54 protein-coding genes, 1 CRISPR repeat array and 1 other annotated feature are annotated in these 55004 nt (G+C 28.1%); of the genes, 17 read left to right on the top strand and 37 right to left on the bottom strand.

Features of this window, described 5'->3' with window-relative positions; all coding sequences use genetic code 11:
* Positions 1-52 precede the first annotated feature (52 nt).
* Positions 53-1156 carry a methionine synthase gene (locus ACLR9T_RS05530; RefSeq protein ID WP_413108537.1) on the top strand — a complete coding sequence of 368 codons (1104 nt, stop codon included), beginning with the start codon at positions 53-55 and terminating at the stop codon, positions 1154-1156.
* A gap of 106 nt (positions 1157-1262) precedes the next feature.
* On the opposite strand, the gene ACLR9T_RS05525 is transcribed toward ACLR9T_RS05530, so the two are convergent.
* From ACLR9T_RS05525 to ACLR9T_RS05510, 4 genes are all read right to left on the bottom strand, one after another.
* A complete protein-coding gene (locus tag ACLR9T_RS05525) occupies positions 1263-7019 on the bottom strand; it encodes a discoidin domain-containing protein (RefSeq protein ID WP_413108536.1) in 5757 nt (1918 codons plus the stop codon).
* Between the two features lie 545 nt (positions 7020-7564).
* Positions 7565-7921, bottom strand: a complete 357-nt coding sequence (locus ACLR9T_RS05520) for a hypothetical protein (RefSeq protein WP_413108535.1) — start codon at positions 7919-7921, stop codon at positions 7565-7567.
* A gap of 118 nt (positions 7922-8039) precedes the next feature.
* Positions 8040-11111 carry an ATP-binding cassette domain-containing protein gene (locus ACLR9T_RS05515; protein WP_413108534.1) on the bottom strand — a complete coding sequence of 1024 codons (3072 nt, stop codon included), beginning with the start codon at positions 11109-11111 and terminating at the stop codon, positions 8040-8042.
* 149 nt (positions 11112-11260) lie between these two features.
* On the bottom strand, positions 11261-11935 hold the full coding sequence (locus tag ACLR9T_RS05510) for a glycosyltransferase (RefSeq protein ID WP_413108533.1): 675 nt from the start codon (positions 11933-11935) through the stop codon (positions 11261-11263).
* Positions 11936-12334: 399 nt separating this feature from the next.
* On the opposite strand from ACLR9T_RS05510, the gene ACLR9T_RS05505 reads away from it, so the two are divergent.
* The 4 genes from ACLR9T_RS05505 to ACLR9T_RS05490 all read left to right on the top strand — a co-directional run bounded on the left by ACLR9T_RS05505 (position 12335) and on the right by ACLR9T_RS05490 (position 15597).
* Positions 12335-12769, top strand: a complete 435-nt coding sequence (locus ACLR9T_RS05505) for a MarR family winged helix-turn-helix transcriptional regulator (protein ID WP_413108532.1) — start codon at positions 12335-12337, stop codon at positions 12767-12769.
* Positions 12762-14099: an MATE family efflux transporter gene (locus ACLR9T_RS05500; RefSeq protein ID WP_413108531.1), complete on the top strand. Its 1338-nt coding sequence runs from the start codon at positions 12762-12764 to the stop codon at positions 14097-14099. The genes ACLR9T_RS05505 and ACLR9T_RS05500 overlap by 8 nt, the downstream gene beginning before the upstream one ends.
* Positions 14100-14444: 345 nt before the next feature.
* The gene (locus tag ACLR9T_RS05495) at positions 14445-14723 is read left to right on the top strand and encodes a PadR family transcriptional regulator (RefSeq protein WP_413108530.1); all 279 of its coding nucleotides are present in this window, start codon (positions 14445-14447) and stop codon (positions 14721-14723) included.
* A gap of 13 nt (positions 14724-14736) precedes the next feature.
* A complete protein-coding gene (locus ACLR9T_RS05490; RefSeq protein WP_413108529.1) occupies positions 14737-15597 on the top strand; it encodes a pentapeptide repeat-containing protein in 861 nt (286 codons plus the stop codon).
* 58 nt (positions 15598-15655) lie between these two features.
* On the opposite strand, the gene ACLR9T_RS05485 is transcribed toward ACLR9T_RS05490, so the two are convergent.
* Positions 15656-16132 carry an SAM-dependent methyltransferase gene (locus ACLR9T_RS05485; protein WP_413108528.1) on the bottom strand — a complete coding sequence of 159 codons (477 nt, stop codon included), beginning with the start codon at positions 16130-16132 and terminating at the stop codon, positions 15656-15658.
* Between the two features lie 82 nt (positions 16133-16214).
* Positions 16215-17036: a MerR family transcriptional regulator gene (locus ACLR9T_RS05480; protein ID WP_413108527.1), complete on the bottom strand. Its 822-nt coding sequence runs from the start codon at positions 17034-17036 to the stop codon at positions 16215-16217.
* A 674-nt stretch (positions 17037-17710) separates the two neighbouring features.
* Between ACLR9T_RS05480 and ACLR9T_RS05475 the strand changes: the two genes are divergently transcribed.
* Positions 17711-19504, top strand: coding sequence for a flavin reductase (locus ACLR9T_RS05475; protein WP_413108526.1), 1794 nt, complete (start codon positions 17711-17713; stop codon positions 19502-19504).
* 195 nt (positions 19505-19699) lie between these two features.
* A CRISPR array of direct repeats spans positions 19700-20850; the repeat unit is 30 nt; unit sequence ATTTCAATACATCTTATGTTGTTATTAAAC.
* 193 nt (positions 20851-21043) lie between these two features.
* Here the strand turns inward: ACLR9T_RS05475 and ACLR9T_RS05470 are convergent.
* The 4 genes from ACLR9T_RS05470 to ACLR9T_RS05455 all read right to left on the bottom strand — a co-directional run bounded on the left by ACLR9T_RS05470 (position 21044) and on the right by ACLR9T_RS05455 (position 25540).
* Positions 21044-21457 (bottom strand): hypothetical protein, encoded by a 414-nt coding sequence (locus ACLR9T_RS05470; RefSeq protein WP_413108525.1) that lies wholly within the window; start codon positions 21455-21457, stop codon positions 21044-21046.
* Complete coding sequence (locus tag ACLR9T_RS05465; protein ID WP_413108524.1) at positions 21457-22776, bottom strand: M18 family aminopeptidase; 1320 nt, start codon at positions 22774-22776, stop codon at positions 21457-21459. Before ACLR9T_RS05465 ends, ACLR9T_RS05470 begins: the two co-directional genes overlap by 1 nt.
* Before the next feature lie 72 nt (positions 22777-22848).
* The gene (locus tag ACLR9T_RS05460) at positions 22849-24270 is read right to left on the bottom strand and encodes an amino acid permease (RefSeq protein ID WP_413108523.1); all 1422 of its coding nucleotides are present in this window, start codon (positions 24268-24270) and stop codon (positions 22849-22851) included.
* A 151-nt stretch (positions 24271-24421) separates the two neighbouring features.
* Positions 24422-25540: a metallophosphoesterase gene (locus ACLR9T_RS05455; RefSeq protein WP_413108522.1), complete on the bottom strand. Its 1119-nt coding sequence runs from the start codon at positions 25538-25540 to the stop codon at positions 24422-24424.
* A 111-nt stretch (positions 25541-25651) separates the two neighbouring features.
* Between ACLR9T_RS05455 and ACLR9T_RS05450 the strand changes: the two genes are divergently transcribed.
* Entirely contained in the window at positions 25652-26152 is a 501-nt protein-coding gene (locus ACLR9T_RS05450) for a nitroreductase family protein (RefSeq protein WP_413108521.1), read from the top strand.
* A gap of 22 nt (positions 26153-26174) precedes the next feature.
* On the opposite strand, the gene hydF is transcribed toward ACLR9T_RS05450, so the two are convergent.
* From hydF to ACLR9T_RS05400, 10 genes are all read right to left on the bottom strand, one after another.
* Entirely contained in the window at positions 26175-27362 is a 1188-nt protein-coding gene (gene hydF / locus ACLR9T_RS05445; RefSeq protein ID WP_413108520.1) for a [FeFe] hydrogenase H-cluster maturation GTPase HydF, read from the bottom strand.
* A gap of 2 nt (positions 27363-27364) precedes the next feature.
* Complete coding sequence (gene hydG, locus ACLR9T_RS05440) at positions 27365-28786, bottom strand: [FeFe] hydrogenase H-cluster radical SAM maturase HydG (protein WP_413108519.1); 1422 nt, start codon at positions 28784-28786, stop codon at positions 27365-27367.
* A gap of 27 nt (positions 28787-28813) precedes the next feature.
* A complete protein-coding gene (gene hydE / locus ACLR9T_RS05435) occupies positions 28814-29872 on the bottom strand; it encodes a [FeFe] hydrogenase H-cluster radical SAM maturase HydE (protein WP_413108518.1) in 1059 nt (352 codons plus the stop codon).
* 1 nt (position 29873) lies between these two features.
* On the bottom strand, positions 29874-30119 hold the full coding sequence (locus ACLR9T_RS05430) for a TM1266 family iron-only hydrogenase system putative regulator (protein WP_413108517.1): 246 nt from the start codon (positions 30117-30119) through the stop codon (positions 29874-29876).
* A gap of 610 nt (positions 30120-30729) precedes the next feature.
* On the bottom strand, positions 30730-30864 hold the full coding sequence (locus ACLR9T_RS05425; RefSeq protein ID WP_257606870.1) for a hypothetical protein: 135 nt from the start codon (positions 30862-30864) through the stop codon (positions 30730-30732).
* Between the two features lie 60 nt (positions 30865-30924).
* Positions 30925-31908: a D-isomer specific 2-hydroxyacid dehydrogenase family protein gene (locus tag ACLR9T_RS05420; protein ID WP_413108516.1), complete on the bottom strand. Its 984-nt coding sequence runs from the start codon at positions 31906-31908 to the stop codon at positions 30925-30927.
* 303 nt (positions 31909-32211) lie between these two features.
* Positions 32212-33081 (bottom strand): cation diffusion facilitator family transporter, encoded by an 870-nt coding sequence (locus tag ACLR9T_RS05415; protein WP_413108515.1) that lies wholly within the window; start codon positions 33079-33081, stop codon positions 32212-32214.
* A gap of 43 nt (positions 33082-33124) precedes the next feature.
* A complete protein-coding gene (locus ACLR9T_RS05410) occupies positions 33125-33757 on the bottom strand; it encodes a GyrI-like domain-containing protein (RefSeq protein ID WP_413108514.1) in 633 nt (210 codons plus the stop codon).
* Positions 33754-34500, bottom strand: coding sequence for a YoaP domain-containing protein (locus tag ACLR9T_RS05405; RefSeq protein WP_413108513.1), 747 nt, complete (start codon positions 34498-34500; stop codon positions 33754-33756). The genes ACLR9T_RS05410 and ACLR9T_RS05405 overlap by 4 nt, the downstream gene beginning before the upstream one ends.
* Positions 34501-34589: 89 nt before the next feature.
* Positions 34590-35339: a hypothetical protein gene (locus tag ACLR9T_RS05400; RefSeq protein WP_413108512.1), complete on the bottom strand. Its 750-nt coding sequence runs from the start codon at positions 35337-35339 to the stop codon at positions 34590-34592.
* A gap of 116 nt (positions 35340-35455) precedes the next feature.
* On the opposite strand from ACLR9T_RS05400, the gene ACLR9T_RS05395 reads away from it, so the two are divergent.
* On the top strand, positions 35456-35659 hold the full coding sequence (locus tag ACLR9T_RS05395; RefSeq protein WP_413108511.1) for a helix-turn-helix domain-containing protein: 204 nt from the start codon (positions 35456-35458) through the stop codon (positions 35657-35659).
* Between the two features lie 338 nt (positions 35660-35997).
* Entirely contained in the window at positions 35998-36858 is an 861-nt protein-coding gene (locus tag ACLR9T_RS05390) for a hypothetical protein (protein WP_413108510.1), read from the top strand.
* Positions 36859-37813: 955 nt separating this feature from the next.
* Here the strand turns inward: ACLR9T_RS05390 and ACLR9T_RS05385 are convergent.
* The 5 genes from ACLR9T_RS05385 to ACLR9T_RS05365 form a co-directional block, all read right to left on the bottom strand.
* Entirely contained in the window at positions 37814-38716 is a 903-nt protein-coding gene (locus tag ACLR9T_RS05385) for a helix-turn-helix transcriptional regulator (RefSeq protein WP_413108509.1), read from the bottom strand.
* Positions 38716-39492, bottom strand: coding sequence for an HAD-IIB family hydrolase (locus tag ACLR9T_RS05380; protein WP_413108508.1), 777 nt, complete (start codon positions 39490-39492; stop codon positions 38716-38718). Before ACLR9T_RS05380 ends, ACLR9T_RS05385 begins: the two co-directional genes overlap by 1 nt.
* 114 nt (positions 39493-39606) lie before the next feature.
* Positions 39607-40248, bottom strand: a complete 642-nt coding sequence (locus ACLR9T_RS05375; RefSeq protein ID WP_413108507.1) for a DUF998 domain-containing protein — start codon at positions 40246-40248, stop codon at positions 39607-39609.
* Positions 40229-40393: a hypothetical protein gene (locus ACLR9T_RS05370; protein WP_413108506.1), complete on the bottom strand. Its 165-nt coding sequence runs from the start codon at positions 40391-40393 to the stop codon at positions 40229-40231. The genes ACLR9T_RS05375 and ACLR9T_RS05370 overlap by 20 nt, the downstream gene beginning before the upstream one ends.
* 151 nt (positions 40394-40544) lie before the next feature.
* Positions 40545-40685: a hypothetical protein gene (locus ACLR9T_RS05365; RefSeq protein ID WP_413108505.1), complete on the bottom strand. Its 141-nt coding sequence runs from the start codon at positions 40683-40685 to the stop codon at positions 40545-40547.
* 350 nt (positions 40686-41035) lie between these two features.
* Here ACLR9T_RS05365 and ACLR9T_RS05360 point away from each other — a divergent pair, with 350 nt between their 5' ends.
* Positions 41036-41290 (top strand): TfoX/Sxy family DNA transformation protein, encoded by a 255-nt coding sequence (locus tag ACLR9T_RS05360; RefSeq protein ID WP_413108504.1) that lies wholly within the window; start codon positions 41036-41038, stop codon positions 41288-41290.
* 503 nt (positions 41291-41793) lie between these two features.
* On the opposite strand, the gene ACLR9T_RS05355 is transcribed toward ACLR9T_RS05360, so the two are convergent.
* From ACLR9T_RS05355 to ACLR9T_RS05315, 9 genes are all read right to left on the bottom strand, one after another.
* Positions 41794-42021 carry a hypothetical protein gene (locus ACLR9T_RS05355; RefSeq protein ID WP_413108503.1) on the bottom strand — a complete coding sequence of 76 codons (228 nt, stop codon included), beginning with the start codon at positions 42019-42021 and terminating at the stop codon, positions 41794-41796.
* Positions 42022-42323: 302 nt separating this feature from the next.
* Positions 42324-42746: a VOC family protein gene (locus ACLR9T_RS05350; RefSeq protein ID WP_413108502.1), complete on the bottom strand. Its 423-nt coding sequence runs from the start codon at positions 42744-42746 to the stop codon at positions 42324-42326.
* 60 nt (positions 42747-42806) lie between these two features.
* Positions 42807-43349: a DUF3795 domain-containing protein gene (locus ACLR9T_RS05345; RefSeq protein WP_413108501.1), complete on the bottom strand. Its 543-nt coding sequence runs from the start codon at positions 43347-43349 to the stop codon at positions 42807-42809.
* Positions 43336-43767 (bottom strand): GNAT family N-acetyltransferase, encoded by a 432-nt coding sequence (locus ACLR9T_RS05340; RefSeq protein WP_413108500.1) that lies wholly within the window; start codon positions 43765-43767, stop codon positions 43336-43338. The genes ACLR9T_RS05345 and ACLR9T_RS05340 overlap by 14 nt, the downstream gene beginning before the upstream one ends.
* Entirely contained in the window at positions 43760-44107 is a 348-nt protein-coding gene (locus ACLR9T_RS05335) for an iron chaperone (protein WP_413108499.1), read from the bottom strand. Before ACLR9T_RS05335 ends, ACLR9T_RS05340 begins: the two co-directional genes overlap by 8 nt.
* Before the next feature lie 2 nt (positions 44108-44109).
* Positions 44110-44460, bottom strand: coding sequence for an inorganic diphosphatase (locus tag ACLR9T_RS05330; protein WP_413108498.1), 351 nt, complete (start codon positions 44458-44460; stop codon positions 44110-44112).
* 81 nt (positions 44461-44541) lie between these two features.
* Positions 44542-45363: a MetQ/NlpA family ABC transporter substrate-binding protein gene (locus tag ACLR9T_RS05325; protein WP_413108497.1), complete on the bottom strand. Its 822-nt coding sequence runs from the start codon at positions 45361-45363 to the stop codon at positions 44542-44544.
* Positions 45364-45371: 8 nt separating this feature from the next.
* Positions 45372-46037, bottom strand: coding sequence for a methionine ABC transporter permease (locus ACLR9T_RS05320; protein ID WP_413108496.1), 666 nt, complete (start codon positions 46035-46037; stop codon positions 45372-45374).
* Positions 46038-47042, bottom strand: coding sequence for a methionine ABC transporter ATP-binding protein (locus tag ACLR9T_RS05315; protein WP_413108495.1), 1005 nt, complete (start codon positions 47040-47042; stop codon positions 46038-46040). It lies immediately after the preceding gene.
* A 34-nt stretch (positions 47043-47076) separates the two neighbouring features.
* Positions 47077-47307: a binding site (T-box leader), on the bottom strand.
* Between the two features lie 169 nt (positions 47308-47476).
* Here ACLR9T_RS05315 and ACLR9T_RS05310 point away from each other — a divergent pair.
* The 7 genes from ACLR9T_RS05310 to ACLR9T_RS05280 all read left to right on the top strand — a co-directional run bounded on the left by ACLR9T_RS05310 (position 47477) and on the right by ACLR9T_RS05280 (position 51174).
* Complete coding sequence (locus tag ACLR9T_RS05310) at positions 47477-47758, top strand: nucleotide pyrophosphohydrolase (protein ID WP_413108494.1); 282 nt, start codon at positions 47477-47479, stop codon at positions 47756-47758.
* A 105-nt stretch (positions 47759-47863) separates the two neighbouring features.
* A complete protein-coding gene (locus tag ACLR9T_RS05305; protein WP_413108493.1) occupies positions 47864-48073 on the top strand; it encodes a helix-turn-helix transcriptional regulator in 210 nt (69 codons plus the stop codon).
* Positions 48066-48533 carry a hypothetical protein gene (locus ACLR9T_RS05300; protein WP_413108492.1) on the top strand — a complete coding sequence of 156 codons (468 nt, stop codon included), beginning with the start codon at positions 48066-48068 and terminating at the stop codon, positions 48531-48533. The genes ACLR9T_RS05305 and ACLR9T_RS05300 overlap by 8 nt, the downstream gene beginning before the upstream one ends.
* 67 nt (positions 48534-48600) lie before the next feature.
* Positions 48601-48816: a helix-turn-helix transcriptional regulator gene (locus tag ACLR9T_RS05295; RefSeq protein ID WP_413108491.1), complete on the top strand. Its 216-nt coding sequence runs from the start codon at positions 48601-48603 to the stop codon at positions 48814-48816.
* The gene (locus ACLR9T_RS05290) at positions 48803-49264 is read left to right on the top strand and encodes a hypothetical protein (RefSeq protein ID WP_413108490.1); all 462 of its coding nucleotides are present in this window, start codon (positions 48803-48805) and stop codon (positions 49262-49264) included. Before ACLR9T_RS05295 ends, ACLR9T_RS05290 begins: the two co-directional genes overlap by 14 nt.
* 13 nt (positions 49265-49277) lie before the next feature.
* Positions 49278-50009 (top strand): ATP-binding cassette domain-containing protein, encoded by a 732-nt coding sequence (locus tag ACLR9T_RS05285; RefSeq protein WP_413108489.1) that lies wholly within the window; start codon positions 49278-49280, stop codon positions 50007-50009.
* On the top strand, positions 50002-51174 hold the full coding sequence (locus ACLR9T_RS05280) for an ABC transporter permease (RefSeq protein ID WP_413108488.1): 1173 nt from the start codon (positions 50002-50004) through the stop codon (positions 51172-51174). Before ACLR9T_RS05285 ends, ACLR9T_RS05280 begins: the two co-directional genes overlap by 8 nt.
* 1186 nt (positions 51175-52360) lie before the next feature.
* Here ACLR9T_RS05280 and ACLR9T_RS05275 read toward each other — a convergent pair.
* From ACLR9T_RS05275 to ACLR9T_RS05265, 3 genes are all read right to left on the bottom strand, one after another.
* Positions 52361-53527: a cation diffusion facilitator family transporter gene (locus tag ACLR9T_RS05275; RefSeq protein ID WP_413108487.1), complete on the bottom strand. Its 1167-nt coding sequence runs from the start codon at positions 53525-53527 to the stop codon at positions 52361-52363.
* A 1-nt stretch (position 53528) separates the two neighbouring features.
* Positions 53529-53876, bottom strand: coding sequence for a hypothetical protein (locus tag ACLR9T_RS05270; protein ID WP_413108486.1), 348 nt, complete (start codon positions 53874-53876; stop codon positions 53529-53531).
* A gap of 116 nt (positions 53877-53992) precedes the next feature.
* Positions 53993-55004, bottom strand: a 1012-nt coding sequence (locus tag ACLR9T_RS05265) for a YdcF family protein (protein ID WP_413108485.1), incomplete at its 5' end; no start/stop codon positions are given.

Raw genomic sequence — 55004 nt, 5'->3', positions numbered from 1 at the left:
TATATGTGCTCTACCTATAATATTTTTATATTCTAAGTTAAAGGAGAAAATTATGTTAAATATAAACTATGATATTGTTGGTTCATTTTTAAGACCACAGGAAATTAAAGAAGCACGATTAAAGTACTTTAATCATGAAATTGATTTAGACACATTAAGAAAAATCGAAGATAAAGAAATTGATAAACTTGTTGAAAAACAAGTAAAACATGGTCTTAAATTTGTTACTGATGGCGAATTTAGACGAAGATGGTGGCACTTAGATTGGTTAAAAGAATTTGATGGATTTACTACAAAACATCTTGATAAAATTAGAAATGGAGTAACTAATCATATTGAACTTGGGATGATTAATGGGAAAATTAGATATGATAAAAATAAGAATCATCCTGAAATCGCTGCTTGGGACTATTTATATCAACTAGTTCAAAAATATTCAGGCATAGAAGCTAAAAAATGTATATCAGGACCAAATATGATATTAGTAGATCATTTTTTACAACTCGGAATAAAGAAAACCACTTATTATAATAATGATATTAATGCTATTATCAATGATATCGGTCTTGCTTTTCAAAATGCTATAAAAGATCTTTATGATCATGGTTGTCGTTATTTACAAATTGATGATACTTCATGGACTTATATGATCGATAATAACTTTCTAACAAAAGTATCCTCTTTGGGTTATCAAAAAAAGGAAATATTAGAATGGTTTAAAATAGTATCTACAAAAGCACTAGAAAACAAACCTGATGATATGATTATTGCAAATCATTTTTGTAAGGGGAATTTCAAAGGTTATCCTCTCTTTTCTGGATTATATGATTCAATTGCACCTATTGTTTGTCAGATACCTTATGATGGATTATTTATTGAATACGATGATTATCGTTCTGGCTCATTTGAGCCATGGGCCAGATTAAAAAATACTGATATAACTTTTGTTGCAGGGTTAATTTCAACTAAAAATCCTAACTTAGAATCATATAATGAAATTAAAACAAGGTTTCTAGAAGCAAAAAAGATTATAGGTAATAATATTGCTTTATCGCCACAATGCGGCTTTGCTTCTGTCGAAGAAGGTAACTGTATTGATGAAAAGACTCAATGGAAAAAAATTGATCTTTTAGTTTCATGCAAAGATTTCATCTAATAACCTTCTATTAGTATCCTATACTTATCTATCCTTAAAATCTATTTTATAATTAAAAAACCTGCTTGCAATAGAAATTCTATTTTAAGCAGGTTATTTTAATATCTTAATCTTCTTTACGTTTTTTTCTAGAAATCAACATCGCACCCAATGCAGCTCCACTAGCAAGTAAGAATGCTTGTAATGAAACATCATCTCCAGTTTTTGTTGCTGATTGTTGTATATCAGTAGCTGTATTACCAGGTTTAACTGCTTCAGCAGGTAAATTTGGGTCTACTGGATTTACTACTACTAGATTATCAACTGTATTCTTCAATATTGTTTCTGCCTGCATTATATCTTCTACAGTTGCATTTTCATCTGCAAGCGTTGTTTTAGCCTGGATTAAAGCTATTTCTAATGAATTCCAAGATTCAACAGTATAATTAGCTCTATCTAAATTCTCAACTTTATTAATTAAGTCTTGTAATAGATCTCTATTTGGTTTCAATCTCAAGTTTATGAATGCTCTAACTAAACTATCATATGTCCTAGCCACATCATCTTTTAAAGCATTTTCATCAGCTACTACATCATTAGCTTCTTTTAATACTAGCTGCATTGAATCCCAAGAATTTGTAATATAATCCTGACTGTTTAATCCATTGATTTTATCAATTAGTTTTATCAATTCAGTTTTATCACCTTTTATGAATGATAACATATGCATTGCCTGGGCTAAACGGTTAAATGAAGCATCTACTTTTGTCTGATTATTAGGATTTTTCAAAGTTTCTTCAGCTTCAAGTAACGCTGCTTTAAACTCTGTTACTACAGCTGGTACAACATCTTCTAAATCTGTCTCACTAACTTCTTTAGCAAGCTCTACTGCTATTTTTAAAGCCTGTGTATTAACTTCACTAGTTTCTTTTTCTATTAAATCATACATAGTTATTTGTGTAACAAGATCAACTGCTTCTACTTGACTAGCATCATCTAAATCAGCTAATAATACTCTAGCTTTAGCAATTAAATCACTATATCCTTGCCATGATTCAGCAGTATAATCCTCACTGTTTAGACTATCAGCCTGACTAACTAAATCTTGTAAAGCTGCCATAACTGAAGCTTCAGCTTTTATAACTAAATTTTCTTCAGCTTCAAGTAAAGCTAAACGAGCATTTGTAATTACAGATATTTCTGAACTATTTAAAGCACTTCTTGCAGCTTCTAAAACAATCATAAATGTATCCCATGATGAAGATGTATAAAGTTCTTTATTATCTAGACGATTAATCAATTGAGATAACGCAGTAGTATCAACTTCAATTTCTTCAATTGCAATATCTAAACGATAAAGTGCTATTTCAACCTGATTACGTGTTGCATTTTCATCTGCAATAACCTTAACAGCATTTGCCAAACGAAGTGTTAATTCATCACCAGAAGCAGCTGTCATATCAGTTATATCATAAATTCCACCTAAAGCGATCTTTTCTCTAAGTTCTACTATACTGATTAATCCTTCTAAAGCCTCGTTAATTGCATCTCTTGCCTTGTTAATTTCTTTTTGTCCAATTTCTTCACTACTATCAATTATTGATTTAGCTGCCTCCATTGACTTAGTAAAATCTTTGAAGCTACCTTTTACATAATTAGCTTCAATTAAATCTTTATTAGCTTCATATAATTCAACAAGTGCAGTTTTATCACCTAATGAATCTAATGCAGAAAGTCCTGCCTGAATTGCTTTACTTGCTTGAGCAATCTCTTTTTCTGTTGGTTCTTTTTCAAGTAACTTTTTAGCTGTTTCAATTGCTGTTTGATATTTAATTGTACTTGAAGCGATATATCCATCTAAATCAATTTTTTCTGATTCATCAACTAGTTGTTGTAGATCACTCTTTAACTTAGCATCTGTTTTATAAACATTTAACTCTGCTGCTGAAGCAAATCCCCCAACACCTTGAAGTGCTGTCAAACGAATATAGCGGGCATGAGTTGGAGCAAATTCAACTACTTTTTCAGCCACATTAACTTCCCATGTACCTTCAGCTACTTTTGTATAATTTACACCATCAATACTTGATTCCAATGTGTATTTACTAATAGTACCATTACCAGCACCTGTACGAGGTAAATAAGTATATTTACCAATTGTTTTTATTTCATGTAAGTCTAGCGTAATACTTTGCGGTAAAGCTACCGGATTGCTCCAGTTAGTATGCCACCAGGTACCACTATTACCATCAATCGCCATTGATGCAAGACCTTCAGAACCTACATTCGGATGTTCACTACTTGCACTAGCACTCATTGTTGATTGTGAGATTTTAGTATGTTCACGTGTTATTACTGGATCCACTGGTGTTTCATCTTTAGCTTTTGTTCCATATAATTCAATTTCACGAATATTAACTAAATCATCAGGTCCTGCTGCTTTAGGAGTTAGATAAATCTTAATTGCATCAGCTTTTACTGTCTGTCCTAATTCAATTACTTTAGTTGCTATTTTATTAGCACTGTCAATATCACCACCATCAAATGATGCCTCTGGTAAAATTTCAGTTTCCTGATCACCATTTACAGCAGTAATACGGTATTTTGTAATACGGTTAGCACCACCCCATACCATTTGTTTAATAACTACTTTATCAACATCTTCATCATTTGCTAATGGGATTTTAATAAAGTTAGTATTAGTATTATTTAGATCAAATTCCCAACGTGAATCCAGATCACCATCAACTGCTTTGCTTCCTGAACGGTCACCCTCTGTACTTGCTGAATGATAGTTACCTACTTCAACCGCTTTATCTAAAGCAACATTTTGGCGTTCATAATCTCCAGCAGTCTTATCGCCATATACCTCCATCTCATAGAATGAGAAACCATATTTCACTCCATCGCTTGCTGCTGTTCTTTGAACACCTTGGAATTTAACATAACGAATATTCTCTTTCATATCAAATTTTATATCCTTGATACCACCTGTTCCATTTTCTTCGTTATATACTTCCTGCCAGTTTTCATTATCTTCACTAACTAATATTTTATATTTCTTACCATAAGCGGCTTCCCAGAATATTTTAATATTATTAACATTTTGACCTTTACCTAAATCAACTGTTAACCAGGCTTCATCACTATAATTTGAAGACCAGCGGCTGTTATTACTTGTAGTATCACCATCAACTACTTTATCTGGTGTCCAGGTTGCAGTTTCTTGACCAGAAGCAGTAACTGTTTTTCCTAATGCTAGATTTTCATATTCTACTCCAGCCTGAGTCCCTGCAAGTTTAGCGATTTCTGCATCAGTTAAAACTTTATTGTAGATGTTTAGCTCATCGATTGAAGCAGTTACTGAATTTTCCTTACTTCCAATAACTTCCATTGGCAACATTAATGTTTCATAATATCGCTGTGTTCTTTGTCCTTTATCATTAGTAGGATAAGTTCCATTCCATGAATTACATCCTGAATTATTATTCCAGTTAGGGAATGGTTTACCGATCAATGAATCAAACTTTTCTCCATCAATATATAAACTAACCCCTTCAAATGTTCCTGTTAATGCGATATGTGTCCATTTACCGTTTTCAATATTACAGTCAAACGTATGAGTATAGTTTTCAACATCATATTTCAATTTACCATTTTCTAATCTTAATGTCCCTGTTTTACCTTCCATTAAAATCCCGTCTGCAGAAGGATTGATCCACATTGAAGAAGTCCACCCAAAACCAGCAGATTTTAGTTCTGTAGTTAAATAACTGCTTCCACCATTAAATCTAAGACCATTACCATTTTTACCAGCAGCATTTTCACTAACATTAGTATTACTAGTAATATCAACCCCATTTGTAATCTTATTAACAGCTACATCATCTAATTTAATAACTTCATTATTACTAATTTTTTCATCAATTTCATATAAGAAATCTGCATTTGGTGCATCACCTAATGTATTAGCTAATTGTTTAACATCATCATATGATTTACCTTCATCTTTAGCTTGTGTCCCAGCCCATGTTTTTTGAGCAATTGTATACAAATTATGTTGAATTCGATAGCTAATATCCTGAACTGAAATACCATTTCCAGCAAAGTCATTCCATACCGCAAACTGACCACCCATTACTCCAGGATGAGCATCTGGAGCATTATTTCCAGCCCAGCCAGAATTTTTATTAGGTAACCAGTTATTGTATAAATATTCAGCTCGACCAAACTGATTTGAATAATAACCACCACCAGGAACGATATAAACCTCCATGTCTTCCATTGAAATAATCTTGTATCCAGCATCCAATGACTGTTTAGCATTAGCGTATCCTTGATACCATGCAAACATAGTCGCATCACTCATTACAGGAGTACTTCCATTATTTTCAGTTAATGAACCCCAAAATACTGGTTCTTTCCTTAAAGATTTGACATGTTTTAATAATGCATCACAGTATGCTCTAAAAGCTTCTTTATCAGTAGCAGTTCCTGATTTATATTCATCAGTACCAATATTAACATTCGGACCAACAAATGTTGGTTCTCCACCGTTATATCCCTCAATATATTCTGAAAATAATTCTTTTACTTTTTCTAAATTATCAGAATTTTTAGCATCCAAGTACTTTGAATTATCTCCACGTTGTGAACCCGGCCAAGCACGAGTATATGCTAAAGCATGACCTGGTGTATCTAATTCAGGAATTACATCAATTCCTAGATCCATAGAGTTATACTGTAAATTTCTAAATTCCTCCTTAGTATAATACTCACCTCGATCATAACCATCACTATTTTGATTTAATTCTGGGAAACGCTCACTTTCTAAACGGAACCATCCTTCAGGGTCACCATTACGACCATTTTCAGTGGATAAACCATTCCAAATATCATTATCACTTAAATGCAATGATAACATATTTAATTTATACCAGCTCATTTGTTTTGTCAGATCCTGTAAATATTCCATTGGAATCCATTTACGAGCAACATCAAACATCATTCCTCTTTGTTCAAACTTAGGATAATCCTTAACCAATCCTTTTGAGATATTATTCTGTCCTGTTGTATCCTGTTTTAAGATCTGCAAAATTGAAATTGTTCCATATAACGCTCCAGTATTGTGTATCGCTTTAATCTCTACATAATCCTGATTTGCATTTTCACCGCCAACATTCATGTAATATCCTTCATCACCAAGCATTGTTTCATCAGTAGCTTCACCAATAAAAATATCACCCTTTTGAAGATTTTTTCCATCTCCAGTTACAATTTCGATATCACGACCAGTTAGATCTTCATAGTCAGCTTTAAAAGTTTTTGCTGCTTCCCTAAACTTTTCTGTACCTAGAACAATTCTAGAATTTGTTAGATCAACCTCTCCATCACCAGCTACCCACTCACGTAATTCAGGAATCACCTGTGGTTTAGAGTTTTCTCCATTAACATCAGTTTCTTTAGCTGGTATTTTTATCATTGCATTTGTTTCAGTTGTAATAAAAGTACCATCAGACTCATTAGTAATCTTATATAACAACTTAACAGTCTGAGTAACTAAGGGACGTGTTACCTTTCCATCTAATGAAATAGTGGCCTTGTTATCACTACCAAAAACCTCAACTTTATAACCTTTGATACGTGGTAATAATAACTCATTATTTTCAATATCATACAATGGTGATACATTAAAATTCTTATCAACAGTTACTGCATTAGCATCTAATGTATCAATGCTTCTCATTTTTGTCGTATCACTATAATCTTCTAAATTATCTGTTTCTTGAGCTGAAAGCAACGTTAATGATGATGCTATTTGCCCCGACAACATCGTCATTGATAAACCTAGTGCAACTGCTTTTTTTCCAATCTTTTTCTCCATTTTCCCATTCCTTTCTTATCTGTATAATAGTAACTGGATAATAAAATAAAAAAGCCAAATACAGTTCTATACTAAAATATAGTATAACTGTACTTGGTCTTGCCTACTAAAAGTAACAACCCACTTACGTAATAAGTATAACATTCAGTTAGTTTTTGTCAATAATTTTACTAAAGTTATAATATTTTGTTGTAACTATTCACCAAAAGAATAAATACCGTTAGTTTAGATATTGGAAAAAGAACGGCTAGTTAGTAAACATCTGCTCTAACTCTTCTAAACCATTCTTTTTATTTTATCTTGATGTTTCGATAACGCTTAATAGACCTGCATATGCCTGTCTCCTCTTTCTGTTACAAATTGCCCTGATGTATTTTTCTTAAGACACCTTTTTCAACTCTTAGTTTCCTTATCCTTTTATATACTACCATAAATTTCTTCATCATCTTATTATAATGAAACAAATATTAATAATAAACAGCTGCTATAGCAGTTTTTGATTTCATATGAATAATTTGTTTAAATCCATCATAAAACTAGAAATATTATATTATTAACAATCGACTTACCAATAATAATACTATAAAAACTAACGCTAACCATTTTCCAATATTTGCAAATAAATCATTTTTATTTCTTATTGCTAAAACTATAGCTGGAAATAGTAAGATAAAAGAATAGAAAACAGTATAATGAATGCTCTGTCCATCTTTTGTAAATGGAACTATAGAAAATGTATTTATAATCTGTTGCCCACTTTCCTTCCCAGACCACGTTGGCAAGTTCAAAAAAGTTAATATTTTATCACCCATACAAAAATCTAATATGTTATAGCTCCAAATAACCGCAACTATAACTAAAAGCAATGATACTGAACCGATACCTATTTTTTTCTTTATCATATTAATTTCTCCCCACTTTTTATACTTTAATTTTTAAATAATTTTATCATATATTTATACTAACAACAATTAAATAAAAAAAGTCTCTTATTTAAACAAATAAGAAACTCATTTAAAATTATTCACTGCGAAGTGCTGTTACTGGATCTTCTAATGCAGCTTTTTTAGATGGAATCAAGCCCCCTAGCAATGTTAAAACAACACTTAAAACAATCAAAATAACAGCTCCACCAATTGGTAAAATAGCACTGACACTTGTATTTCCAGCTATATCATGAATTAGTGCATTACCAGGAATAAGTAATAGTAATGTTATTACAATCCCTAAAACCCCAGCCAATAGACCAATAATAAAAGTTTCGGCATTGAAAACCTGAGAAATATTTCTCTTTGACGCTCCTATTGCTCTTAATATACCAATTTCTTTTTTACGTTCTAATACACTAATATACGTAATTACCCCAATCATAATTGAAGATACGATTAATGAAATAGCAACAAAAGCAATTAAAACATAGCTAATTACATTAATGATATCAGTTACTGATGACATTAATGTACCAACATAATCAGTATAAGAAATAACTTTATTTTCATCAATTTTTTTAACATCATCATTATATTTATCTAAAATATTAATTACATTTTGTTTATTTTCAAAATCCTTTGGATAGATATTTATAGCACTTGGTTTATTAAAATCACAATAACCTAAGTTTTTTAGATTCCCATCATAAGATGATACCTCTGAAGTCATTAAAGACATCATTAATTCTGTTAGTTCTTCTTCATTCATATTCATCTTGATTGCTTTAGCAAATGCACTTGTATCTATATTAATTGCATCTTGCATATTGCCAGCAAGATTACCCATTTGTTTATTAATTTGCAAACTTATTTGCTGCTTCAATGATTTACTTATTGTTTCTGTATATTCAGCCATAACTATCTGCATTTGTTTTTGTATCTGGCTTTCAAACTGTTCAGTTAAATCACTTGCTTGTATAAGTTTAATCATTTCATCTTGAAACAATTTTTGAGCTTGTTCAGTTTGTAAAAAAGCTCTAAAATATTCATTCATCTTAGTTGGATCTGTCAATCCATTTTCTTTTAAGTATTTTTGAAATTGAGTCATAACATTTTTAGTTAAACCTTCAATACTATCTTGTGATATATTTACTTTCATATCACTAAAAATATTATTTACATCAATTGTTGGTAAAATAGAAGAATCCAATTTAATCTGACTTAGATCTAAATCTCCCATAGAAAGTTTACTTTGGTCAAAAGTAAAAGCACTTTTCAACATTTCTTCATCAACTGTAAATAATGAGTTTAAATCTAGTTGATTTCTATTTTTATCACTAAATTCTTTACCTGTGAAAACATCAATATTAGGATTATCTAACTGCTTTTTAATTATTTCACTTGCTGCAGCCTGTTCAATTACATGGGTTGTTAATGTTGCAGGATAGCCAATTCCTGATTGTAACATCGTTGCTGTGGCTGAATCTTTAGGTTGAACAATACCTACAATTTTAATATTTTCACCATTTTCAACTAAATTTTTCATATAATTTTGATCATCTTTTTTGTCTTTATAAACATTATAATTACTATCATATTGATAATAATCAATCGCATTAACAAGTTTAAACTCAATTCCTAAAATATCTTTATATGAATAAGAATTGATATTATTAGGAATATCTACTGATTCTTCTTTTGAAAACTGTTCAATCATTTTATCAAGTTCTGAATAATCACGTAATCCTAATGTATAAAGCATAAAATCATTGATATTACCATTTTTACTTAATACAAGCACACATTCATTATAACTCTTAGGCCATTTTCCAGCTTTTATATCATATTGATCTTCATAAAGATTTGAATTACTAGGCATCTGATAAAAAACATCCGTGCTCATCATTGAGGACATTAAACTGTTTGTATTGGTGGAAGAGCCAAGACCTAAAGACGAAAAAGATTTATCAGGATTAACCTGCCTAATCTTTTCAAAACTAGTACTGTATATTTGTGGTGCGATATTATAATTATATTCAATTGAGTTAGTATATTTTTTAATATCACTCTTTCCACTATCAAGATATTCTTTTAATGAAGTTAGATCATTAGAACCTATTTTAGAAAACATATTTGTTATCATCTGTGATACATGGATTTTAGTATCATCTTTTTCACCTTTATTTTGATTTGGGTGAGCATCCGTCATCATCGATGTTATATCAAAACCAGTACTTTGAATTTGTAAAGGGTATTCTGAAAGCGTTTCTTCTTCAATCGATTGAATATATTGATTTACTCCATTAGAAAGAGAAAGAATTAAAGCAATCCCAATAATCCCAATTGAACCAGCAAAAGATGTTAAAATAGTTCGCGCTTTTTTTGTTTTTAGATTATTAAAACTTAGAGATAGTGATGTTAACCATGACATTGATGCTTTACCCATATTTTTATGCTGTACAGGGGGTTGTTTATCAGTATCAATTTTAAAAGTATTTGTATCATCAATAATTTTCCCATCACGTACTTTGACAATTCGATTAGCATATTTTTGAGCTAACTCAGGATTATGAGTTACCATTACTACTAAACGATCCTTAGCTACCTCCTTTAATAATTCCATAACCTGGACACTAGTATCACTATCAAGAGCCCCTGTTGGCTCATCTGCAAGAAGAATATCTGGGTCATTTACTAATGCCCGAGCAATCGCCACCCGCTGCATTTGACCACCAGACATCTGATTAGGGCGTTTATGAAGATGTTCACCCAACCCTACCTGCTTTAAAGCATCTATTGCTCGTTTTCGTCGTTCACTTTTTGAGATACCAGATATTGTTAGAGCCAGCTCAACATTAGCTAAAACTGTTTGATGAGGAATCAAGTTGTAACTTTGAAATACAAATCCAATGGTATGATTTCGGTAAGAATCCCAATCACGATCTTTATATTTTTTTGTTGAAATCCCATTAATGATTAAATCTCCACTATCATAACGATCTAAGCCACCTATTATATTTAAAAGTGTTGTTTTCCCTGAACCACTTGGTCCAAGAATCGCAACAAATTCATTATCACGCAAATTTAATGATATTCCATCTAATGCTACCTGATGTAAATCTCCTGTAATATATTCTTTAGTTATCTTCTGTATTTGAAGCATTTAATTTATCTCCTTTTTTATGTTAAGCTAATTCTACTACTTTATTATAAACTGAAAATAAACAAAAAGTATTTTTTATTAAAAAAAGACTATATATTTTATCAAAAACACCATTTTAATAGATAAAAAAGCTAATAAATACAGCTTAACTAAAATATTCGTTTCCCTTTTATTAATAGCTCATATACCTGCCTTAATTGTTTACCAATTTTTGGTATACTTTTTTCTTGAGCAGTTATACGACCCGCTTCTTTTAAATCTGGCAATTTTTGTTCTACAACTCCCTCTATCAGTCTCACAAAATTATTTACATTATTTCCTTTATAACAATTAACAGTATCTTTCATCCATGGTTTAAATACCGGAATATCTCGTAGAATTATCTGTTGATATGAAGCTAGCGCTTCTAATACTACTATTCCTTCTGTCTCTTCCTTGCTAGGAAAAAAGAATGCATCTGCACCACAATAAGCGCCTTCTATTACAGAGCCGCTAATATAACCAGAAAAAAAGACATTATCAGGATGATCTTTAGTAACGACCCTACGAATATTTTTAGGAATTGTATAAAGCGGTACATGACCAAACCAAATAAATTTGTAATCTGGCAGTCGTTTTGCAACTTCTATAAAATCAAGGAGTCCTTTTCTTTCAAAAAATAAGCCAACTGATATAACTACTTTTTCATCAGATTGTAAATCAAAATATTTTCTAAATTGCTGAATATTTTCTTCATTATAATTAAAACGATTTAAATCAATTCCATTACTAATTACGTAAATTGGTACAGTAATCCCATACCCCTCTAAAAGTTTTTTTTGCATAAGGAGTTGGTGTTATAATGCAATCTGCTTTAGTATATAAATTAAGCAATCTTTTTTTAAAGGCAGGGGCAAGCCAATTTGATAATATAAATGAGTTTTTAAAATCTTCTTCTTTACTATGGGCATGATAAACAATCTTTTTACCTAACTTACGACTTTTTTAATAAGTGATGAACTTTTTAATCCAATTGTATTGATACTATAAGACAATATTAACGATGTCAAATATATATTATTTATAGGACCTTTTATATAACTATATATTCCTTATTGTTAAAAAATAATAATTATAAACAACTTTCTTGATAACTCTAATATTAAATTAAATAAAAGCTTGACATTAGTACGGATTAATACTATATTATAAGTACTAATTAGTACTATAAATGGAGGGATAATATGAAAACTCGGGAACAAATTAGACTTGTCAACGCTGCTTTAAGTGGAACCTTAGATTTATATAGAATATGGGCGAAGAAACACAAACTAAATTATAATGCTTTAGTTATTTTATATACTCTAGATGATTATAAAATATGTACCCAAAAACAAATATGTAAATGGTGGGCTCTACCAAAGCAAACAGTTCATGGTATCTTGCTTGATTTTGAAAAAAAAGGATATCTTACAAGCAGTGCTAATCCTGACAACAAGAGAGAAAGACTTATTACCTTTACTGAAACAGGAAAAGTTTATGCTTCTTCAATATTAGAACAATTATATCATATGGAAGAAAATGCTATGAAAAAATTAGGCACGGAACAAAGAAAACAGCTTATTACTTGCAATAAAAAATATTATGAGTTATTAAAGGAAGAAATAGAAAATGGATAATATATTAGCTAAAAAATTCAACTTTGCAAAGTTACTATTATTTGCACTTCCAAATGTTGTTATGATGATTAGTTTGTCCATGTATATTATTATCGATGGGATATTCGTATCACGTCTTCTTGGCACAACCGCATTATCATCTGTAAACATGGTCTATCCTGCTATTTGCTTAGAAATGGCAATTGCTATAATGATTGCTACTGGAGGTAGTGCTATCGTTGCTAGAAAGTTAGGTGAAGGTAAACAAAAAGAAGCACAAAAAAACTTAACTTTCTTAGTTACTGTAGAAATTGTAATTGGTCTCATAATTGCCATTATTAGTAATCTTTTTATAGATGAGATTATTACATTTTTAGGAGTAAGTAGTATGCAGGCTCCTTTATCTATCTCTTATGCTAAGATTATATTTACTTTTGCACCTGCTTTTTTTCTTCAAACCGCTTTTCAAACTTTTTTTGTTACTGCCGGAAAACCAGCTATTGGTTTAATTGTTACAATATTAGCCGGTTTTACTAATATCGTATTAGATTATATTTTTATGGCACCATTAAATATGGGAATTAGTGGTGCAGCATTAGCTACGGGGATAGGTTATTGTATTCCTGCAATTATTGGCTTAACTTATTTTTTATTTGCAAAAAACAATCCTTTGCATTTTACTAAACCAGCTATTAATTGGAGCATACTATTTCAATCATGCACAAACGGTTCATCTGAAATGGTAACGAATTTAGCAAATGCTGCCACAACATTTTTATTTAATTATATATTACTAAAATTTTATGGAGAAGATGGTGTTGCTTCGATTACTATTATCCTATATTTTCAATATATATTTACAGCCCTGTATTTTGGTTACTCTAATGGTATAGCCCCTATTATTAGTTTTAAATATGGAAATGGGGATAAAAAACAATTACAAAGTATATTTAAAAATAGTATTTTATTTTTAATCTTAAGTTCGATAATATCAAACACTTTAATTCATTTAACAATAACTGATGCCTTGACTATTTTCACTTCAAAAAATAGTAATGTATATGATATTGCACTTAATGGTTTTACAACATATTCATTTGCTTTTATGATTATGGGATTAGGAATTTTTGCTTCAGCTTTTTTCACTGCATTTTCAGATGGAAAATCATCTGCTATTATATCCTTCTCTAGAACATTTATCTTTATAATTGGTTTAATTATAATTCTTCCAAACCTATTTGGTAAGACTGGTATTTGGATCGCTGTACCAGCAGCTGAGTTATTAGGTATATTTGTTACTCTCTACTTTTTAATAAAGAACAAAAAATATGGTTATATTGATTTAAAATAAATTGATAGATATGGTTATTCTTTTGATTCCAAATAAACTATATCCCATATCAAGGACACGAAAATAAAAAAGTATATAAGTCATGAATAAAAGTTCATGGCTTTTTTATACATATTAAGTATCTATCATATTCATATAGTGCCGTATATTAAATCTTCAAAAATCTTTTGAAGATGTTTAACAACTAAATTCATATTACATCCTTTTTTATTATAGTTACTATTTTAACAACCAATCACATTACCTTGACAGATATAGTACTATAGTATACAATACAAAACAGGAGGTTAAATTATGGTCAAAAATAAAATAACATCTGATTTAATACGTGGTCACACAGATACTATGATACTAAAACTATTATCTGAAGCTGATCGTTATGGGTATGAAATTGTCAAATTAATTGCTGAACGTTCTGAAGGAAAATATGAACTTAAAGAAGCCACAATGTACTCTTCTGTTCGTCGACTTGAAGCTGATGGTGACATTATTTGGTATTGGGGAGATGAAACTCAAGGTGGCAGACGCAAATATTTTAAAATCACCCAAAAAGGTAAAAAAACTTATCAACAAAACAAAGGAAACTGGGAATATTCTAAACAGATATTAGATAAACTATTATAAAGGAGAATTAAACGTGAATAAAAAAATTATTAGTTATATTGATATACTCTTTAAACCATACGAGGGTTCTAAAAGTGTATCTGAACTAAAAAACGATATTTTAATTGATTTAAATGACCGTTATCTTGATCTATTACAACAAGGTATAAATGAAGAAATGGCTTTGACAAAAACACTTGAAAGTATCGGAGAAATAGAAAAAACATTAATAGAAATAACTAATTGTCCACCCCAAAAACAAAACCAAATAAAGTTCAATGGTACAGATTTAAAAAGAAGTGACTTTTCAAATATAGTACTACATAATGGTGTTATGACAAGCAGCAATCTACAAAATGCTAACTTTTCTAGCTCAGATCTTACTGGAAGTAACTTTAAAACATGTGATTTAGAAAACTCCCATTTTGATTATGCCAATCTTACTAACTGTAATTTTTCAATTACTAATCTTAATAATGCCAGCTTTAATAACTCAATTTTAAAACAGACTAATTTTAATAAGTCTACTTTAGAAAATGTTAAGTTTAAAAATCTTAAATTAATCAATGTAAATTTTTCAATCATAGATTTAAGAAACGTAGTTTTTGATAATTGTATAATTGATGGTGGTAATTTTGATTGTGCAGATTTGCGTAATCAAAATTTTGATAACCAAATTATAAGAAATGTTCATATTGGTAAAGCAATATTAGAAAATATATCATTTAAAGGAGCAACACTTAATAATGTTTCGTTTAAACCACGAATGTCGATTACGAATAAATACTATAAAGCACTTGCTACAATTAACTTTGATGGTGCTTTTATTGATAAAATAACTTACAATTATTTAAAAAGCGTTGGCGCTAATTTAAATAATGTAACTATTTTATAAATAATTACATTATTTATACAAAACTGGAAAGCATAAAGCTTTCCAGTTTATAATATATTTAAAAATTAAATTCATTCTCCCATTCAAAATCTTCTGATTCTTCTAGACTTTTTGGCCAATGATCACACCATTTCGGTACACTAGGTATCTCAACTCGATCTAAACTAGGTGTATATGGTTTTATATCTAAAATTGTACTTTCATTATTGGCATCAATATATTGAATATGTATCATACCATTTTGATAATCAATAGAAATGATTTCTACTGTGCTTAAAGCTAAAGGATTAGGGCGAATTGGTGATCTAGTGGCAAATATTCCCATTTCCGCTGGAGCTTTTTTATATGGCTGAGAAGTTTGTAGAACGTTTCGATACTCACTGCTATCAAAATCACTAAACCACCAAATAACATTTAGATGACTAAAACCATCTAATGCTTTTAATGCAGGGATAAATTTTGAATCTAATTTAATACATACCTCCTTTTCGTTATTGTAAATCTTTCCAATTGAATTTACTTCATAAGTTGACATCTTATTTTCCTCCATTTATTTTATTACTAATAATAAAATAAACCCTCACACCATGGTAGAGTCAATCTATTAATTGTCAAATTCAAAATTGGAGTATTTTTAAAGGGATTTGGATCTCTGTTAAATAGTTTTCAAAATTATCTTCATTCCAAGGACCGCGATGAACAATCTGTCGACTTGCACCTTGCATCTTATATTGTCTATTTTCCTGTAACCAGACAGCTAATGATAAATAAGCTGCTCCAATATTAGAAAAATCACCATAAACCATCATACAAGCCATTGTTTCTATAGCTTCTACAGTACGAAAACAAAAAGGAGAAACCGCTTTAACTACCTTATTTACAGGCACACATAACTCTACATCAACATTTTCTTCCCGATAATCATCATCATGATAAATTGAAAAACAATTTGCTGAAACATTAATTTTATGTTTATTTGCAAATAATGATAGTTCTTTCCATAGTTCACTTTCAGCATAATAATTAGGAATAACTTTTCTTAATGATAATACAAAATAACTAGGAATTTTTTTAATTATGACATTATAGTGCATTTCATTTTTACCTGTAAGTAGTCCCTTTTTTGCTAATTTTATTTTTTTTAATTTTGCCTGTAAAGCAAGTATACTTTCTTCAATTTCAATATACTTTTTATCCAATTGTTCAATAATAAAACCATCAGTATCATTATCTAAAGTACTAGCAATTTCAGCAACACTAAATCCACTATCACGTAAATATATAATTTTATTTAACACCAAAATTTGTTCACTAGAGTACATTCGATATCCTGTTAGGGAATCAATTTTAGCAGGTTTTAATAATCCCATTTCATCATAATATCTTAACATTCTAACAGTAACTTGTGTTAATTTTGAAAATTCTCCTATTTTAAACATAACAGCCCATCCTTATTTCATTAATTTATAATAATACTATTTCATTTAATGTTTTATCAAGAAATAGAAAATGCCCTTTTCTTAATATTTTAAAACTATATTGACTATAAATTATATCAACGCTACATTTTATCTTTTGACATCTTTTCAAGTAATCTAGTCTTTCATACTGTCTCATCAATTTTAAGTAATAACTATTTACCTCTCTATTCCAAAAAGCTTGAGATATTTTAATTCGTTGTGGTGAACTAATATAGATTTACTTTTAAAAAATCTTATATCCAATTTCATATCCTAGTAAAGTGGTTAACCACAACTATTTTGGTATATAAATCGTCACCTTTAATTAAATGATTTACTAATTACAATTAACCAATCACTCATCAATAATCGTTGTATCATCTAAATGAAACATATTCATAAAATAGTCTTATATGCTAGCGTATACATTAAATAGATAATTCATAATAATCATTATATTATATATATTTAATTACAGCTAATAATAAAATATTAAATAATTTTTATTTATTAGATAATAATATTTATATAATTACTCCATAATACTTTTGATGAAGTTTTTACTAATTAATAAGTAGAGCGAATTCGTTGCTTTTAAAAAAACAATGTACTATAATTTTAATGAACTATTTAGGTAAGATAAGGAGAGAACTATGAAAATTTCAAAAGATATTCTTTATGTAGGGGTTAATGATCATAATGTTGATTTATTCGAAGGACAATATGTCGTTCCTAATGGGATGGCTTATAACTCTTATGTAATTATGGATGAAAAAATTGCAGTAATGGATACTGTAGATATTAATTTTACTCATGAATGGTTAGATAATCTTGCTGATGTTTTAAATAATAAAACACCAGATTATTTAATTGTTCAGCATATGGAACCTGATCATTCTGCAAATATTCAAAATTTTATTAAAACATACCCGAGCGCTACAATTGTAGCTAATGCAAAAACATTTGCTATGATTGATCAATTTTTCACTTTAGATGCATCTGTTAAAAGAAAAGAAGTTAAAAACGGTGAATCTTTATGTCTAGGTGAACATACTCTAACATTCGTTTTTGCCCCAATGGTGCATTGGCCAGAAGTAATGGTAACTTATGATTCAAAAGATAAAGTTTTATTTTCGGCCGATGGATTCGGAAAATTCGGTGCCAATGATATAGATGAAGAGTGGGCAGATGAAGCTCGTAGATATTATATTGGTATTGTTGGAAAATATGGAGTTCAAGTGCAGTCATTACTTAAAAAAGCGGCTGATTTAGATATTGAAATCATTTGTCCACTTCATGGTCCAGTACTAACTGAAAACCTAGGGTACTATATTAATCTTTATGATATCTGGTCTTCATATAGTGTTGAAAGTGAAGGAATCGTTATTGCATATACTTCAATTTATGGTAATACAAAAAAAGCAGTTGAAGTGCTAGCTGAAAAGTTAGAAGAGAAAGGATGTCCAAAAGTAGTTATTCATGATTTAGCACGTTGTGATATGTCTAAAGCAGTAGAAGATGCTTTCCGTTATGGTAAATTAGTTTTAGCTACAACTACATATAACACTGATGTATTTCCTTTCATGAAAGAATATATTCATCATTTAACTGAAAGGAACTTTCAAAACCGTACAGTTGCATTAATTGAAAATGGTTCTTGGTCACCTCTAGCTATTAAAGTAATGAAGGAAATGTTTTCAGGATGTAGAAAAATAACTTTTGCTGATAATACAGTAACAATTAAATCAGCACTAAAATCTGATAGTACTGAAGCAATTGATAAATTATCAGAAGAATTATGCCGTGATTATATTGCTCAATCTGATGATAAAGCAAATAAACATGACATGAGCGCTTTATTTAGAATTGGTTATGGTTTATATGTTGTAACAAGTAATGATGGTAAAAAAGATAATGGTTTAATTGTTAATACAGTTACACAGGTTAGTGATTCACCTAATCGAATAGCTGTAAATATTAGTAAACAAAATTATTCTCATCATGTTATTAAACAAACTGGTAAATTAAATGTAAACTGTTTATCAACAGAAGCACCATTTAGTATTTTTGAACGTTTTGGTTTCCAAAGTGGTAGAACTGCTGACAAATTTATTGATTTTAAACCCTTATATTCAGATAATGGACTTCCATTTTTACCTCGCTATATTAATGCATTTATGTCTCTTGAGGTAGAAAAATATGTTGATTTAGAAACACATGGTATGTTTATTTGTAAAGTAACTGAAGCCCGTGTTATGTCTGATATTGAAACAATGAGCTATACATATTATCAAGAAAATGTTAAACCTAAACCTAATACCGAAGGTAAAAAAGGATTTGTATGTAAAGTATGCGGATATATTTATGAAGGTGATGTTCTACCTGATGATTATATCTGTCCTTTATGTAAACATGGTGTCGTAGATTTTGAACCAATTGAAAATTAATCATATTACTTAGGCAATGATTTTATAATTCATTGCCTTTTTTTAGAACAATAATTCTATATAATTATTTATTACTTTAAATAGTATATTCTATAATTATAATCTATACTCTTGTATCATTAAAATATAAATTAAAAAACTGTATATACCAAAATAATCCATACAGTTTTTTTATATTCTAATCTAACAATATTTCATTTAATACATCTTATGTTGTTATTAAACTCCTGGCAACTCCTTATTTGTTGTAATATCCTGCTTATTTCAATACATCTTATGTTGTTATTAAACAATCACTATTAGCAGCTTCATTTTCTATAATGTTTATTTCAATACATCTTATGTTGTTATTAAACTTTCGATTTAATGAAATTTTTAGGGATTTTGGCTTCATTTCAATACATCTTATGTTGTTATTAAACTTCTAAACAAAAGGTTTTTGATATGGCATTTCTAAAATTTCAATACATCTTATGTTGTTATTAAACGAAACCGTAATTTCTTGTTTTTCGTTCTCTGATCAATTTCAATACATCTTATGTTGTTATTAAACTTGAACGATGGCATAAGGATGATAAATATGCAGTTAATTTCAATACATCTTATGTTGTTATTAAACACCGTATGAATCATCTAACTTTTGTTGTTTCTCAATTTCAATACATCTTATGTTGTTATTAAACTAAAAATCAGAGAAATCTGATTTATCCCCCGGTATCATTTCAATACATCTTATGTTGTTATTAAACTATTTATTTTAAGAGTGTTATTAGAAAAGAGGGATTATTTCAATACATCTTATGTTGTTATTAAACTAATCATAACAGTTCTAATAATATTTATATTAGCTGATTTCAATACATCTTATGTTGTTATTAAACTAAATATAAAGAGGGAGCTATAAGGTTATATTTAGAATTTCAATACATCTTATGTTGTTATTAAACTTATTCCTTACTAGTATTTTAACACTAGTATTTTTAATTTCAATACATCTTATGTTGTTATTAAACCAAGAGGGAATGTTCCATCATTGGCTTGTTTTAAACCATTTCAATACATCTTATGTTGTTATTAAACATGCGGTAGAAGAACCAACGGTAGAATCTTTAGAAAAATTTCAATACATCTTATGTTGTTATTAAACTAGACTACATAGAAGAAAGCACAAAAGAGACAATCATATTTCAATACATCTTATGTTGTTATTAAACGAAGAATATTTAGGAAAATAATGAGGAGAAAGAAAAAATTTCAATACATCTTATGTTGTTATTAAACGATATTTAGAACTTTTACAGTTTCTATAGGAAATTATTTCAATACATCTTATGTTGTTATTAAACCCTAGTAAATAAGCCACTTTTCATATTCTATTATACCTCAAAACCTTTATATATCAACACTTTTATGTTTTTTTACCAGGCGATTTTACTTTTTTGTAATTTTTAGAAAAAATCTCTTAAAGTCTTACTCTCCCAACGGTTTTAAAAGTTTAATCATAAATTATGCCTGGTAAAACAAAAGAAACTTTATAGCTTAAAGTTTCTTGATTTCATTAAATTCTTTTTCAAATATCTTCTTATTTGTTAATAATGCAACAACTAAAATTGCAAAAGAAATATCAAATGGACTCTTTAAAGTTATAATTATAATAAATAATCCTATAACAAAGCCAAATATTTGAAAATAAAATGGTTTCATTGAAATACTGTATTCTTTGATTAATTTATATTGATTAATTAAATTATGTATTGTTATATAAAAAGCAATAATTGCGACTAGAATATCAACTGAAAAACTAATCAAATAATTATTCGTTAATAATTCTTTTATAAATAATAATACAATATAGCCACACATTGTTTGCCATAAGCCAGCAATCGTGTATTTTTCAAGTATTTCTTTCTTTAATTTTTCAAGCTCTTTTTTAGTTGGTTTCTGTTTCTTCATTATTTAGTAACCTTTAATTCATGCGCTCTTGTTTCTTCAATATGGCTATTAAAAAATTCTTCCATGACTTTAATCATATAATATGTATCTTTAACTCCAGCAGTTTCATATGATGAATGCATTGCTAGTTGTGGTAACCCTATATCAACACTATTCATTGAAACTTGTGCCATTGCAATATTTCCTAGTGTACTACCACCTAAAGCATCGGAACGATTTGCAAAGAACTGAACTGGAACTTTAGCACTTTCACATAATCCTTTAAAAACCGCTATACTAAGAGCATCACTTGTATATTTTTGTCCTGCATGAGATTTAATAACTACTCCTTCATTTAAATAAACACAATTATTTATATCTGTTTTTTCTGGATGATTAGGATGAACAGCATGTGCATTATCTGCACTTAACATAAAACTAGATGCTAAAGCTCGATAATAATCTTCTTCTGTTTTTCCTAATGCATTATTAACACGCTTTAAAACATCATACAAAAAAGTTGAACCAGCACCCTGTTTTGTTCCAGAACCTACTTCTTCATTATCAAAGCAAGCAAAAACATTAATCGATTTGCTGTTAGCTCCTTTTAAGAAACCTTGCAATGAGGTATAAGCACATTGTAAATCATCCAATTGTGGAGATGAGATAAATTCTTCATTTGCCCCCCAAATAGACGGCTCCATTCGATTATATAGATATAAATCAGCACCATAAATATCTTCTACACTAACATCTAATTGTTGAGCTACTAATTTTTTTAAATCACCTGCTTTAGTATCGCTACCACCAAATAAAGGTAACATATCAACTTGTTTATTATAAGAATAACCATCATTAACTGTACGATTCATATGAATTGCAACATTAGGAATCAATACTAAATCCCGATCAATATTGATAAGTTTAGTGATATAGCTATTGCCATCTTGAACCAATACTCTTCCTGCTATTGATAAAGGTCGATCTAACCAAGTAGAACATATCATCCCACCATATCCTTCAGTGTTTAATTGAGTATATTTACCTTTAACTTCAATTTCTGCATTTTCTTTAATTTTAAAAGTTGGCGAATCACTATGTGAAGCAGCAACATTAAAACTATATTCATCTAATTCAGTTCCAATATTAAAAGCAATAATACTAGAATCATTCCTTGATACAAAATAGCGTTTACCAGCTTCTATTTTCCATATTTTTCCTTCTAATAATTCTATATAATCATTAACTTTTAATAATTGTTTAATATTATCAACAGCATGAAATGCTGTTGGACTCTTTTTAATAAAAGATGTTAATTCTTGAGATATTTTTTTATCCATCAACATTATCCTCCTTATTCTTTGCAAATTATAACATATCCTTTAACAAAATGTTAAAGGATATGTTGGTAATTATTCTTTTGTTTTATTTCTCTTTGCAAGAGCTGGCATAATTGCTCCTAATCCAACTAAAATAATTGGTGTAATAATATTCATACTAATTTCAAACGGTGTTCCCTTAAACATTCCTAAAGCACAACTAATTGCTGTTACTCCAAAACACCACCAGCCAAAAAATTTAGCAAATGCCTGATTTTTTGTGAAACGGTATTCAGCTGGAAATTTATTGATTGCTTTACGTAAAGCAATATATGCTATAAATACCCATAAATAGCGAAGTGGCATACACACTGAATTTAATTGTGTTAAAAATTTCAAAAATGAAGTAACGCTTTTAATTCCCATTGCTGGAACTAAAATCAATGGTGTAACAATTGCCACAACTAACCAGATTCCATTTACATATGCTCCCTTATTATTTTTCTTTAACAGCTTTGTTGGAATAAACTGTCTTGCATCTTCATTATCTAACAATATTCTTAACGGTGCATCAATTGAAATAACTAATGTTGATAATTGCCCTACCATATTACAAATTGCATAAACAATCATAAATGTATTACCAATACCATAATACTGTCCTAATTTTTGGAACGACCAGTATGCACCATTTGCTACATATGAGTCAAAGTTTGCATTAATATCAGCTACATTAAACATCATACCCATTGATATTGTACCCAAAATAGCACAAACAATAACCATAACTGCAAGCATGATCATTCCCTTAGGAAATCCTTTAGACGGATTTTTTACTTTATTTACATATGGTGATATCTTTTCACAGCCCCCAACTGCAAAAACTAAAATTGATAAAGATGTAAAATATTCTAATCTAAATGATGGAATCAAATTTTTAAAACTCCAATCAATTGTTTGATACCCTCCATCAGGATTAAGTACTGGTGCTGCCATCATCAAGATAATAAATAATATTGACATAATAAACATTGATGAGCCTGCTAATGTTGCTAAAGACTTTAATGGATTTAAGCCTCTTGATGCTACCCAGGCGAAAAATAAGAAAAGTATAAGGGTAATAACTTGAACTAATCTTATATCTAATGAATCATAAAATGACGAATCTTGAAAAAGAACCCAGCTAAAAGCCTTTAGTCCTCCTGATGCCTTAGAAGCAATATAAGGCATATGTACTACCCAATATGTCCACCCTGCATAATATGCAAGTTTTGGTCCCATTGTTTCATGAATCCATGAACTAACGCCTCCTCCAGCGTTTTTAAATGCCGAGCCCAATTCTCCAACCATTAAAGCATATGGCACGAAATATAAGGCAAACATCATAATCCAGCTAAAAATTACCTGGATACCGTTAAAGTAAACAAAACCATTAACAACATTTCCAAATCCCCAAACTGTTGAAAATGCCATAAAAGCTAAGTTATACCAAACGATCTTTTTTGATTTTGACATAATAACCTCTAAAATATTTATACTTGTAACAAAAAATTATTCTTAAATTAAAACATTTTTTGCACTAATCTATTATAACAGACTTTTTTTATTTTCCTACTATTTTATTATCCAAATATTTATAATTATATTATTTTAAAAAAATCATATATTATTGATATCTAAACTTTTTTAAATAACGATATTTAACCCATCCTACTTTATTACCTTTAACAACATATGCATATATACCATATACTCCTATCAACTTAACTATATCCCCTTTATGTAAAGAAAGCTGACAATCTATATAATCATCTAAACAATATAGTTTATTATTATATTGATAAAGAAATTCATTTTTTATATTTAAAATTTTATTTGTATTTATTTGTTTACACTTTGAAAAATTACTTTTTTCGTCTAATAATTCTACTTCAAAATTAGGCCAGGCTATTTTAACAATTACTTTTGGTAAAGAATTAATATCTACTAATACTTGATACAATGGTAATGGCTGAACAAACTCTTTTACAAAATTATATGAATCATTATCGCCATTAATAATCAAAGCATTTAATTGGCTAATAGACTTTACACCAGTACCCCCATCAATACTAATTATCCTTCTTTCATTGTCTATAATAATTTCATTATTAATAGAATTTTCATATTGATTAGAGGTAGGAATATGTCCAACAATTACATATTCATCTAAACAATGACCTTCAAAATAAAATGTTTTCATCTCGATCATTGAAGAAAGACTAGAATTTTGCCAATCATTTCGCTTTTCAATTCCAGCATGAACAAAAATAAAATTATTAAAATGTAAGGTTGTTGGAAGAGTAGCAAAATAATTAAAATATGGTTGTAAAAATTCTTTTACTTTTAATTGGATAAATTCAGGTTGATCACTTTTTATGTTTAATGATAATCTATTAATTGCTTGACGTATCATTCCTCCTTTACCAATATGATTTAAATAATGAATCACCTGTTTAGCATATTTTGGGTTATTAACCATTTCTTCAAGCGCATATTCACAGTTACCTAAAAGTACATATACTTTATCACTTTGATTTTGAAGTTGTATTAAATATTCAACTATTTCAATGGCTTGGTCGCCCTTTTCAATAAAATCTCCTACAATTATTAAATAATCATCTTTACAATATTTAACCTTTTCAAGCAACAGTTTGAAACGATCTAGATGACTATGAAGATCACTAACTACAATACAACGATATTTTCCTTTAACTTTCTTTTTAATATGTTTCACTTCCAACATTTATTTCACCTCTAGAATTACTATACCATAATCTAGTCGTATTTTTATTACTATTTTATCTTAAACATTTTATATAACTGCGTTATAATGTACTAAAAGCGAGGTAATATAATGTTAAAAGAAATTGAACAAAGACAGAGTATTAGAAAATACAAAAATATTTCAGTAGAAAAGGAAAAAATAATTGAACTCTTAAAATCTGCTATGAATGCACCAACTGCTAGAAATACACAAGAGTGGAAATTTAAGGTAATTACCAACAAAGAAGCACTAAATAATATGGTTCACCTTTCTCCATATACATCAATGATGCAAGAAGCACCCTGCGCTATTTTAGTGATTGCTGATTTAACCAAAGCAATAAACATAGAATATGGTTTAATAAATTGTGCAGCTGCAATTGAAAATATGCTAATTGAAGCTACTAATCAAGGATTAGGAACCTGCTGGTGCGGAATAGCTCCTATTGAAGAAAGAATTAATAATTTTAAAAAATACTTTGAATTAACTGAAGATGAATATCCAGTTGGTATTGTTGCTATAGGTTATAGCAATGAAAGCAAGCCATTAGTTGATCGTTTCAATCCTTTAAATATTTCTTATTTAAAATAATAGAAAAGGGGCTAGACCCCTTTTAATATACAACCCTATCTAAAATATTATTTACATAAGCAATAAAAATACCATAATTAGTCATCGCTATATGTTGTTCTTTAGACTGATCAACTCTTGACATAATATAACGACGATTAAACATACATCCCCCACAAGTAATCACTAAATCATACTTTGCCAAATCATTTGGAAAATCAGTTCCGCTAACAATATCAATATTAATATCAGGATAACGTTTTTTCAACATTCTAGGAATTTTTACCCGACCAATATCTTCACTTAATGGAGCATGACTACAACATTCAGCAATTAATATATTTGAATCATTGGATAATTTTTCTAACTTTCTGATACTATCAATATAATAATTCAGGTCCCCCTTATATCCTGCCATCAAAACAGAAAAAGATGTTAGCTTAGTCTGCTTAGAAATATGTTCATCAACATATTTGAAAACCTGTGAATCTGTGATAACTAAATCCGGTTCCATTTTTAATTTATTTAAAACATTAATCATCTGATCTGTAGTAACAGATATTACTTGACACTTTTTGTCAAGTAATTCCCGTAATACTTGAACCTGAGGTAAAATCAACCTTCCTTTTGGAGCCTGAATATCTTGAGGCATCACTAGTAATACTAAATCTCCACTTTTTACAAGTGTTCCAGTAATACTTTCTTTTTCAAAATCTTTTGGTAAATTATTTATTAAAGCTTCTTTTAATTCTAAAATACCTTGGTTAGTTATTGAACTAGTTAAAATTGGTTCCTTTTTGAAATGTTCAAAAATAGTTTTTATTAAATTATTAGTTATACTTAAATCAATCTTACTAATTACAAGAATAACAGGAATATGTTTCTCTTTGAAATGGTTATACCAGTTCAATTCTTGTTCTATATTTTCATCAGTGAAAAGGATGATAGCAATATCAATTTTTTCACTAACCTTCTTTGTTTTATCAATTCTTTGTTTGCCAAGTGTCCCAATATCATCAAATCCCGCAGTATCAATTAACAAACATGGCCCTAGTCCATGAATCTCAATAGCCTTATAAACAGGATCAGTTGTTGTTCCCGCTTCGCTGGAAACAATTGAAACCTCCTGACTTACAAAAGCGTTTATTAATGATGATTTACCACTGTTTCGCTTCCCAAAAAAACCAATGTGAAGACGATTAGCTCCAGGAGTTTGATTAAATCCAGCCATAATTAAAACCTAAAATCCCGTTTCCCTTCCTCAATCATTAAAAGGCGTTCTTGGCAAATCTTTCTAACCTTATCACTACTAATATTATTTAATTCTTTTTTTATTAATTCATCAGCTTTTTTCTTAGTATCTTCGCTTGCGTAATCTTGAAGATATTCTTTAAGTGTCATTAAGGCGTTAGGATGGCAACAGTTTGAGATCTGTCCTGATTTACATAACTGCATAAAGCGATCCCCTGTTCTACCTTCACGATAACAGGCTGTACAAAAACTTGGAATAAAGCCCAAAGAACACAACCAGTTAACAACTTCATCTAAATTACGGTTATCACTAATATCAAATTGAGCAGAAGTAATTTCATCATCACTTTCTGGTTCATCATATCCTCCAACACTAGTTTTTGAACCACCGCTAATTTGTGATATTCCCAACTGTAACACCCGTTCACGAACTCTTTTTGATTCACGCGTTGATATTATCATTCCTGTATATGGTACCGCCATTCTAATGATCATAACAATTTTCTCAAAAATTTCATCACTAATTGCATTACTAAAATCATCTTTATCAATATCATCGGCTGGACATATTCTTGGCACACTGATCGTATGGGGACCAACCCCCTTAGCTGCTTCTAAGTGTTCTGCATGCATTAATAGTCCTACAAAATCATATCGATACATTTCTAAACCAAATAATACGCCAATTCCAACATCATCAATTCCGCCATCCATTGCTCGATCCATTGCTTCAGTATGATAAGCATAATTATGTTTTGGCCCAGTTGGATGCAATGCTTCATAATTTTTCTTATTATAAGTTTCTTGAAAAAGAATATATGTGCCAATTCCAGCATCTTTTAATTTACGATAGTTTTCCACTGTTGTTGCAGCAATATTTACATTAACACGACGAATAGCACCATTTTTGTGCTTGATACTATAAATAGTTTTTATACTTTCTAAAACATATTCAATTGGATTATTAATTGGGTCCTCACCTGTTTCTAATGCTAATCGCTTATGTCCCATATCTTGAAGTGCAATTACTTCTTTTTTTATTTCTTCTTGAGTTAATTTTTTTCTTGCAATATGTTTATTTTTTAAATGATACGGACAATAAACACAACCATTTATACAATAATTAGATAAATATAACGGTGCAAACATAACAATACGATTACCATATAACTTTTCTTTAATCATTTTAGCAACTTTTTCCATCTCCTCAATTGCCTCAGGAATTTCACATTCCAATAACAACATTGCTTCACGATGATTTAATCCCTTACAATCTTTTGCTCTTTCAATCAAAGAAAAAATTAATTCTCGATTATCTTTATTCTTTTTCGCATACTCTATACTTTCTAAAATTTCCTGATCATTAATAAATTCCTCAGCTTTATCTGATTTTACATTATACATTTTTCTTCTCCTTCTATTACTTAGGTATTATCCCTTGTAGTCAAATTTACAATAATCCCCACGTTGATACACTACTTCATAACCTTCACATTTCAACATATCAATCAGTTCTTTTAATCCTTCACTAGCCTCTTGACCTGTTGTAGCCTTGTTATCATACAATAAATATTTTTTTCTAACCTCTAGAGGTGATAAATTTGGCATAACCACATTACAACCATGCTTTATTCCCTCAATTCTTCCATTAGAATCAAGTGTTGCTAATGCTGTAGTAGCTGGTAAAAGAACATCTTTAGTCATAATTCTAATGATACTCAAAATGAATAAAGTTTGCTTTAAATTACCATTCTTTAAATCTTTAAATGGTGTATCATGATGAACTAAATAGGGTCCAATTCCAACCATTTCTGGTTTTAATTCTTTAATAAATAATAAATCATTAACTAAATGATCTGTTGTTTGATGATAGCTGCCTACCATAAATCCACATCCAGTTTGAAAACCAATTTCTTTTAAATTACGCAAACATTCAATCCGTTTTTTAAAAGACATAGCATGAGGATGTAACATATAATAATGATCTTCATTATAAGTTTCATGTCTTAATAAATATCGATCTGCCCCAGCATCATAGTATTTTTGATAAGTCCCTTTATTTTTTTCACCAAGTGATAACGTGATTGCACAATCTGGATACAATTGCTTAATTGATTTTATAATATCAACCATCATTTCATCCTGATAATACAAGTCTTCACCACCTTGTAATACAAACGTTCGAAATCCTAACTTATATCCTTCCTTACAGCTAAGCAATATTTCTTCCTTACTAAGTCGATAACGAATCGCTTTAGAATTACTTCTTCTAAGTCCACAATAATAACAATCATTTTTACAATAACTGCTAATCTCTATTAACCCCCTAATATATATCTTATTACCAAATATTTGTTTTGTAATCTTAGCAGCTAATTCTTTAGCATAATCAAAATCTATTTGATTATAAGTAGATAATAATTGTTTAAATTCATTAAAATCTAATTCTCCATTATGATTTAGTTTATCAATCAATTCAATATTTTCCATTTTATACCTTTGAATACAGTGCTTTAACACTAACTCCTTTAATCATACCAATCTTACCAGAAAGAGCCCCAATAACATCATTTGGTCCATCTATTATAACAGAAATAACTGAAACCTCTTTATCTTTATAGGGAATTCCCATCCTTCCAATAATATATTGGCTATACTCATGTAAAAGATCATTAATTTTATTAGCACTTTCTATCTCATAAACAAATATACCAAGTATTGCAATTCTACTATCCATTTTACCTCCTCATATAAAAAGCCATTAGAGGACATACTAATGGCTAAACATAATAAAATTAGTTTACCCTTTGATTTAGAAATATCCTTATCATTAGCTATAATACATATATTTTAACACACTTTAAATGAAAACGTTATCATTTAACTCTTTTTTCTTATAAAAGAATATAATTTGATATTAGTATATAAAAAAATCTAATGCAAAATATTGACATTAGATTTTTCTAAGATTTTTTTAATTAAAAAAGTAAACATCCTATATGTTGTTATTAAACTGATTTTCTGGATTCAATTCATCATGCAATAATAAGATTTCAATACATCTTATGTTGTTATTAAACGACTATGACTATGTAATTGTAGACAATGCTCCAGAATTTCAATACATCTTATGTTGTTATTAAACCCTAATAAATAAGCCACTTCTCATATTCCATTATACCTCAAAACCTTTATATATCAACACTTTTATGTTTTTTTACCAGCCAATTTTACTTTTTTATAATTTTTAGAAAAAATCTCTTAAAGTCTTACTCTGCCAATGGTTTTGGGGATTTAGACAAGAATTTTATTTGATAAAAAAAGAAACTTTAATTAAATAAAGTTTCTTAGTTACCACCTGGACCATCCTGACGTTCCCTATTATCTGGATAATATTTTGTATTATTATTAGTCCATTGATTGTTAACTGCAGTTTTTTGAGCCTCATTTGATTTAGATTGTTTTCTATTATTATTTTTCATTATTATCACCCCAATAATAGTTTGCTACAATATATACAAATTATTCAAATTTTACAATATTTAACAAATTCTAAATTTATTTTCCTTTTTATCTCTTGAAGCAACAATACTTGCAATTGAATGCTCAACCATATCACTTACAGCTTGTTCTGTATAAAATGCCATATGTGGTGTAAGTAAAACATTTGGCATATCTCGTAAAATCGATAATTCTCGATTTCCAATATTCCTATATTTATAATCTCCATAATATAAACCTAATTCATTTTCAATAACATCTAAAGCACACGCACCAATTTTACCACACTCTAATGCATTAATTAAATCACTAGTATTAATCACACTACCTCTTGCAGTATTAATTATTATGACCTTATCTTTCATTTTTGCAATTGTTTCTTTTCTAATAATATGATATGTATCATTATTTGCAGGGACATGGAAAGTTATAATATCACTTGTTTGAATAAGTTCATTTAAGGTTACATACTTAGCATATTTTTTTACTTCCTCTTTAATAAAAGGATCAAAAGCTATAATATCACAATCAAAACCACTCAAATTTTTAATTACTTTTTGACCTATCGCACCTGTACCAACTACACCAACCGTCATCTTTTCTAATTCTAAACCAATACTATCATTTAGTGAATAATCCCAGCTATCTGATCTTTTCATAATCATTTTCATTTTTCTAAGTGCCATTAACATTGTCATTACTGTATAATTAGCAACACTAGCAGTTGAATATGTAACATTACTTACTTCCATTTTATATTTCTTAGCTGCTTGAATATCTATATGATCATATCCTATCGTTCTTGTAGAAATATGTTTTACTCCTAAATCATGCCAGGCTTTAATAATATCTTCACTAATAGCTGTAGTTATAACACTTACCCCATGACAATTTAATGCTAATTTAGCATTTTTTAAATCAGGTGTATCATAGCATTTAATAATCTCTACATTATATAATTTACTAAACTTCTCAAAATACTTACCTTCATCAAATTCACGATAATTATATACTACAATTTTCATCCTAGTCTCCTTTTATTAATTTAATAAGTTTTATATCTAAATTCCTATATATTTATTATTCCCTCATATTTTATTTACAATTAATTTTTTAAATTAAAAAAACAATTATTTAATTAAGCATAAAACTACTCTACCTTATATAGTTTAGTACTTATTTATTAATTTGTACATAATTTTATTACCAAAATAACATAACAATAGAAACCATCATTATCAAATATTTTAATAAAGTAAACTATAATTAGTATAATTTTTTTATGTCAATTTATAATCTTTTTAACTAAAAAATCGGCTAATCACCGATTATTTTTCTGGATTTACATGTATATTACAATGTTTTACAATTGGATAAATGCTTTCAATTACATCGTGAGTTTTATGCGCTATTAAATGGGCATGTTGTAGACTATCATCACCAGCTACTTTAATTTCAATATCTACATATATCTTATTACCAAACATTCTTGTTTTAAAATCATCAATTCCTAATATTCCATCTTGTTTCTTTATTAAAGTAATCAATTCATCTTCAAAATCTTCACTACATGCATGGTCGATCATTTTATTAATTGCGTCATTAAAAATATCAAAAGCAACTTTATAGATACAAAAACAAATCACAATTCCTGCAATACAATCGAGGATATAGTAACCATAATAAAATCCAATTACCCCAATTAAACTTCCAATTGATGAAAATGCATCACTTCGATGATGCCATGCATCTGCTAATAGTGCACTTGAATTAATTCTATCTGCATTGATCTTAGTATACCAGTACATTGCCTCTTTTGAAATTATCGATATAATTGCAATAATAATTGCTAACATCCCAAAATGAATTTCATTATTAGTAACAAAGAGATTTTTAATTGCTGTATAACCTATAATACTTGCGGTTAAAAAAAGCATTACTGATAAAATAATTGCTGCCACACATTCAAATCTCTCATGACCATAAGGATGTTCTTTATCACTTTCTTTACTGGATAACCTAACTCCAATCATCACAACAACTGTACTTAAAACATCTGAAGCACTATGAATCCCATCAGAAATAATGGCATTTGACCTACAAATAAATCCAATTAATATTTTAAAAACTGATAAAATAACATTTCCAATTAAAGTTATAGTTGATACTTTTAAAACTGTTTTTTCATAATTTTCCATACTATCACCTATAATTAAAATATGAAAAATTATTAAATAAGTTCTATTTTACAGGATATCTTATCACTGTTTTTAAGTTTTCAACCTTTGTTTTTCTTGGATCACTTAGGTATATTTCATGATGTAAGCGACGTTCATTTATATCTATTTCCAGATCATTTTCTTTGATAAAATCATACATTTTTTTAATTGTAACAGCCTCATCATCATAACTTCCAATATGCATTATTTGAACACATTTGCCTTCTTCTATTTCTTCGTAATTAATTTTATTTATATCTAAATTAGGTTTTTTAGCTTTTAATTTATTTCTAGCAGACTCAAAAACATCTAATGTAACAAACTCCGGTAACCTTATCATTGATTTCCAATAAAATTTACTTTTATCACTAATCATTAAATCCTCTGGTTTTTTATCTATCCACCATAATCCTTCAAGAGGTGGAACTACATATTCAAAATAACCATCAATTTTATCATTTGTCATTTTAGACATTTTAATTGTATAAGAGATACCATATAATAATTCGAGTGCTTCTTTATATTCATCACAAGTATTAGGATCACCTTTACCACATACAGTTACATAAGTAATTTTAGGCACATCAATTAACGTTGGTTTTTGCTTTGGCAAATATAAATCTTTATATTCCTTTTTATAATCTATTTTTTTCATCTTACTGTCTCCACAATCTTTTCGAATTTTTTTACTGAAAGTATTTCATTAGTTATAAATTTACCATCATAAAACAAACTATATGTCGTAAAAATAGTTGGACTAGTCTGCGCTATATCTTTATTATCAATATATCTTATATCTATATCAATATCATTTTCATTACAATAATTATTCAACAAATCAACATATTTAGCAGTAAATGGACATTGATGCGTATAATATAACACAAAACCTTTTTCCTCTAATTCTAGTTGTTTAATTTTAAATTTTGGTTGTTTTACATCATCATGAAAAGCTAAAAACATTAACTCATATTTATCATCAATGCAATCTACTACTTCAAAATTATATTTTAATAAAAATTGTTTATCCATTAAAAATGACATCTTCTTTTTTGAAGAAAGAATAACTAATCCATCTTTATTCTTTTCTTTACTATCCAATATACAACTATCTAACAAACCTTTAGCATAACCTTGCCCTTGAAATTTCCCAGAAACCCATAAACAATCTATATACATTAAATTGCTTCCCTCAATAGGAATCCAAGCATTTTCGATTGGTAAATATTCGATAAAACATTTTCCTCGAACATCTATCTTTTTAAATATTAATCCTTCCCTAAAACGTTCCTTTAACCAATTTTTTTTTGATTTTACTTGAATATCATTATTTGATGAAATAGCACAGCAAATATGTTCTTTATCAATATTATTTTCATTAACTGTTATAATTTCCATTACAATCATCTCCTTATATTAGTATTATATCAAAACAAACCTGACACAGTCTGTCAGGTTTGTTTTATATTTAAATCTCATATTATACATTAAATTTTAATTAAATAATCTATTTCACAATTAATTATTGTTGGCAATTCTTTAATTAGTTTATTTGTTTCAATAATTACTTTATACAACTTTTTTTGTTTTAATTTAAGTTGCTCTAAATTTAACTTTATTACATCTATATCAGTTATAAGATTATCTTTTTCATTTTCAAATATTTGATACGCCCCATCTATCCCTATTAATTCTGTACATTTATTTGATGAAAAGTAATCATAAAAGGAACTAATTGCAATTAAATTTTGATATTTAGGAATAATAATTTCATTATTATAATATTCTTTTAAAGTAATTGTTGTTTTAATATAAGCAAGTTTTAAATTATAATGAAATAAAGATAATTGTTCAAGATCTAAATTATTTTGAATATCTGTTTTTTGATTTCTTTTTATAATCATAATTTCGACTCGATAAAACCACCTTAGAACTGCATATAAACTTAAAGTACAAACTATTATCCAAATAACTAAATCAATTAACTGTACAGTTTGTTTATTGATAATAAAAGATATCATAATTCCTAAAATTGGTCCTAATGAAAAAGATACTCCATAAATATAAAATCTAATTTCTTTTACTAGTTTATTAGTTTTAAATCTTTCTTTATATTCATAATCAGATAAAGATTTAATTTCATTTTCAATATATTGAATTAATTTTTGTTGTTTATATACTCTACTTTCTAATTCATATACCCCTTTAATATATTTATTCAATTCCTTTTCCTGCATATTTCTCCCACCTATTTATCATAATTGTGTCATAAACATATATTTATGTAAATTATAGTCAATATATTGAGTATAGTCAATAAATTAAGTATGGTATTCTAAATGTGGTGATATATATGATCAGTTACAAACCATTTTATGAAACTTTATATAAAAAAGGGATTACTGAATATGCCTTAATATATAAATATGGATTTTCATCAAATACTATTTATCGTATTAAACAAAATAAATCAATTACGACTAAAACAATCGATTCCCTCTGCTTTTCATTAGATTGCGAAGTTGAAGACATTATTAAACATGAAAAAAATGAATAATAAAAAGCTAGGGTTTGTTCACCCATGAACACTGCCTCTAGCTTTTTATGTTTAGTTTTCTTAAATCACATGCTTTATCGTTCTATATATAAATAAGTTGTTTACTTTTTAAAATATTTATCTCCCATAGGTTTTTAATTCTATTTATGTTATACTTTAATTATAAAGAGAGCGCTTACATAACAATGGGATAAAGTTATGTTTTCAAAAAAGGAGGGATATAAAAATTATACATTTTGATTAATTATTTTTGTTATTAATATTTTTTCGTCTTTATTTTATAGTTATGTGGGGTTCTCGTGGAACGTTAAACTATAGTAAAAGGAGAAATTTATATTATGAAAAAGATTTTAGCTTTCATGTTATCTACTTTAATATTCATAGGTTCATGCATCAATATTAGTGCTGCTCAATTACCGTCACAGGAAAATTCTATTATTCCTGTTGACCAAACTGCATTTTCAACAATGAATCCTGGAGATGTAAAATTTGTAGGTCATTCTGTATCATATATTGAACACTGTTTTTCTGCTTATCGTCAAACAAATGGAATTGTAGAAGTCACAATTAATGAAACCTTTCATACTGTAAGAGGATATTATGAAGTTCTTGCAACAGATTTAACTGGCGAATATTTTATTCCAAGTAAAAATATAGTTTATTATTCTAATTCCGAGGGTATCTACTCAATATTTTATCCAGCTGATAGTGTTTCTTCTGATGGTTATGTATATTTAAAATTTGCAGTTGCTCCAATAGATGGCAATCAACTATATAATGAACAATATTATAAAATACCTGTAGACTATAATTCTTATAACACTACAAACAGTAATTTTAGAACCTTAGAACCAGGAGAACAATTTACATCTTCTTATATTAATCAATCAGCAACATTTAATGCAAAAGCTACTAAATTAGAAAATAATTCTGTAGAAGTGGTAATAAACTTAAATGATACAAGTGGTGTATTATGGCTTAAACATAATGCAACCAGTAAAGATGGTGAAATATTTATACCCCAAAAAGATAGATCATATCACTTAACTTCTGCCCCTCAATCATATAAAGAGTATAGATTTATAATCCCTGAAAATAATGTTTCTAATACTGGATATATTTATCTAGAAGTACAATTTGAAGTAGCATCTGATATTGTAAGTGCAGACTATATAAAGTTACCAATTATCACATTATAACAACTTAATTAATAAGATGGTGTATGTTAAAAACATATTTCCATCTTTTTTATCTCTTATTTTATACTTTAAATCTGTAATTCTTTTAAAAAATTCTCTTCTTAAATTTTTAGATTGGTGTTTTTAATTACTTTTTTATAATTAAAATTTTCTATCTTCAATTTATAATTATGTTGTGTTCACATAAGATATTATACTATAGTAAAAGAATATATTTATCTAAGTGCATCATCTTTTAGAATATATCATATTTTGTGTTTAAAAACAATTACAATCTAAATAACTAATACTTGTTATACGACGCTCCTCTTTACTTAGTTATATTTTTCCAGCATAGAAAATTGAGAGTAATAATTTTTAATACAATATTTATTCTGTTTCTCAATTTTTATATTTATAGCATTTTTAGTTATGTACCGATTATTTCATTGATTAATTACATAAAGCTGTTAGATATTATCCTTTTGTCAATAAGTATAAATTAATTAAGTATCACAGACCCCTTAAAACAAAAAAGTGCAAATTCAGTAGTAATTCAAAATGACCACAAAATGCACTATACCTCAAAATATCAAGAATCAACAAAAGATATAATTAACATTATTTAAATAAAAGAAATTCCTAAAATAATATATTTATTAAATCTATCTTTTATAATCAAAACAAGTGATTAAATAGATATAAAATAAATGACTATATAAGCATGTAAGTTAATATTTAAATATATGGAATGATTCCATAACAAAGCAGGAATTCATTCAAAATTACTAAACGTATATAAATATAACTGTCCAATTAATGAAAACCAGTTAAAATTCTTACATTTATATAATTTAAAATCACAATATAATCCCAGCTTTTATACATGAAAATTTTATGACAAGTCAAGTATTATATTTCATTTACTAGTTATAATATAACAAACTTTTATAAAGTTTAGAGTATTTAAAGACTTTTATTTATATATTTTTTTTATTTTTTCTATTTCATCTAATAATTTTTCTTTTAATTCAATTGGTTCAATTATTTCAATTTGGCTGCCAAATGAAAGAATAAAACTTATTAACCAATAATTATCTGAAACACTAGTTTCCACAACATAATTACCTTCTTGATCTATTAAAATTTCACCACTATTAAACTCATCAAAAACAACACTTCCTAAACTTTTATTAAATTTTAACTTAATCTTTTTCATCATGATATGATTATCATATGTAGTTATTGGAGGTGGCGATTTAATTGCTTCATTAAATTTATCAGTAGTTAAGATTATGTCATTGATTCTTGTTAACCTAAAAATTCGATAATCTAATTTAATCAAACAATATCCTTGTAAATACCACGTATTGCTTTTAAAAAATAATTTATTAGGTAATACTTGTCGTTTAGAACTTTCACCATAAGAATTAATATAATTAAATTCTACTATCTGATTATTAATGATTGCTTCTTTTAACAAATCAAATTTATGATTAAGTTTATTATCTTGATGCCATGTACTAAAATCTATTTCAATCCAATCACGTTGTTCTTGATCAAACATGGCAGTTAATTTTGTGACTAATGATTTTTGATCAGTACCTTGTAAATGTTCAATAGTTTGGATTGCTGTTAAAATCTGTTCTTGTTCTTTTGGATTAAAAGCAGCTTTTTCTACAACAAAGCTTTCATCAATTGATATCCCACCATTATTTCCTTGAACAGTATTGATAGGAAAACCAGCTGCAAGCAACCGATCTAAATCACGATAAATAGTTCTAATTGAAACCTCAAAATAATCCGCTAATTCTTTAGCTGTAGTTTGTTTATGCTCAACTAAATAATATAAAGTTTCAAATAACCTACTAACTGACATTAATCAATCCACCCAAAATATTTACAAGCATTATAAATACCATCTTCATCACAAGCCTCAGTTACATAAGCAGCCTTTTGTTTTAATTCGTCAATAGCATTCCCCATAGCAATACTTATCCACTCATCTCTAAACATACTCAAATCATTTTTCTCGTCTCCGAAAACTACTACATCCTGATAATCCCCATTAAAATAATCTACCATCTTTTTAATACCTATAGATTTATCACCAGGTTCAACAAAAATATACTCTTTATGAAAACGACACCATGGCAAATTTTTTAAATTTTCTAACTTCTGTTCTTCTGGTGCAAAACAAGCTATATATACCTTATAAATTTCTTGAAAATCCCGAATATTTAAACCTTCTTGAACAATTGTATCCATATAGATATCATTAGTAAAATCATTAAATCTTTTATCTGGTGCTAATCGTTTTTTACTATTGTCTGGTGAAATAGCCCAAGGATAATTTTTTTCAATACACTCATCGACTAACATTAAACACTTTTCATAGTCTAATGGCTCTATTCCAATTAATTTATTAGAAATTGTAATTCCATTACCACCATCACTGACCATATTTTCAAACCCTAACTCTTTCATATGATCCACTGCCATAGCATAACTGCGCCCTGTTGCAATTGCCAAAAAATGACCAGCTTCCTTGAGTTTAGATATAGTTAATTTTGTTGATTCAGGAATATATTGTTTACCAGGTGTTCCAACTGCCAAGGTTCCATCTATATCAAAAAAGAAAAATTTACGTTTCATATTTTACCTCCTAAACCATCTTAACATAGTATTTTGATAAATTATTTAATTTACCAAACAAGAAAAATATATCTAAAGCAAGATGGCTTTGCTTTTTCCATAAACCTATAAATTTTATTTCCAAATATGCTCTACGTTAAAACCTTTAAATAAATATACACCTAATACGGCATTAAATCCAGCTACTGCAAAAACACTAAATCGTTCAAAAATACCAAAATATTCATTTGGAGCAATTCCTACCCCAACTGCTCCTATAATCATCAAAAAAAGTGTAGCAGCTGCCCATTTAGCAAGTGTCTTATATTGTTTGTACTGATAACTGCCTATTATAATTACAATTAATGAAACAATTGAAAATAATATAACTAATGGTGTTACTACAAAACCATGCATCATATCCTGAAAATTTCCAGCATAACCGCTATTTGATAACGGAAACATGGAAAATCCTATATTAGTTATCCAATTCATAACTGCAAATAAGTAAATACCTATTCGAAGTGTTTTAGTTAATTTATTTTGTACAAATACACAAACCATCATTATTGAAACCATCTGACATATCCCATATAGAGATGATAACTGATTCCATAGCATTTTAGATGGTGCATTTGCAGCACTTAAATCACTAACTGCTTGTGCCATCCAATTATAATCAGGATATGCTAAAGGACTAAAAATAACTGCCGCTATATAAGATAATAAACTAATAAGCCCTAATAGGCCCAACCAATTAATCAATGTTTTTTTCATTTAATTCTCTCCTATTATATGTTTTATAAAAATAATCAATATATTTATTGATTAACTCCTTTGTATCCAACGCTTCAACAAATACTTTATCATTTTGATAATCTATCAATGAATGAATTGTCATAGCAAAAGAAATTTCTGCCATATCTATATTTTAAAGTTCATAACTTTATGAATCTGCATTGCATAAAAAAGCTGTTTAGTTGCAAGTATCATTCTTTCTGTTTCTGTAATCATAATTTTAATTGCCTCTTTACTGAATACTCTTTCTGATATAATAAATTTATAAAATATTCTCATATTTTTATATAATTATCTACTGCACAATGTAAAACTTCTCGTGCATCCTGACCACTAACCATTTTCCCATAATCAATCGGTTCGTTATTAGTATTTTTAACACGTTCTCTTAAAAATTCATAAAGACAATTTATCAAATCATCTTTTGAAGAAAAATGACTATATAAACTTGCTTTTTGAATATTAACTTTTTTACAATCTGTGATAATGAAATATAACCTAAACCATTTTCTGAAGCAAGCTCAAAAGTTGTAAGTAAAATCTTCTCCTTTTTATTCACTAAATATCCACTCTTTAGTTAATTATTATACTACCAATCATTAGTTTTATACTAAGTATCTATTAATATTTATGAGAAAAATATAGTCTTTTATAAAAGTATTATCTAATAATAGTATGTTTAAAACAAATCATGATAGTTAGTAATATGAATTTAACTATGATATAGTATTTGTATATGCAATTAAATTTGAAAGGATATAATAAAATGGCAAAATTAGAATCTATGATGAATATTGGAAAAGAAATGAAAATAAAACTTATGTCTGTAGGTATTTATTCAGCTGAAGACTTAGTCAAGACTGGGAGTAAAGAAGCTTTCTATTTACTAAAAGAACGTTATCCAAATATATGTCTAGTTCATTTATATACACTTCAAGGAGCAATTGATAACATTGAATATAATCAACTCTCTAATAAGATAAAATGTGATTTAAAAAAGTATAGTGACAGACTAAAATAAATAGTTTTTTATTAATTTTCAATACTCTAAATTACTTAAAATTACCATAAAATGGAACCCTTTTGTATTCCCGCTTTTTTTTATTAAATCTCTTCTTACAACCTATTTTTGTATGGGTAAGGGTGATTTTGGTAATCTTCTCCTCGAATAAACATCCCCTGCTTAATTTCAATCCAAACTTTTTTAGTAATAGAACCATGAATTACATTGCTTTTTATCTTTTAATGGTTTAATTTTACCTGATGAATTAATGATGATAACTAATAAATCTATTAATATAATACCTATAATTAAAAATAACATAATATTTAATTCTCCCCTATTTACTTGATTTTTTTATTAAAACTGTCTTTACTAAAGTCTGAGCAATTTCATCAACTAAACTACTTATAAAATAAACAATCGCTCTAATAGGAACTCGGGGATGAAAATTCCCTTTTTAACATTACTTGATACATATTCCACAATTCTATTTTGTGCATATTCAGGATTTTGCTTAAATTTTAATTTTGAAAATACACTAGTCCTTCTTCAAAATCACAAACATAAAAAACTGTTAATTTAAAACAGATTCTACCACCAACTAATTTTAATAACTCCTCAATATAGTTACCTAATACAACAATATACTTGGATAGTGTTTCTTTTTCCAATTGTTTTGATGATGATATTGTATCAATATTATAATCTAATAAATTATTATAGTTTATATATTTATTAATGTAATCCACATATATTTCATCTAAACTTGTATAATAATATCTCTCATAGTTGTTAAATATAGGGGCTTGTGCTTTCAAGAATATAATTTTTCTTTATCCTTTAAGCATATATCTTCCCCAATCTTAAAAATAATTTGTCAAATATATATTACAACTAAATTAACCATTTAGATATCTGTTACTAAAATATTAAGATTATAATAAAAAAATATAAATCATTAATAAAAAAGAGCTTAAAATTCCTAATATAAGCTGTTTAGCTCAAATATACTTACTTTTATGTTGAATATTATACAAATCACCTACTGTAATCATATATTTCCAGTAACTTCTAATATATTTCCATCAGGGTCTTCTATTGTAAAATACCAATATGGTATATGAATATTTACATAATGTATTTCAGAAAGTTTCCCTATTTGTAAAAACTTTAACCTTTGATACTCTTGTCTAAGATTCTCTACTTCAAAATTAAATACTACAATATTATTATGTCCTACTTCTTCCTGTAATAAAGATTCTATATATATTTGATTAAATTTATTATGTTCTAATTTATTTCTAATTAGATTTAAATCATATTGTTTATTATAAAGTGATAAATAATTACCACAATCAAAAGTAATCCAACGATTATCATTACAATAAAGTGGTTCTTGATTTAATAAAGTTTTATAAAAATATAACGACTTTTCAATATCTTTTACACATATATACGTTGTTGCTAACTGCATTTATCTTATCCTCATCTTTAATAAATATAATTATCTATAATCTAAACTGAAATATTTATTTTACTTTCTTTTTTTATATAATTTTAAAATAATATCTCTTTTTCTTGCCATTTCATCAAAACAAGAAGCACATTTAGATGCTTTATCCTTTAATGAATCAGAATCTTTTATTAATTCTTTCACTTGTTTCATTACTATTTTTATATCACTAAGTTCTAATAAATTTATTGCTAAACAATAATATGTTTTTTTCCTACCATCATTATAATCATTTAATAATATTTTTAATATACCAGCTTTTTGTTCTAACTCATTGATAAAAGCTTTTTCACCAATTTCATTTAAATGATTAAAATCCTTAAATCTATTTCTTCCAGTAATAAAAGAATCATATTCATTGATTCTCTCATATTCATGACAAGGAAATTCACGACATTGATTACAATATTCAATTTGCTGATGATTAATTGCACATTTTTTCAAACGACAAGAATGATTATTATTACCACATCCAGGACAATACCCACCTATATACATTACACATAAATTACATGATAAACCACATAAGGAAAATAAATGGTTCTTTCGATTATATTCTTTCATGATTATACTCCATTATTAATTCTATTTCATTAGTATCTAAATCAATCTGTTCTTTAATAATCTTAAACTTTTCTTTTATATAAAAATTTACTGCTTTTTGATTTTTTTGATAAACTGACAAAGTTAAATATCTATGATCTTCTTTTATATAGTTGATCAGTTGATGACCAACATTTTGACAACGGTAATTCTTATCAACAAAAATACCTGCTATATAATTATCAACTACTCCTATAAAACCTAGTACCATATAATTTACTTCATAAACATATATATCTGTATCCAAAATCATTTGTTTAACTTCTTCATAGTACTTTAACCAATAATTTTCATCAATAAAATAATGAGCATCAAGATTAACCTCTAACCATAACTGCATAATTCTATCAATATCTATAACTTTAAATTCTCTAATCACCGTTATTTTCCTTAACTTTAAATAATACCATTTCTTTAATTAAATTAACAGGTAACTCTTGATCTATCGGTAATTGAACGGTATTTTTAGAATTAGTTTTATAAACTTTTAATTGTTCTTGAAAGCATGTGAGCGTCGCTGGTGAAGTATAAAATCCAAGATGTTTTTTATAAGCAGCAAACTGAACTAGAAAACCTTTTAGATTATAAGTCGGTACTCCCCAAGATATACATTCTTTTGCATCAGGAGCATTTTCAATAACAATTTTTCTTAAACAAATTAATTTTTCCTTAATATTATTTGGAAAACTATCAATATATTCATCTACTGTTTTAGTCATATTTAATACCCCTTAATTATTTCCGAAATAAAAAATCTTTCTTGAAACTCTGTCAAAGCTCTAATTTGTTCATTATTATAATTAGTACCTTTAGGCACAACAATCAATTTATCATCATTATCATTGATTCTTTTTATTACTGCTATTACTTTACCTGTATAATTTTCAACTGGCTCAAAAACACCCAGTAAATAAGCATCTAATTCTTCACCGTCTCCACTAATCGTTTCTGGTACATATCCATAATTAAGCAAATATATAAAATTATGTTTAGGATGTCTTGACCCTAATGGTCGATCAATTATTATATTAATCTCTTGATTTAGATAATCTACTGCTTCTACTTTTTGCATTTTTCTTCTCCTTATTTTAATTATAAGTGATTTTATTTAGATATGCAATTTAACTATAAAAAGATGCTACACTTAGCATCTTTACTCAACAGGAATTACAGAACCATCATTGTAAGTATCTGTTATAAACTTTTTGATTTTATCAGATTTTAACACTTTAACTAAAGCTTTAATTTTCTCATCTTTTTCATGACCTTTTTTACATGCTACAATATTTACATATGGGTTACTTTCATCAGCTGATTCTAGAATTATAGCATCTTTAGTTGGATTTAAACCAGCATCAATTGCATAGTTTCCATTAATTGCTACTAATGCACCTTCATTGTTTTCATAAGCACTTGTTAAAATCTCTGGTTTAATTTCTTTAAATTGTAAATTTAAAGGATTTGATTTAATATCTTCAATAGTTGCATTTTGTACTTTAACCTTGCTATCTAATTCAATCACACCAGCTTCTTCTAAGATTGCTAATACACGACCATGATCTGCAACTGAATTAGAAATAACGATCACATCATTTTTCTTTAATTCTTTTAAATCTTTAATTTGTTTTGAGTAGAAACCAAATGGTTCAATATGTACTCCACCTGCATTAACTAAATTATAATCATTCTCTTCAATATCATTTTCAAAAAATGGAATATGTTGAAAAAAATTTGCATCTACATCACCATTATTTAATGACTTATTAATAATATAATAATCATCTAAAATCTTTATTTCTAAATCAATATTATATTCATCTTTTAAAATTGATTTTGCTTCAGTTAAAATATCTCCATGAGGTTTTGAAGTTGCAGCCACTAATAAAGTGTTTTTATCACGTTCTCCACTTCCACCACATGCAGTTAATGTAATTGCTAATAATAAACTAATAATTCCAGTAAATAATTTTTTCATAATTTTTCCTACCTCTTATCTATCTTTCTAACAAAATAATCTCCAATAAACTGAATAATAAACACAATAATTAATATTAAAATTGTTGCTGTATACATTATATAGTTATTATTTCTAACCATTCCATATAAATATGCTAAATTTCCTAATCCTCCTGCTCCAATAGCTCCAGCCATCGCAGTATAACCAACTAATGATATCCCCATAACTGTAATTGATGAAATCAGCGCCGGTTTGGCTTCAGGAATTAATATTTTAATAATAATTTGCCAATTATTCGCTCCCATTGCCTTACTCGCCTCAATTGTACCACTATCAACTTCATTAAGAGCAATCATTACCATTCTGCCATAAAATGGTGCACTAGATAAGATTAACGAAGGCAATGCCGCCTTTGCTCCAATCATTGATCCTACTAAAGTTGTTGTTAATGGTAATAACAAGATCAATAAAATTATATATGGGATCGCTCTTAACACATTAACAATTAAATTTAAAACTTTATTAACAAATGAATTAGGATATAAACCATCTTCTTGTGTCAAATAAATTGTGATTCCCAAAATTAATCCAATAATTACTGCAAAAATCAAAGATATAAATGTCATAAATAATGTTTCATTTAAAGCATTAACCATCATATTAATATCAATATTTTCTAAAATATTACTCATTTACATCACCTCTACTTTAGTCAAATATTTTTCAAATAATGTTTTTACTATTTGATAGTCTCCAATTACTTGTAAGATCATAATCCCAAATGAACTGTCAATCGTATTATTTAAATTTGCTTCAATAACATTAATATCTGCATCACATTCTCTAATTACCTTTGTTAAAACCGATTGACGACTTACTTTCTCATCAAAAATAACTTTTAACAACTCTCCTTGAGAATAAATTTGTTTTAATATTTCTTCATTAAAATCATTATGACCTTTTACTTCCTGAACAAAGCTTTTAGTCACCGAATGTTTAGGAGCAGTAAATATTTCTTTGACAGTACCAGTTTCAATTACCTTTCCCTCAGACATAACAGCAATATGATTACATATTTTTTGTACAACTTCCATTTGATGAGTAATCATAATTATTGTTATTTTTAACTTTTTATTTATTTCTGATAATAAATCTAAGATTGATTTAGTTGTGTCAGGATCCAAAGCACTAGTCGCTTCATCACATAAAAGAATCTTCGGATCATTGGCTAAAGCCCGAGCAATTCCAACCCGTTGTTTTTGCCCGCCCGATAATTCACTAGGATAAGCATTTTCACGACCAGTTAATCCAACCAGTTTAATTAATTCTTGAACTTTACTTTGACGTATCTGTTTATCTTTATTACCTGCAATTTCTAAAGCTAATTCTATATTTTCACTAACTGTCCGTGACCATAATAAATTAAAATGCTGAAATATCATGCCTATTTTAGTTCTTAATTTTCTAAGTTCATTTGAAGATAAATCTCCTAGATTTTGATTATCAATAAAAATCTTTCCACTATCTTGAATTTCTAGTTGATTAATCAAACGTACTAACGTTGATTTACCTGCTCCACTATAACCAATTATTCCATAGATATCACCATCTTCAATAGTTAATGAGACATCATCAACAGCTATTACCTCTCGACTTTTTAATCGATATACTTTACTAACTCGTTTAATCTCAATCATAAAACCCTCCTTAAAATATAAAAACCCGTCCTCTACAAAGGACGAGTTATAACCCGTGTTACCACCTTAATTCATTATTACCTCACAGTAATAACCTCTTCGAGTACTATCATACTCTAGCGCGCTAACGGGCACACCCGTCATAGACTAAATATCGCCTATAAGACTCCAAGACCATCTTCATCCACATTCACTTATCCTTTTCCACCACCCAAGGATTCTCTATCAAGCTACCATGAACTACTCTTCTTTTCATTGTCGTTGGAATTATATTAACCAAATATATTTAAAAAGTCAAGAATAATTTTAAAATAATTCCTACTATTTTACTATGGTTGTTTTTATTAACTTATTTATCCCCATTTAAATCATCATTTATTCAAATTACTTGAATTAAGATAATATCTTTATATAATTATTATCAGGAGGTCCTTATGAAAGAAATAGAAAATAAAATAATTGAATTTGTTCAAGCACGTAAATGGGATCAATTAGAGCATCCTGATAGTTTAATTAAAAGTATTGCTATTGAAGCAGGTGAACTACTTGAATGTATTCAATGGAATAATGAATATGACAGAGATAAAATCAGTGAAGAATTAGCTGATGTAATGATTTATTGTTTTCAATTAGCCTACTCATTAAATCTTGATACTGATAAAATCATCACTGAAAAACTTATTAAAAATACTAAAAAATATCCAGTTAAAAATTAATTCATCGATGATGAATTTTTTATTTTGCAAAGTTAACTTGACAAAACATGCAAAGTTAACTATACTTTATATGTAAAGCAAGCTTTGCAACTAAGGAGTGGTACGATGAAAACTAGAATTCCTGAACTTAGAAAAGCTAGAAAAATTTCTCAGGAGGAATTAGCAAGGTCTGTCGGGGTAACCCGACAGACAATTACCTCAATTGAGGTAGGCAAATATACTGCCTCGTTGATTTTAGCATATAAAATAGCTAAATATTTTGATTTAATGATTGAAGATGTATTTGACTTTGAGGAGGAGATTATTAATGGATAAAAGAATTATTTTAGCTCGTGAAGATTTAAAAAAAACAAATTATTATATGATTGCTTTAATGGTTGCTTCATTAATATTAATTATTCTATTTTTTAATAATGTTTTAACTGTTAATTCGACCAATGAGCATTACAAAGACTTTGTCCGCGGTTATCAAGCTGGTTTATCATGCTCGTTATTTGTATTTCCTTGTATCAATTTAGTTTCTAACTTTTTTTTAGTAAAAAATGAAACTAAATTAATTAATAAATATATAAATGATCATGATGAAAGAAAACTATTTATATATGATAAAGTTGGCAATAATTCTGTATTTACTATAGAAATAACTAGTATGGCATTAGTATCCGTAATAGCTCCATTATATAGCTTCGATCTATTATTAGGAATCATTACTTGTATCTTTATTATTTTAATTATTCGTGGTTGTTTATATTTGTATTATAATAAAAAGTATTAATTGACAAAAAGTAATATATATTTGACATTATAACAATTATAGATTACTATATATTTGAGGTGATAAGATGGCTAAAAATTTAAGAATCAAAGCAGCTCGAGCTGCTTTAGATATGACTCAAAAAGATTTAGCCGATGCGGTAGGCGTATCACGTCAAACAATGAACGCCATCGAAAAAGGCGATTATAATCCTACTGTTAAGCTTTGTATCAAGATTTGTAAAGTTTTGAATAAAAGCTTAGATGAATTGTTTTGGGAGGATATTATTGATGAAGAAATTTAAATCATTATTTAAATGCAAACTTGATGAACGAGAATTAAAAATTAGGGGGAACATCTATTTTAAAAGTTTTTCTATTTTGAGTTTTATAATAGTTGCTCTGTTCTTTAGTCAAGAGATGTTTGATTTCGATCCTCTTATTAATGATTGGGAATATTTAATTGCTCTTTTTATTAGTTTAACATATTGTATTGTCTCGATGATCTATTATGAGATATATCCCCTAACTAAACCCCGTTATCGAATCTTATTTATTTTATCAGGAATATATGGGGTTGGTTTTTTTGGATACTATACTATGCTGGTTTTTCAAGGAAATCCGCTGATTATTAATAATCAGCTTTCTGTAGTTGGCTGTGAATTAATATTCACCTCATTTTATATCATTATTTTTATCGCCTATGTAATTAAAGTTATCTATAATCATTATCATCAAGAAGATGATAATTAATGGAGGGAAGAAAATGTTAAGAGTTGAAAATTTAACCAAGACATTTAAAAAGGTAAATGCCGTTGAAAATGTTTCTTTTGAAGTTAATCCAGGAGAAATCATTGGTTTGCTTGGTGAAAATGGCGCTGGTAAAACAACGACATTACGAATGGTAGCAACGATGTTGAAACCAACTAGCGGAAACGCAATTATCGATGATTATAATATTATTGATAATCCTAGTAAAATTAGGGAAAGAATTGGGATCTTATTTGGTGGCGATGTTGCTTTATATGATCGTTTAACAGGACGCGAAAATATGACTTATTTTGCTAAATTAAACGGTATGAATGATGATGAAGCTAAACAAGCAGTTGATCAAATCGCTCGTGATTTAGAAATGGTCGACTATATTGATCGTCCGGTAGGAAAATACAGTCGGGGGATGAAACAAAAAGTCTCTTTGGCTCGTAGTATTATCCATCATCCTGATGTTATGTTATTTGATGAACCGACAACAGGTTTGGATGTTTTATCAAGTAAATTAATTCATGATTTTATTTTAAAGTGTAAACAAGAAAATAAAGCTATTGTTTTTTCTAGTCATAATATGTATGAAACTGAAAAATTATGTGATCGTATTATTATTATTCATAAAGGTAAAATTGTTGCTAGTGGTACAATTGAACAATTAAAAAAGGATTATCAAAAAGATAATCTAGAAGAATTATTTATTGAATGTATTGGAGGTGACAATAATGAATAATATAATGACAATTGTAAAAAAAGAATTTAAAGATATTTTAAGAGATCGTAAGACATTATTAATGACTTTTGTTATTCCTATTGTTGTTATGCCTTTAATCTTTACTTTTATCTTTTCATCTGTTGGGGATATGGCTGCTCCAAGCGAAGATAATAAATATAAAATTGTTTTAGATACAAATAATCCTGAAATAAAAGCTATTTTTGAAGAAGCTGGAATTTATGAACTTGTTAATAGTAAAGACCCTATCAATGAAGCTTATGATGGTAAAATTACAGCATACATTGTTGCAAAAGATATAAATGAATCATTAATAAAAGGTACGACCCCAGAGGTAGACCTATATTATGATACTACATCTCAGCGTGCAATGACCGCTATTAGCACAGTGCAAACAATGTTTAGCAACTACCAAAACAGCTATTTAGCCTCATATTTAGAAGCAAATAATCTCTCAAGTAAAATACTACAACCTTTTACTTATAATGAGCATGCTAAAGATGAAGAAGCTGACAGTATGTCATTAATGATGTTAGGGATGTTGATTCCAATGATGATTATTGGCTATTCTGGTTCCGGAATCGTTCCAATTGCTACTGATTTAGGAGCTGGTGAAAAAGAGCGTGGAACTTTAGAACCATTGCTTTCTACCAGTATATCAAGAAGTTCTATTTTAATTGGCAAGCTGATCGTTACAGCTACGTTTGGAAGTATTACATCGATCCTATCTGCTGTGGGGTTACTATTAGCCTTTAAATTTGGAATGAGTGATACTATGGCTATTACGATTGATCTATCAATTCAAAGTATGTTATTAATTGTTTTATTAGCTGTATTATATGTGATTTTTATCTCTGCAGTAATGTTATTAGTTTCAACATATGCTCGTTCATTAAAAGAGGCTAATACGTATTTAACACCCGTTACTTTAATTCCTGTATTACTTTCAGTAATTACTATGTACATGGAACCAAGTTCTGTTTCAATGGCAATGATGAATATTCCAATTTTGAATGTAGTTATTGTAATTAAAGAAATCATTTTTAATCAATTAAACTATACACATTTATATATGACAATTGGCTGGTCAGTAGTATATGTAATAATCGCTATGATTGGTGCAAAGATGATGTATGAAAAAGAAGAAGTAATTTTTAGAGCTTAGAGTTATTACCTAATGATATAATTCTAATAAATCCCGCTTTCATTTTATTATGGTAAGCGTCAAATCAATAAACTCTAGGAAATAGTGAATCAGTCATATAAAATGAAACTACCAATTAAAAAGGAAGAACTGAAATAACTACAGCTCTATTAAACTGTTATCTTAACAGTAATAATAGAGCCTTTTAGTTTGACACTTATATAATAAACTTTCTTAAACCAGTTATTCTACTTGATTTTCTGTTTTTAAAGTGAATGGACAACAAATAATTTAATAATATCTGGTTGTTTAACTTATTAAAATCATGCATATCAATTTCTTCAAGATAAGCAAGAAAATAAAGGGCGTCATGTAATTTACAAATTAAAGTTTTATTTAAATATCCTTCTACATCCATGAATTTTTGATACTCATAAATAACTTTAAACGAATATATCAGATGTTGGAGTCAAGCATAAATTGGTTGGATATACTTTCCCCTTATCAAGAGTTCCATAATAATTATCGTTTAATAAATAATTCTTCTATATCTTTAGATAGTACATTTAGCGAATTTAAAAGTACATTCATCTAGCCAACAGCTATAAATTTCAAAAGAAAATATTCATTCTTCTTTTTCCATCAAAGAATTAATAATTTTTACAATACCATCATAACGCAATAGCTCCTTATTATGATAATCATAAAAATGTTTTTATCTTTACTTTCATATCTTTTGCAAGAACTTTAAAATTGTTCATATATAATCATCTCCTTGAGATAATTACAACTATTTTATGCCGATAAATCAAATAACAAGTAATGATAAAATCACAGTTTATAAGTGTTTTATTGGCATAAGTTTCAACTGTTGGAAAACATAATAACAAAAATGTAATCCAAGAGTCTATGAAAAATCAAGTTAAACAAGATGAGTATAAACAGTTAGCTTTGTATATAAAGTAAAACTACTTAATAAAGATACCACATTGCTTGTTGCAGGAAGCTTCTAAGTATTTTAATTACCGTTTTAATTATGATGAATATATTTAAACATTTTATATTAGATAGAAAAACATGAATTTATTAATAGTATAGATTTTATTTAAATATTTATATATTCAAAATTCTAACCTCTATAATGCATATAATAGTAAATAAAAAATCAGATTTTACACTTTTGTGAAATTTCTGATTTTTTTATTTTTTATACAAAACTATGTTCAATCTGCATTACTGTAAAATAACTAGGATCAATAGCCTTTAATCTTTCATTTATTTGTTCTTTCAATACCTTATGTTTTATTTGATCATTAGAAGGAATTAATACATCAAAAATCAAATTAGTATGAGTTGGTCCTGAAACAATTCTAAAATCATGGATACTATATTCATCATTTATTTCTTTAACAACTCCTATTACAATCTCTTTTAATTCATTAGTCAAAGCATCACTAGAATCGATTGGATCCATATGAATAGTTGTTAAAATATGATACTTATCTAAAACTGCTCTTTCGATTCTATCCATTGCATCATGTGTTGCCATAATATTTTCATTACAATCAACTTCTACATGCAATGTTAAAAATCTTCTACCGGGTCCATAATCATGCATCATTAAATCATGAATTCCTAAAGCTTCAGGATATGATAAAACATACTCCTCAAGTTCTTTAATTAATTCTTTATCTGGTGCCATTCCTAATAAGGGATCTACAGTATCTTTAAAGATTCCAATTCCTGCTTTTAAAACAATGGCTGAAACAATGGCTCCCATTATTCCATCTATTGGTAAATCAGTATATAGTGATAAAATTAGAGATATTAAAGTTGCTGAAGTTGCTAAAACGTCATTTAAACTATCTTGACTAGCTGCTAATAGTGTTGCTGAGTTGATATTTTTTGAAGCATAGCGATTAAAAGCTGCCATCCATAGTTTGATTAAAATTGAAACAACTAAAATAATAACTGCAACAATTGTAAAATTAACTTTCTCAGGATCAACTATTTTAAAAATTGAATCTCGTAAAGCTTGAAAACCAACTAATAGAATTAAAAATGCAATAATTAGACCTGCTACATATTCAATTCGTCCATGTCCATAAGGATGTTCAATATCAGGATGTTTATTTGCAAGTTTAAAACCAAATAATGAAGCTAAATTACTACCTACATCAGATAAATTATTTAATCCATCTGCTTGAATAGCAATACTGTGTGTAATAGCTCCCATTGTAAGTTTAAAAATAACTAAAACAATATTACACCCAATCGATACAATCGAACAAAGTGTGCCATATTGTTCTCTTACTTTAGAGTTATTAAATTCAGTATTATTTTTAATAAATTTCTTTGCTAAAAATTTAAACATTTTAATCTAAATGATATATATAAATATCTTTTTTATTAATTTCAATTAAATTAGCTTCAATTAATTCATCTAAATACTTAGCAACTTTCTCTTGATTAACTTCTTTATTAGCTAAAATAGCTAATGTTTGCCCAATTACCGGATTATCAATCTTTAATAAAGCCAAATTTTCTTGATTATAAACAGGTTTTTTTAATAATGTATCTAACAAAGCTACATAAGCTAGTTTAGTTTCTAATCGTACATTTCCAAACTTACTACCACTAAAAAGTACTTTAGGCATATAGTATCCACTATCATCTACAGTATCCTTTAAACTTTTTAATAATTCTTTATTGTATAATTCCATGTCTTTACCTCCAAATATATAGTACCCATTATATCATAAACCCAATAACAATATGACAATTATTTGAAATATTTCTAAATAAAGAAAATGATCAGCTTTAACTGATCATTAACCTTTTAATTAAATATCCTTTTTTTAGAAATAACAAAGATTCCTAAAGAAACTATCATCACTCCAAAATAACCCATATAATCAAGACAATCACCAGTCTTAACGGCAGTCTTAATATCATCTTTAGGTGGAACAATCGGTTTAGTTTCTAAACTTACATTTATATCAAACTCTGCTATTTTTTCAATACCATTTTCTAAATAAACAGCTTTAACAGTTTGTTTTCCTAATTTATCTGCATCATATCCACTAATATTTGATAACTCAGTCACATCTCGCTTATAACCACTATCATAACTAGCAATAACTTTAATATCTAAAATCTCACCCTTTTTATATTCACTATTGCCTTCAATCGTAAGATTTTGTAAAACTGATAATGGTAAATCTTCCTGAGAAATTTTAACTCCAGCAATTTGACTAACACCATTTGCTTGTAACTCAAATGACTCATAACCTTGTGTACCAGTAGTAAATCCAGCATTACTAACAATCGTTAGTAATTGATCCCCTGCTTCATAAGCAGAAAGTAATAATTGTGAATTATATAAAACACAACCACGTGGTACATGATAATCACTAGTAATCATTGCAATCGATTTAATTTGTGGAAATGAACTTCTTAAAATCGCATATGTAAACTTTGCATTTTCAACTGTACTTTTTGATTTATTTTCAATAATTATCCGATCAGCAGAAAGTCCATTAGCAATTAGCCATTCCGCCATTAAATCGGCCTCTGTAGCATCTGGATTATCAGCAGCTGTTCCACCACCTGTACAAGCTACATATGCATTAGGATATTTCTTCGCACTAGCAAGAGCAACACTTAATCGTCCAATCAACTCGTCCTTCATAGTACCATCAGGATTTAACTGAAAACCTAATACTACAAAACATAAACTATTATCATTAACTAACCCATCAGGAACAACATCACGATTTACAACCATGTCTTTATTAACGTAGATCCAATAGTTCATGATTTTTTCCCAAGCTTCACCAGTGTTAGCATGA

It is taken from the genome of Thomasclavelia sp. (genome assembly GCF_047249845.1).
In the GTDB taxonomy this organism is placed as follows: Bacteria; Bacillota_I; Bacilli_A; order Erysipelotrichales; family Coprobacillaceae; genus Thomasclavelia.
This window is presented reverse-complemented; position numbering and strand designations above follow the sequence as displayed.

Coding starts and splice junctions, on each gene's coding strand:
- ACLR9T_RS05470 (WP_413108525.1), bottom strand. CDS start 21,457: ATGAAGAAACAGAAACCAACTAAAAAAGAGCTTGAAAAATTAAAGAAA.
- ACLR9T_RS05515 (WP_413108534.1), bottom strand. CDS start 11,111: ATGCTTCAAATACAGAAGATAACTAAAGAATATATTACAGGAGATTTA.
- ACLR9T_RS05415 (WP_413108515.1), bottom strand. CDS start 33,081: ATGGAAAATTATGAAAAAACAGTTTTAAAAGTATCAACTATAACTTTA.
- ACLR9T_RS05380 (WP_413108508.1), bottom strand. CDS start 39,492: ATGAAACGTAAATTTTTCTTTTTTGATATAGATGGAACCTTGGCAGTT.
- ACLR9T_RS05520 (WP_413108535.1), bottom strand. CDS start 7,921: ATGATAAAGAAAAAAATAGGTATCGGTTCAGTATCATTGCTTTTAGTT.
- ACLR9T_RS05315 (WP_413108495.1), bottom strand. CDS start 47,042: ATGATTGAGATTAAACGAGTTAGTAAAGTATATCGATTAAAAAGTCGA.
- ACLR9T_RS05295 (WP_413108491.1), top strand. CDS start 48,601: ATGGCTAAAAATTTAAGAATCAAAGCAGCTCGAGCTGCTTTAGATATG.
- ACLR9T_RS05480 (WP_413108527.1), bottom strand. CDS start 17,036: ATGTTTAAAATAGGAGAATTTTCAAAATTAACACAAGTTACTGTTAGA.
- ACLR9T_RS05335 (WP_413108499.1), bottom strand. CDS start 44,107: ATGACTAAAACAGTAGATGAATATATTGATAGTTTTCCAAATAATATT.
- ACLR9T_RS05450 (WP_413108521.1), top strand. CDS start 25,652: ATGTTAAAAGAAATTGAACAAAGACAGAGTATTAGAAAATACAAAAAT.
- hydF (WP_413108520.1), bottom strand. CDS start 27,362: ATGGCTGGATTTAATCAAACTCCTGGAGCTAATCGTCTTCACATTGGT.
- ACLR9T_RS05475 (WP_413108526.1), top strand. CDS start 17,711: ATGAAAATTTCAAAAGATATTCTTTATGTAGGGGTTAATGATCATAAT.
- ACLR9T_RS05370 (WP_413108506.1), bottom strand. CDS start 40,393: ATGGCAGAAATTTCTTTTGCTATGACAATTCATTCATTGATAGATTAT.
- ACLR9T_RS05405 (WP_413108513.1), bottom strand. CDS start 34,500: ATGGAAATTATAACAGTTAATGAAAATAATATTGATAAAGAACATATT.
- ACLR9T_RS05285 (WP_413108489.1), top strand. CDS start 49,278: ATGTTAAGAGTTGAAAATTTAACCAAGACATTTAAAAAGGTAAATGCC.
- ACLR9T_RS05500 (WP_413108531.1), top strand. CDS start 12,762: ATGGATAATATATTAGCTAAAAAATTCAACTTTGCAAAGTTACTATTA.
- ACLR9T_RS05485 (WP_413108528.1), bottom strand. CDS start 16,132: ATGTCAACTTATGAAGTAAATTCAATTGGAAAGATTTACAATAACGAA.
- ACLR9T_RS05400 (WP_413108512.1), bottom strand. CDS start 35,339: ATGCAGGAAAAGGAATTGAATAAATATATTAAAGGGGTATATGAATTA.
- ACLR9T_RS05505 (WP_413108532.1), top strand. CDS start 12,335: ATGAAAACTCGGGAACAAATTAGACTTGTCAACGCTGCTTTAAGTGGA.
- ACLR9T_RS05510 (WP_413108533.1), bottom strand. CDS start 11,935: ATGCAAAAAAAACTTTTAGAGGGGTATGGGATTACTGTACCAATTTAC.
- ACLR9T_RS05320 (WP_413108496.1), bottom strand. CDS start 46,037: ATGAGTAATATTTTAGAAAATATTGATATTAATATGATGGTTAATGCT.
- ACLR9T_RS05495 (WP_413108530.1), top strand. CDS start 14,445: ATGATACTAAAACTATTATCTGAAGCTGATCGTTATGGGTATGAAATT.
- ACLR9T_RS05275 (WP_413108487.1), bottom strand. CDS start 53,527: ATGTTTAAATTTTTAGCAAAGAAATTTATTAAAAATAATACTGAATTT.
- ACLR9T_RS05410 (WP_413108514.1), bottom strand. CDS start 33,757: ATGAAAAAAATAGATTATAAAAAGGAATATAAAGATTTATATTTGCCA.
- ACLR9T_RS05460 (WP_413108523.1), bottom strand. CDS start 24,270: ATGTCAAAATCAAAAAAGATCGTTTGGTATAACTTAGCTTTTATGGCA.
- ACLR9T_RS05395 (WP_413108511.1), top strand. CDS start 35,456: ATGATCAGTTACAAACCATTTTATGAAACTTTATATAAAAAAGGGATT.
- ACLR9T_RS05325 (WP_413108497.1), bottom strand. CDS start 45,363: ATGAAAAAATTATTTACTGGAATTATTAGTTTATTATTAGCAATTACA.
- ACLR9T_RS05290 (WP_413108490.1), top strand. CDS start 48,803: ATGAAGAAATTTAAATCATTATTTAAATGCAAACTTGATGAACGAGAA.
- ACLR9T_RS05455 (WP_413108522.1), bottom strand. CDS start 25,540: ATGTTGGAAGTGAAACATATTAAAAAGAAAGTTAAAGGAAAATATCGT.
- ACLR9T_RS05305 (WP_413108493.1), top strand. CDS start 47,864: ATGAAAACTAGAATTCCTGAACTTAGAAAAGCTAGAAAAATTTCTCAG.
- ACLR9T_RS05350 (WP_413108502.1), bottom strand. CDS start 42,746: ATGCAGTTAGCAACAACGTATATATGTGTAAAAGATATTGAAAAGTCG.
- ACLR9T_RS05345 (WP_413108501.1), bottom strand. CDS start 43,349: ATGAAAGAATATAATCGAAAGAACCATTTATTTTCCTTATGTGGTTTA.
- ACLR9T_RS05330 (WP_413108498.1), bottom strand. CDS start 44,460: ATGCAAAAAGTAGAAGCAGTAGATTATCTAAATCAAGAGATTAATATA.
- ACLR9T_RS05385 (WP_413108509.1), bottom strand. CDS start 38,716: ATGTCAGTTAGTAGGTTATTTGAAACTTTATATTATTTAGTTGAGCAT.
- ACLR9T_RS05420 (WP_413108516.1), bottom strand. CDS start 31,908: ATGAAAATTGTAGTATATAATTATCGTGAATTTGATGAAGGTAAGTAT.
- ACLR9T_RS05375 (WP_413108507.1), bottom strand. CDS start 40,248: ATGAAAAAAACATTGATTAATTGGTTGGGCCTATTAGGGCTTATTAGT.
- ACLR9T_RS05270 (WP_413108486.1), bottom strand. CDS start 53,876: ATGGAATTATACAATAAAGAATTATTAAAAAGTTTAAAGGATACTGTA.
- ACLR9T_RS05465 (WP_413108524.1), bottom strand. CDS start 22,776: ATGGATAAAAAAATATCTCAAGAATTAACATCTTTTATTAAAAAGAGT.
- hydE (WP_413108518.1), bottom strand. CDS start 29,872: ATGGAAAATATTGAATTGATTGATAAACTAAATCATAATGGAGAATTA.
- ACLR9T_RS05530 (WP_413108537.1), top strand. CDS start 53: ATGTTAAATATAAACTATGATATTGTTGGTTCATTTTTAAGACCACAG.
- ACLR9T_RS05280 (WP_413108488.1), top strand. CDS start 50,002: ATGAATAATATAATGACAATTGTAAAAAAAGAATTTAAAGATATTTTA.
- ACLR9T_RS05360 (WP_413108504.1), top strand. CDS start 41,036: ATGGCAAAATTAGAATCTATGATGAATATTGGAAAAGAAATGAAAATA.
- ACLR9T_RS05390 (WP_413108510.1), top strand. CDS start 35,998: ATGAAAAAGATTTTAGCTTTCATGTTATCTACTTTAATATTCATAGGT.
- ACLR9T_RS05300 (WP_413108492.1), top strand. CDS start 48,066: ATGGATAAAAGAATTATTTTAGCTCGTGAAGATTTAAAAAAAACAAAT.
- ACLR9T_RS05310 (WP_413108494.1), top strand. CDS start 47,477: ATGAAAGAAATAGAAAATAAAATAATTGAATTTGTTCAAGCACGTAAA.
- ACLR9T_RS05525 (WP_413108536.1), bottom strand. CDS start 7,019: ATGGAGAAAAAGATTGGAAAAAAAGCAGTTGCACTAGGTTTATCAATG.
- ACLR9T_RS05425 (WP_257606870.1), bottom strand. CDS start 30,864: ATGAAAAATAATAATAGAAAACAATCTAAATCAAATGAGGCTCAAAAA.
- ACLR9T_RS05430 (WP_413108517.1), bottom strand. CDS start 30,119: ATGGATAGTAGAATTGCAATACTTGGTATATTTGTTTATGAGATAGAA.
- hydG (WP_413108519.1), bottom strand. CDS start 28,786: ATGTATAATGTAAAATCAGATAAAGCTGAGGAATTTATTAATGATCAG.